This window comes from Neisseria weixii (assembly GCF_002327085.1).
Lineage (GTDB): Bacteria > Pseudomonadota > Gammaproteobacteria > Burkholderiales > Neisseriaceae > Neisseria > Neisseria weixii.
This window is the reverse complement of record NZ_CP023429.1, coordinates 1669427-1725873: the sequence shown is the minus strand read 5'-3', so window position 1 is coordinate 1725873 and position 56447 is coordinate 1669427. Positions and strand designations below refer to the sequence as shown.

Sequence of the window (56447 nt, the reverse complement as noted above, 5' to 3'; positions counted from 1 at the left end):
AAACCGGCAGGGAATGCCGTCTGAATTTGACCGTAGATTAAGGTGACTTCTGCACCGGCTGCGCGGCAAGCACGTGCCAATGCGATGCCCATTTGCCCGCTGGAAATATTGGTAATCCGCGAACGGGATCGATGGCTTCAAAAGTTGCGCCCGCAGTCATCAGGATTTTTTTGCCGGCAAGGGCTTTGGGTGTCCATAAATCGGGGATTAAATCAGCCAGCTCTACTGCTTCCGGCATGCGTCCGACACCGGTTTCGCCGCAAGCCTGTTCGCCGCTGCTGGGCTGAAACACGGTGATGCCGTCTGAAACCAGTTGCTTAATATTGCGCTGATTGGCGGGGTTGAACCACATTTCTACATTCATTGCAGGGGCCACGGCCATTGGGCATTTGCGTGCGGCGGCGAGGTTGCTTAATAAATTATCTGCAATACCGTTGGCGATTTTGGCAATGGTGTTGGCGGTTGCCGGCGCAATTACAAAAACATCGGCTTCTCGCGTTAAGTTGATATGTGCCATGCCGTTACCACCCGATTCACCGGTGTGGGTATCAAATAAAACAGGATTGCCGCTTAATGCTTGAAAAGTCAGCGGCGACACAAATTCTGTTGCTGAACGGCTCATCGCTACGGTAACCGAATGCCCCTGTTTTTTTAGTAGGCGTGCCAGTTCGCAAGATTTATAAGCCGCAATGCCGCCGCTGATGCCCAATAGAATGTGTTTGCTCATATCAATAAAATTTGTATCTATAACTAAAAAGAAATGGAATATTGCCACTATATCATGAAGTATAGACATAGGCCGTCTGAAAAATTTGATTTCAGACGGCCTATGTTGATTGAGTGGCTGCTGTTTGGTATGGGGTTTTGAGATTTTTGTAATTTAGTAAGGATTAAATCTGATTGTAAAACAGCGGGTTGATGATTTTGTCAGGGGATGGTGTTGGATTTGGGTTGACGGGTTCGGTGGAGGGGGTATAGTTCGGTCTTCGCTGCTGACGCGGTGGCGAAACGAACTGATAATTATAGCACGGTTGATTTGATTTTTCGATGGATTTTGAAAAAAGAGTTGACGAGTGGTTTTAGTGGTGTAATAATTCGGTTCTTGCTCTTTAACAAACAGATTACCGATAAGTGTGAGTGCGGCAAGCCTCACACTGCGACAAAAACAGACAAGATGTAGATTTTCTATTCTTTGTCGGTTTCTTTGAAGCAGACCAGAAGTTATAAAGTTAGAGATTAAACATAAGAGTTTGATCCTGGCTCAGATTGAACGCTGGCGGCATGCTTTACACATGCAAGTCGGACGGCAGCACAGAGAAGCTTGCTTCTTGGGTGGCGAGTGGCGAACGGGTGAGTAATATATCGGAACGTACCGAGTAGTGGGGGATAACTAATCGAAAGATTAGCTAATACCGCATATTCTCTAAGGAGGAAAGCCGGGGACCTTCGGGCCTGGCGCTATTTGAGCGGCCGATATCTGATTAGCTGGTTGGTGGGGTAAAGGCCTACCAAGGCGACGATCAGTAGCGGGTCTGAGAGGATGATCCGCCACACTGGGACTGAGACACGGCCCAGACTCCTACGGGAGGCAGCAGTGGGGAATTTTGGACAATGGGCGCAAGCCTGATCCAGCCATGCCGCGTGTCTGAAGAAGGCCTTCGGGTTGTAAAGGACTTTTGTCAGGGAAGAAAAGGCAGTTGCTAATATCAGCTGCTGATGACGGTACCTGAAGAATAAGCACCGGCTAACTACGTGCCAGCAGCCGCGGTAATACGTAGGGTGCGAGCGTTAATCGGAATTACTGGGCGTAAAGCGAGCGCAGACGGTTAGTTAAGCAAGATGTGAAATCCCCGGGCTCAACCTGGGAACTGCGTTTTGAACTGGCTGGCTAGAGTGTGTCAGAGGGGGTAGAATTCCACGTGTAGCAGTGAAATGCGTAGAGATGTGGAGGAATACCGATGGCGAAGGCAGCCCCCTGGGATAACACTGACGTTCATGCTCGAAAGCGTGGGTAGCAAACAGGATTAGATACCCTGGTAGTCCACGCCCTAAACGATGTCAATTAGCTGTTGGGCAACTTGATTGCTTAGTAGCGTAGCTAACGCGTGAAATTGACCGCCTGGGGAGTACGGTCGCAAGATTAAAACTCAAAGGAATTGACGGGGACCCGCACAAGCGGTGGATGATGTGGATTAATTCGATGCAACGCGAAGAACCTTACCTGGTCTTGACATGTACGGAATCCTCCAGAGACGGAGGAGTGCCTTCGGGAGCCGTAACACAGGTGCTGCATGGCTGTCGTCAGCTCGTGTCGTGAGATGTTGGGTTAAGTCCCGCAACGAGCGCAACCCTTGTCATTAGTTGCCATCATTTGGTTGGGCACTCTAATGAGACTGCCGGTGACAAGCCGGAGGAAGGTGGGGATGACGTCAAGTCCTCATGGCCCTTATGACCAGGGCTTCACACGTCATACAATGGTCGGTACAGAGGGTAGCCAAGCCGCGAGGTGGAGCCAATCTCACAAAACCGATCGTAGTCCGGATTGCACTCTGCAACTCGAGTGCATGAAGTCGGAATCGCTAGTAATCGCAGGTCAGCATACTGCGGTGAATACGTTCCCGGGTCTTGTACACACCGCCCGTCACACCATGGGAGTGGGGGATACCAGAAGTAGATAGGGTAACCGTAAGGAGCCCGTTTACCACGGTATGCTTCATGACTGGGGTGAAGTCGTAACAAGGTAGCCGTAGGGGAACCTGCGGCTGGATCACCTCCTTTCTAGAGAAAAGAAGAGGTTTTTCGCATTCACACTTATCGGTAAACTGTAGAAGATGCAAAAGATATTGAGAAATCAAAAAAAGAACAGTTTAAAAGCTGAACTTAAACCGATTTCAAAATAACGACCTTGGGTTTGTAGCTCAGCTGGTTAGAGCACACGCTTGATAAGCGTGGGGTCGGAGGTTCAAGTCCTCCCAGACCCACCACAACTCATACTGGGGGCATAGCTCAGTTGGTAGAGCACCTGCTTTGCAAGCAGGGGGTCATCGGTTCGATCCCGTTTGCCTCCACCAAAAACTTTGCAAATCAAAGTCAGTTGGCAGAAGTTAATATAAAAAAGCGCGTAGCGCTGATTTTTTGTTTAACGACTGAAGAAGCTTGACTGCAAAAAGAAGGCTGATATAATGGCCAGCTCATTTTGATTTGCGAAGACAATAGCAATATTGGAAAGCATCGATCTTTAACAAATTGGAAAGCCGAAATCAACAAACAAAGACAAAGTTGATTTACTTTGACAGTTAGCTATTTGCAAATAGCTGGTTGTGACAAAGAAGTAAATCACAGGATTTGGGTGATGATTGTATCGACTTAGCCCTGAAACACAAAAGGCAGGGTTAAGACACAACAAAGCAGTAAGCTTTATCAAAGTAAAAACATCTAGTTCCACTACTCGTCAACGGTAGTGCGGATTAAGTCAAAGAGGTTCTTGAAATGATAGAGTCAAGTGAATAAGTGCATCAGGTGGATGCCTTGGCGATGATAGGCGACGAAGGACGTGTAAGCCTGCGAAAAGCGTGGGGGAGCTGGCAATAAAGCTTTGATCCCGCGATGTCCGAATGGGGAAACCCACTGCATACTGTGCAGTATCCTAAGCTGAATACATAGGCTTAGAGAAGCGAACCCGGAGAACTGAACCATCTAAGTACCCGGAGGAAAAGAAATCAACCGAGATTCCGCAAGTAGTGGCGAGCGAACGCGGAGGAGCCTGTACATGATAATTGTTGAGATAGAAGAACAAGCTGGGAAGCTTGACCATAGTGGGTGATAGTCCCGTATTCGAAATCTGATCAATGGTACTAAGCGTACGACAAGTAGGGCGGGACACGAGAAATCCTGTCTGAATATGGGGGACCATCCTCCAAGGCTAAATACTCATCATCGACCGATAGTGAACCAGTACCGTGAGGGAAAGGCGAAAAGAACCCCGGGAGGGGAGTGAAATAGAACCTGAAACCTGATGCATACAAACAGTGGGAGCGGACGTGTTCCGTGACTGCGTACCTTTTGTATAATGGGTCAACGACTTACGTTCAGTAGCGAGCTTAACCGGATAGGGGAGGCGTAGGGAAACCGAGTCTTAATAGGGCGACTAGTTGCTGGGCGTAGACCCGAAACCGAGTGATCTATCCATGGCCAGGATGAAGGTGCGGTAACACGCACTGGAGGTCCGAACCCACGCATGTTGCAAAATGCGGGGATGAGCTGTGGATAGGGGTGAAAGGCTAAACAAACTCGGAGATAGCTGGTTCTCCCCGAAAACTATTTAGGTAGTGCCTTGAGAATGAGACTGATGGGGGTAAAGCACTGTTATGGCTAGGGGGTTATTGCAACTTACCAACCCATGGCAAACTAAGAATACCATCAAGTTGCTCCTCGGGAGACAGACAGCGGGTGCTAACGTCCGTTGTCAAGAGGGAAACAACCCAGACCGCCAGCTAAGGTCCCAAATGATAGATTAAGTGGTAAACGAAGTGGGAAGGCCCAGACAGCCAGGATGTTGGCTTAGAAGCAGCCATCATTTAAAGAAAGCGTAATAGCTCACTGGTCGAGTCGTCCTGCGCGGAAGATGTAACGGGGCTCAAATCTATAACCGAAGCTGCGGATACGTGTTTACACGTATGGTAGGGGAGCGTTCTGTAGGCCGAAGAAGGTGCATTGAGAAGTGTGCTGGAGGTATCAGAAGTGCGAATGTTGACATGAGTAGCGATAAAGCGGGTGAAAAGCCCGCTCGCCGAAAGCCCAAGGTTTCCTACGCAACGTTCATCGGCGTAGGGTGAGTCGGCTCCTAAGGCGAGGCAGAAATGCGTAGTCGATGGGAAACAGGTTAATATTCCTGTACTTTGATTCAATGCGATGTGGGGACGGAGAAGGTTAGGTTAGCAAACTGTTGGAATAGTTTGTTTAAGCCGGTAGGTGGAAGACTTAGGCAAATCCGGGTCTTCTTAACACCGAGAAGTGATGACGAGGCACCAAGGTGCTGAAGTAACCGATACCACGCTTCCAGGAAAAGCCACTAAGCTTCAGTTGAATCAGAACCGTACCGCAAACCGACACAGGTGGGCAGGATGAGAATTCTAAGGCGCTTGAGAGAACTCAGGAGAAGGAACTCGGCAAATTGATACCGTAACTTCGGGAGAAGGTATGCCCTTCGATGTTAAGCCCTTGCGGTGTAAGCATTGGAGGGTCGCAGAGAATCGGTGGCTGCGACTGTTTATTAAAAACACAGCACTCTGCTAACACGAAAGTGGACGTATAGGGTGTGACGCCTGCCCGGTGCTGGAAGGTTAATTGAAGATGTGCAAGCATCGGATCGAAGCCCCAGTAAACGGCGGCCGTAACTATAACGGTCCTAAGGTAGCGAAATTCCTTGTCGGGTAAGTTCCGACCCGCACGAATGGCGTAACGATGGCCACACTGTCTCCTCCTGAGACTCAGCGAAGTTGAAGTGGTTGTGAAGATGCAATCTACCCGCTGCTAGACGGAAAGACCCCGTGAACCTTTACTGTAGCTTTGCATTGGACTTTGAAGTCACTTGTGTAGGATAGGTGGGAGGCTTAGAAGCAGAGACGCCAGTTTCTGTGGAGCCGTCCTTGAAATACCACCCTGGTGACTTTGAGGTTCTAACCCAGACCCGTAATCCGGGTCGGGGACCGTGCATGGTAGGCAGTTTGACTGGGGCGGTCTCCTCCCAAAGAGTAACGGAGGAGTTCGAAGGTTACCTAGGTCCGGTCGGAAATCGGACTGATAGTGCAATGGCAAAAGGTAGCTTAACTGCGAGACCGACAAGTCGAGCAGGTGCGAAAGCAGGACATAGTGATCCGGTGGTTCTGTATGGAAGGGCCATCGCTCAACGGATAAAAGGTACTCCGGGGATAACAGGCTGATTCCGCCCAAGAGTTCATATCGACGGCGGAGTTTGGCACCTCGATGTCGGCTCATCACATCCTGGGGCTGTAGTCGGTCCCAAGGGTATGGCTGTTCGCCATTTAAAGTGGTACGTGAGCTGGGTTTAAAACGTCGTGAGACAGTTTGGTCCCTATCTGCAGTGGGCGTTGGAAGTTTGACGGGGGCTGCTCCTAGTACGAGAGGACCGGAGTGGACGAACCTCTGGTGTACCGGTTGTCACGCCAGTGGCATAGCCGGGTAGCTAAGTTCGGAAGAGATAAGCGCTGAAAGCATCTAAGCGCGAAACTCGCCTGAAGATGAGACTTCCCTGAGGATTTAATCCTCCTAAAGAGTCGTTCGAGACCAGGACGTTGATAGGTCGGGTGTGGAAGCGCAGTAATGCGTGAAGCTAACCGATACTAATTGCTCGTGAGGCTTGACTCTATCATTTGAAGGATTTCAAATGATAAAAGCTTACTGATGATTCAGTCATCACCAAAAGTTGATTAAAGAATAAATAAGTGCAGGAGACTGCATAACGGCTTACCGATTTGTACAGTTTAAGTTTGGCGGCCATAGCGAGTTGGTCCCACGCCTTCCCATCCCGAACAGGACCGTGAAACGACTCAGCGCCGATGATAGTGTGGTTCTTCCATGTGAAAGTAGGTCACTGCCAAACACCCATTCCGAAGCCTCTGACTCTGTCAGGGGCTTCTTTACGCCCGGCAAGTATGCAGCCAAAGTGTGGTGATGATGAAACAATTCTGAAACGGTCAGCAGATAAAGTTTGCGTTATTGATATTGAGTAAATATAATTTACGGTATTATCAACATATTCAGGAGAAAACGCATGAATCCGATGAAGAAAATCATCTTCTACGCACTGACCACTTTAGTTGCTTCCGTCTCTGCTGCCGCGGTGAACGTCAACACCGCTTCCGAGAGTGAACTGACCGCACTGCCGGGAGTAGGTCCGGCCAAAGCCAAAGCGATTGTAGAATACCGCAAACAGCATGGTAACTTTAAGACCTTGGACGAACTGAAAAACGTCAAAGGTATTGGGAAGGCATCTTCTCGAAACTGAAGAATGAAGCCACTGTTGCTGCGCCTGCTAAGAAAACTGCGCAGACTGCGGTGAAAAAGTAGGGTTGTGGCTGATGGTAAGGGCATAGAGCAGGTGGGGAGCGGCCGTCTGAAACACACGTGTTTCAGACGGCCTTTTGTACTTGATGACATCAATAGAAGAAAACCTTATTGGTAATCAAACAAATAAAATTAGGGGCTATTCTAAATAACTAGGATAAATTCTGTTTTACTAGATGGTGTAGCCACAATCGGCATGCATGAGATTAGCCAGCCTTCATCCAACATTCTACGTTCCTCCCATGAAACAACTCGCCCACCGCCGCCACGACTTCACAGACCATACTAGCAGTGGTATGGCTACGAGATGCCGGTAAAATTCGTGCTAAGAGAAGGCAGTGCGGCAGATTGAGACCTTTGCAAAAAAACCAAAACTCCCCTAAATTCCCCTAAAGAATTCAGAGGCGTTTTTTTATGAGCAGCTTCTTCCACCAACAAGCCCGAATCATGATGAGCAAACATACCGACAGCTGCCCGTTGCTCAAAATTAACCGGCTGCCCGATTGGCAGCCCGCCGGACAACTGCCCAACCGGCAAAAGACCCGTTACATCCGCGGCCACCGCGGCCGCCCCGCCTATCCGCTGCCGCCCGTGCTCAAAGCCGTATTGCCCGGCCAATGGCACAACCTCTCCGATCCGGAATCGGAACGCTGTTCAGCCGCCCGTCCGGATTTCTGCTTCTTCTGCGGCTTTGATGAAGCCGCCTTACCCGGCCGCAGCACCCCTGCCGTTTCCGCAACCGGCCGTCACAGGATGACGCCTTAGCCCGGCTTCCCGAACCGGTTAACCGCCGGCTGACCGAAAAAGGCTTAAAAACAGAGAAAGCCCCGGCAGCAGTGATTGACGCCGCCATCATCCAAACTGCCGGCGGCAAACAGCGTCAGGCTGTCGAAACCGATGAAAACGGCATCACTGCCGAAACCCTGCCCGGCAAAGACAAGGATGCGCGCCGGGTGAAGAAAGAGGGCAGATTCACCTTGGGCTGCAAACAACACACCCGAACCGGTTCGGAAGGCTGTATTGAAACCCTTTGAGATAAATATATAGACTCTGTGAGATAAATGGGATTCAGGTGGATGTCGGCGGATGCTGTGGGATAGAGGATTTGCAATAATGTTGCATATGGTGCAATAAAAATAGACGGGCAGATTTTGCCCGTTTTTTGTTTTTAGAGGCCTGCTTTGAGTGATTCGATGGCGATGTCGATGAGTTTTTTCTCGGCTCCGTTTTGCAGTTGACCGCTGCCGTTGATGGGGAGGTATGGTCTGGCCGGGATGGTGACTTTTCTTCCGCGTCCTGCTTGGCCGCCGAGGTGGTGGATTGCGGCGTATTTTTTGTTGCTGCCGATTTGGGCGAAGCCGTTTCCGGTTTTGGTGGAGATACTGGCGGCGAGTTGGCCGGTCAGTTGCAAGGTTTTGCCGCTGTCGGCGGCACGTTTGCTTTGTTTCCACTTTTCACTGCCCCAGCTTTCGTTTTCGAAGTTGTCTTCTGTAAGGGAGACCATTTCGGTGGCGATGGCACGCATCATGGGGCGGGTGTCGGTGGCGTTTTTGAGCAGCCGGTTGAGGCCGTGTTCCAGTTGGTCGGCATCTAAACTGATTTCAAGCATATTCGTTTTCCGTTACGTCGCAATTAAATAAATCGGCTAGGTTTTTCATCAGAATGAATGCCTGATGGCCATCTATTCTGATGGTAATGTCTCTATGTATAAGTAAGACGCTGTTTAAACCGACGGTGTGGTCAACTTTAATTTCACAAGCTTGGTCTTTATCCGATAAGTCAAGATGTACCATTTTTATCCTTTAAGTAAATTAAGTACCCAAGCCAGTTCCGCCGCTGACAATGCTGCTTTGAATTTGGCGTTGCCCATCATGGTTTTGAGTGCGATACGGGCGATGTCGGGATGGACGGCCTGTGCTTTCTGCACCGCCACCGAAGCCATGCGCGAGAGCATGGCTTGGCCTTGGTTGGCGTTGAAGCCTGCGCTGGGGGCGACGAATTTGCCGCCGATGCGGATGCCCGTGCGTTGGGCGTAGCGTTCTTCGCCTGTGTATTCGTTGGTGCCGATGTCGATGGTTTGGGTTTCCAGCATCGGGCTGGGTAACACTTTGGCTTCGCCTGCTGCACGCGATAATGGACGCACGCGGCAGCGGCAGCGGAAATCGAGCGGCGGATACAGGGTGTCCCAAACCGGGTCGCCGGCACGGTACACACGGCCGTGCAGCAGGCGGTGGCTGTCGCGGGTGCGGCTGTCGTTGATGGCCACATATTGCCAATACGGGTGTGTGCCTACCGAGTCCATCATCTCGGCATAGCGGCCTGCCATGTAGGCTGACTGCATGTTGGTGAGGTAGATGGTTTTCAGGCGGTGCGGCGTGCCGAGTGTGGCCGTCTGAATGCCGCCTGTGTCAGGATTGGTAACTTCTTGTCTGCCCCACCAGCCTTTTCCTTGCAAAACGGGCGTGAGCTGGCGGGTGAACTCTTCCAAGGTCTCGCCGTTTTCAGCCGCGTGAACTACCGCTTTATAGATGTCTTCGGCCACGTCCATACCCGCGGTTTTGGCCACGGTAAACGCGGTAGCGTGCGTGTCGTCCAGTATATCCTGCCAGTCCCACGAGACGTTCACGCCTTTTTGCTTCAGATATTCAACTGCCGCTTCGGGTGTCATGCCGAACACGGCTTTAATGTCTTCGGGATTCATACCAACTCTCCACGTGCTTCAATGCGTCCGACCAAGTCCGACAGAAAAATCACGCGAGCCAGCTCGTTCTGCAGGTCGGCATCGTCCATATTCGGAAAGGCTTCGGCCAAACGGTCAAGGATATTGTCTTCGGTTTCGCCCTTTTGAATTTCGGCGGCCAAAACAGCGGTTAAGGCTTGGCTTTGTGCGTTCAGACGGCCTGTATCGGGCGCGAGCGTGTCGATGATTAAGCCTGCATCGGTGTGGTTATGCTCGGCAAAGTCGGCCGACGGTTTTTTGCTGCGCGGAAACTCACTGCGTTCGTTTTCAGACGGCATGACCGGGCTTTCCGCCTGTTCGACAATATCGCCATCCTCCAAACCGTAGGTGCGTTTCCAGTATTGCGGCGTAAATTTCAGGCCCGAATCGGCCAAGGTTTTATCCCGTTCGGCACGTTCTTTGGTGCCGGCTTCTTCATTTTCAAACAACTCGAACTTGGGCGCAGGAACATCGCCGAAATTCAGTTCCACCACCCATGCAATCAGTTGATTAAACGTAGTTTCCACGATACGGCTGTCGCTGTCTCGGATGTCGGCGGCCACTTCCAAGCCCGCCGCCGCGCTGGCGTGGTTGGTGTCTTTGTCGGTGGTTTGGTCTTGGCCGAGCAGCGCGATGTTGATTTCGCTGCGGCAGTAGCGGATGAGCTTGTCGTAAGCATCGACCGATGAGGATTTACCGCTGGCTTCGTGGATTTCCACGCTGGAATCGTTGGGAATCGTACCAACCGAGTTTGCGATCAGGGCTTCCAGCGCGTCGAGCAGCTTTTCGGTATCGTCGGGGGTATTGCTGCGCGGCTCTTTGCCGATGAGCCACGGCGCACCATATTTTTCTGTGAACTGCACCCAGAATTTCAGGCCGCCGCGTTTGAAAGTTACCAGCCAGAACACCAAGCCCAAATCGCCCAAACCGTAGGGGTTGAGATAATCGGCTTCGTGGGTCGGACAGAGGAATTTATACGGCGGCAGCGGCTCTTGCTTGAGGCCGTTTTGCGTATAAACCAACTCGTTTTGTCCATCAAACCCGAACCATTCCTGCGGCTTGGCCACAATTTCAGATGGCAGCCACTGCGTATCCTGCTGCCAAATCAGCTCAATGGGTTGATAACCGAACAGCGGCGCGTTGAGAATGTCTTTAATCAGACGGTAAACATCGGTTTCGGCCAGCCAGTTCTCGACGAATTGACGCACGTTTTCCGGCACATCATCGCCCGTAAGCTGCCAATCCAGCCGCGCGACGGCGGCTTTTCGGCGGCGTACCAGACTGCCGACCAAAGGGTCGCGCAGTAGCTCACGGTACACGGAAATTTGCCTGCCCGCTTTGCGCAAAATCGGGTCGGGATTGGGCAGCCAACCGTTGAAGCCACCTAGAAACTGGCGTGATACGGCGATATGGCTGCTCAGGTCTTCGGGTTTGAAGGTTACGCCCTTGCCGTTCAGTTTGAGTTTGAAATGCGGTTTTTTCATTTTTCAGACGGCCTTATTAATAGTGAATCTTTTGCTTACTGATTTTGCCGCAGCAAGCACATTGCCTCAGATGGACAAACCCGATTGGTCGCTCATCTGTTTCGTTCTTGTACAAGGGGATGATTGTCAAATTTTGCCATCGGTGAATACCGAACAAGCACGAAAATTTCATCAAAATCCTCCTGTCAGTCTGCTACGGCGTTTGATTTTACGGCTGGCCACGCGTACCGGCCCGGCATTCAGCTCGCGGCTGGCGTAGTGCGCCAGCACCAAGGCAATGGCCGCGTCGCCGTGGCGTTTTCTGCCGTCCGTGCCTTTGGTGCGGGTATCGGGGATACGCGGTACGCCGCGAACCAGCTCGAAGGCACGCAAATCGGCAAGGATGTCTTTGTCGCGCGGCAAGCCGTCGAGCGTGCCGTCTTCCAGCGCGGCCTTGAACGGCGCGGTGTGGCTGCGGTACCAGTTTTCCGACAACATTAAGTGGCGCAGCGCACGGGCGATTTGATTGACGAATCCATCCGTCGCGCCGAGCTGCAATACGTTGACCGCCCGATTGATGATGCCCTCATCGACAGCTTGGTCGAAACCGTGCGCACCTATCTGGGTACGCTGCCGAGTATCGTCGGCTTTGAAGTGGGCTTGGACTACGATTACGACCTGCCCGATGCGTTCAGTAAAGACCAAGTCCCCATCAAATACGACTACACGCCCAAGCTGCCGGCCGAGCGCATCACCAATACCAGCGTAATGACGCGCAAATACTTGGTCAACCTCGCCTCCGGCAACAGCAATTAAGGAGCTGACACATGAGCGATTACATCCGCGCGATTTACAACGCCAACGTTTACGTTGACGGCAACAGCCTGTTGGGCAAGGCATCCGAAGTCAAACTGCCTGATTTTGAAATCAGCCAAGACGAACACAAAGGCTTGGGCTTGTTTGCCACCATCAAGCTGCCATCGGGTGCCGAAGCCTTGGAAGGCGAAATCACTTGGAACAGCGTCTATCCCGAAGTGGCCGAAAAACTCTACAACCCGTTTCGCGGTGCGCAACTGATGGTGCGTGCCAACCAGCAGCTGCACGATGCGGCGGGTTTGGCCAAGGAAGTGCCGGTGGTAACGTTTTTAACCGTGCTGCCGAGCAAAAACGGCTTGGGCACGTTTAAGCCGAAAGAAAAATCGGAACACAACACCACCTATCAGGCCACCAAAATCCGCCAAGTCATCGACGGGCGCGAAGTGCTGTATTTCAACGCGTTTAAGAATATTTACCGCGTCGGCGGCAAAGACGTGTTGGCGCAGATGCGCAAAAACATCGGCGCGTAGGTTTTAAGACGTATTAAAAGCCGTTTCAGACGGCCTTTGGCAGAATCGCTGTATCTCCCGCAGATACAGCGATTTTTATTTGTATTGAACTTTTAAAAAGGATTGAAAAATGAACGAAGCACAGAAACTGCAAGAAGACTTGGGCGTAAGCCAAACCGTGAAGCTGAAATATCCGGTGCGCTTGGCGACGGGCGAAACGCTGACTGAGCTGAAGCTGCGACGCCCTCGCGTGGGCGATTTTCGTGCCGTGGCGCATTTGAGCGGCGATGCCGAACAGGAACTGGCGATTTTTGCGCGCATTACGGGCTTGGTACCTGAAGACTTGGACGAGCTGGATTTTGCCGATTACAAACAGATGCAAGACTGGTTTCGCCGCTCGCAAGAAGGCAGATCCGAATCAGCCGCCGCTGAGTAGGCAGGAAGCCGACGCACGACTCTTGAATGCAGCGGCAGACGTGGCTTGGTGGTTCGGTTGGAGCGTGCAAGACGTGTATGCGCTGCCGCTGGATGAATTTGAAGACTGGTTAAACGAAGCAACCCGCCAGATTAAGGCGGGTTATGGAAGAACTAGCAGTTTTTAAGTCAGTTTGTCTTTGATAAAGACCAGCCCTGCGGCCAAGCCGCCAACAGCTAAACTAAGCAGCATAGCTGGTAGGCCACCGAGCAGCAGATAAAGTGCGACTGCCGCGGCGAGGATAATAATCAGGGGCAAGACCAATTCAACTAAGGGAGCAGACGAATAGGCAACGAACGCCAAGGCTACCGCTGCCAAATACAGTACAAAGCAGGCATGAAATGCCGCATCACTGACGCGGTGGAAAATTTTCCCGTATTTTTCGGTTGCGTACATGATTCCCTCCTAATGTTTCCATCATAAAGGTTAATAGCAAAAATGGCAAACGGATTCACACTGGGCATTACCGTCGGCGCATCCGTTGGTGCGGCGGTAGCCGGCATCAAATCCGTCAAATCTTCTTTGGACGTGCTGGATAAAACCAGTGCTAATTTGGCTGCACGGCAAAAACTGCTCGGCCAAACTTTGGAAAACCCGTTGCGGATGACCCGCAGCCGCGTCGGTGAGCTGAAGCGCGAATACGATCAGCTCGGCCGCACTATTGCTAAGATTGATGCCAAACGTGCCGATGTTGCTGTTTTGCAGCAGAAACGACAGCAACATTACGACAAACGCCATAACTTTAAAGATGAGATTTTAGGTGCTGCTACTGCCGCCGGTGCGGTGGCTGTACCGGTTAAGCTGGCGGTTGCGTTTGAGTCGTCAATGGCTGATGTACGCAAAGTCGTCGATTTCGATACGCCGCAGCAGTTTAAGGAAATGGAACAGGACATCTTAAAGATGACTCGCACCATTCCGATGGCAGGCAGCGAATTGGCCAAAATCGCTGCATCCGGTGGCCAATTGGGTATTGCACGCCAAGATATTCCGGCCTTTACCGAGACCATCGCCAAGATGTCGGTGGCTTTTGATATGACCGCCGAACAAGCAGGCGACAGCATGGCGAAGCTGGCCAATGTCTACAACATCCCGATTGCCCAAATCGGCAAACTCGGCGATGCCGTCAACCATTTATCCAACAACAGTCCGGCTAAGGCTTCGGACATTGTCAATACGCTCGGACGAGTCGGCGGTGTGGCCAAACAGTTCGGCCTGACCGAACTTCAGACGGCTTCGCTTGCCAATGCCTTTATCAGCTTGGGCAAAACACCTGAAGTGGCCGGTACCGCCGTCAACGGTATGCTGACCAAGCTGATGACGGCAGACAAGCAGGGCAAAAAATTCCAAGCCGTTTTGGAAGGCATGGGTACGGATGCCAAAACCCTGAAAAAGCGATTACCGAAAACGGCGAACAGGCGCTGATGGATTTCCTGAAGCAGATTGAAAAGCTGCCGAAAGAAAACCAGATGGGTGCGTTGGTGGATTTGTTCGGCTTGGAATATGCCGATGATGTAGCCGCGTTGGTTGGCGGTTTGGATACCTATAAAAAGTCCGTTCAAGAGCTGCAAAAAGCAGGAAAAGACGGCAAGCTCGAATTTATGGGCAGTATGGAGAAAGAGTTTGCTGCGCGTTCGACGACAACAGCCAACAATTGGCAGCTTTTGAAAAACGGGCTGGCTGAAATCGGCATTACCATAGGCAGCGTGCTGCTGCCTGCCTTGAACCAAATGATAAATGGCGTCAAACCGCTTATTAACGGTTTTGCCGATTGGGCAGCTAAGAACCCGGAGTTTGCCAATACCCTGTTTTATGTGGCGGCAGGTATGGCCTCGCTCAAAGCCGGCAGTTTCGTTTTCCGATTTTTGGGGAATGAAATCGGTGGCCTGATGACTTCTTTCCGCTTGGCCAAAACCCTGTTGGGTGCGGACTGGATGGCAACGGTCTTACGGTTTAAATCGGGAGTGGGATTTTTGGCCAGAGGCTTCGGTCTGCTTAAAACTGTATTCTCTGCTTTCGGCAGCGGAGTGATGACGGTTATCCGCTTCCTGCCTATGCTGGCTTCGGGCTTTCTCAAACTCGGCATGGCGCTGATGACCAACCCCATTTTCCTCGCACTCGGTTTACTGGCCGCGGCCGCCTATCTGCTCTACACCAACTGGGAAGGCGTGGTCGGCGGAGCCAAGGCACTGTGGCAGGATTTGGGCAACTTCTTCGGCAGTCTGTGGACATCGGTTACGACTGCATTTCAGACGGCATGGAGCGGTCTGACCACATGGTTTTCGGTGGTTTGGCTCAACATCACAACGTTGCTGTCGGCGGTGTGGGAGAGCATCAAAACCACGGTATCGACCGCGTGGGAAAGTATCAAGGCCTTTTTCTCGACCGGCATTGCCGCGCTCTTAAACCTGATCCTGACCTTCTCGCCGGTTACCGCCTTTATGACGGCCTTCCAATCGGTATGGACTTGGTTGTCGGGCTTGGGGCGACCTTTATGAGCTACGGCGGCATGATGATAGACGGGCTGGTCAACGGCATTACGGCAGGTATCGGCCGCGTGGTCGGTGCGGTGCAGAACGTGGTGTCGATGGCCAAATCCGCATTTACCTCCGACCGCAAAGGCATGGGCATCCACTCGCCCAGCCGTGTGTTCCAAGGCTACGGCGGCTTTATGACCGAGGGTCTGGCCATCGGTATCCGCCGCACGGCGGCACGTCCCGTACAGGCCGTCGGCGCATGGGTAGGCCGTCTGAAAGAGCGTTTCGGCAGCCGTGTGGGCAGTCTGCGTGCCGATTTGGCCGCATGCATTTCAAGCAGCGTCGCAGATTTTGCCTCGGCGCGCACACAACAGGCGCAGGCGGCTGCGGGAGCAGGCGGCATTACCGTGAACTTTAACCCGACCATCCATGCCCCGGGCGGCGATCCTGCGCAAATTCATACGGCCTTGCAGATGGGCTTGCGCGAATTTGAAACGCTGTTTCAGCGCATGATGGCCGACCGCGAACGGAGGGCTTACTGATGTATGCACAATTGGGCGATATTCGCTTCGAGCTGCTGCAGAGTTTCAGCAGCTTGGAAGCTACCTACACGGCGAAGTTTGCCAAGCACGAAGTACTGGCGGGACGGCCACGTTTGCAGGCTTTGGAGAACGAGCTGACCGAGCTGCGTTTCTCGCTGAAGCTGCATTGGCTGCTGGGCAATCCCGACACGGCCTACAAGGGGCTGCTGGCGGCATTGGAGGTGAAACAGGCGGTATCGCTGGTTTACGGCAGCGGCCGCTTTGCGGGCTGGTGGGTAATTGAGCGGCTGACCGAGCGCACACTGATACAGGACGCGCAAGGCCGCACGGCCGCGCGCGAATTGGATGTGGAGCTGACCGAGTTTGTCGGTGACCCGAACAATCCGCTGCCCACCCCTGCCGTGATGGGCGGCAAACAGAATCCGCTGCTGTCGCTCTTGCCCGAATCGGTACAGGCGCAAGCAGACGAAGTGATGAAAGCCGTGGAAACGGGCGTGAAAATCTACCGTGCGGCGGAAAGCGGCCTAGATGAGATGCAATCGCTGCTGACGGCGGCCAAAACCTTGAAACACGACCCTGCCGCGCTGTTGAACCTTGCCGGAGACGCTTTTGGCTCGGGAAGCGGCGTGTTGGCCAAACTGAACGGCCTGCCCGAAGTGACCGCCGTGTTGGGCGATTTGTCGGGCGCGGCGCAGATGGCCGAACAACTCGGCCAAACCGGAACGCTGCTGGGCGGTACGGTGGCCGGATTAAGGAGCGGCATTGAGGGCGGCACGGTCGGTAGCTGGCTGGATGCGGCGGTGTCGGGTGTCGAATCGGCGGCCGGTGTGGTGCAGAATGCTTCTGCCGCTGCCGAAACGCTGACCGGCCTGCTGGCCGCAAGGAGAGAGGTATGAGTGCGGTTTTACACCACACCACGCGCGCGGGCGACCGCTGGGATTTGATTGCCCACAAGCATTACGGCAATGCGCTGATGATTGATGGGCTGATTGCGGCCAATCCGCACCTGCCCCTAGCCGAAGAATTTTCAGACGGCCTGACCGTGTTTGTGCCGGTGTTGGAAAGCAAGCCGAAAAACAGTCAGGCGGATATGCCGCCTTGGTTGCGGAGGGATAAATAATGGACGTTTTGGGCGCATTTTTGCAGCAGGCGGGTTTGGTTTCGGCCAACGTCCACCCCGTTACCCAACCCGATTTCCTGCTGGCTTACGAGCAACAGGACATTACCGCCGACATCAAACCCTATCTGCTGTCGCTGACCTACACCGATTATCTGGGCGGCCAGTCAGACGAATTACAGGTGGATTTCGAAGACACCGACGGCCGATGGCTCTCCGGCTGGTATCCCGAACAGGGCGACGCGCTGAACCTGTCTCTGGGCGACCAGTTCACGGGCTTGGTGGATTTGGGCAGCTTTGAGATTGCCGAAATCGAGTACAGCCATCCGCCAAGCGTGGTGTCGCTGAAAGCCTTGTCCACAGGGATTACCAAAGCCAACCGCACCCTGCAGGCCAAAGCCTATGAAAAAACCACGTTGGCCAAAATCGTGCGCATGGTGTCAGGCCGTCTGAAACTGAAAGTGGACGGTGAGTGTGAACATATTGAAATCGAACGCGTGACCCAGTATCAGGAGCGCGACATCGAGTTTTTGGCACGCTTGGCCAAACAATACGGCCACACCTTCAAAATCGCCGGCGACACTTTGGTGTTTATGAGTAATGCGAAGCTGGCCGAACGCGAACCCGCGGCCGAGCTGCTGCCTGCCGACATGATCCGCGTGCGGCTGCGCGATTTGATTAAAGGCGTGCCGGGCAAGGCGGTGGTAACGGGTTACGACCCGAAAACCAAAAAAAGCCATGAAACCGAGCGTAAAGCCCGCCCGCGCCGCCCGAACGCCAAACGCGGCACATCGGGCGACACGCTCAAAATCATCCCCAACAAAGGCGAGAGCCAAGCGCAGACCAATGCCCGCGCCGATGCTGCTTTGGCCGATGCGCAGGATGAGCAATGCGCCGGCAATGTGACCGTGGTCGGCAACGCCAAGCTGGTGGCCGGGCAAGTCGTTATGCTGAAAAGCCACGGCAAATTCAGCGGCCGCTATATGGTCAAGCAGGCACGCCACAGCTATGACCGCATGAGCGGCTACACAACCGATTTGGAAATCAAAATGCTGGAATACATTCCCGAAACCGGACAGGAGGCAGGCAATGCTGCAAACCCATGATTTCACCGCCACCATGCAGTTCGGCATTGTGGCCGCGGTCGATGAAGCGGCGCACAACCTGCGCGTGCGGCTGCCCGCGCTGGAAAACCTGGAAACCGACTGGCTGCCGATGATTACCCCTGCGGCAGGCGGTAATCAGTTTTACAGTCTGCCCGACGAGGGCGAGCTGGTGGTATGCCTCTTGGACGCGCGTGGCGAAACGGGCTGTGTGGTCGGTGCTATTTACAATGCGGTTGACAAACCGCCCGCGGCCGACAAAGACAAATGGGTGCGCCGGTTTAAAAACGGCACGGTTATCGAACATGACCGCCAAACGGGTGACGTGCTGGTTAAAACGCAAGGTGTGGTAACGATTGATGCCGATGCTGTAGTGAAAAAAACGCTGACCGTTAACGGCCTGTTTACCTATACCGCCGGTATGTCGGGCAAAGGCGGCAGCGGAGCGGCAGCAAAAATTGACGGTGCCATCGAAGCCACGGGCGACATCAAGTCCAAAGGCATCAGCCTGCCCGACCACCATCACGACGGCGACAGCGGCGGCAAAACCGGAAAGCCCGAGTAGTTTTAATCCGCATTAAAAGCCGTTTCAGACGGCCTTACCTACAATCCCTGTATCCACCAACGATACAGGGGTTTTTTCATGGAGTTTTCCACGCCTGTTTCCAAACACTGGCAGCTTGCCCAAGGCGGCAGCGGGCTGTCTCAGGGTGTGGACGACATCGACCTGTGTATCCACACCATTTTGTCCACCCGCAAAGGTTCGGACGTGACCCGTCCCGATTTCGGCAGCAACCATTTCGACTGGATTGACGCGCCGGAAGACGTGTTTGTTCCCAACGCCGTGCGCGAGGTGGTGCTGGCCGTTCAGACGTGGGAAAAACGTGTGCTGGTGGACAACGTAACCTTTTCGGGCAACGCGCCGCACATCACGATGACCGTGCATTGGCGCGTGGCCGATGACGTGGCAGGCGAGATTTACGCCACGCAAGTGATTTTGGAGCAGGCAGCATGGATTTAGCAAAACTCAAACGTGCCCACGTGAAGGTGGTGGACGACGATTTGGCCAAAGTGCTGGCCGAAACCATCGCCGACTACGAACAGCGCAGCGGCAAGACCTTACAGCCCGCACACATTGAGCGGCTGCTGATTAATACCTATGCCTACCGGGAAACATTGGTGCGCCAGTCGCTCAATGAAGCCTACCGCCAGCAGCACCCGCGCTTTGCCACGGGCTTGATGCTGGATTTGTGCGGCGACGACGTGAATACGCCGCGTCTGCTCGCGTCGGCCGCCCGCTGCACCATCCGTTTTACCGCCGATTTGAGCGGTGTTCAGACGGCCTATATCCCCGTCGGTACGCAGGTGGCCGCGGGCGAAGTGGTGTTTGCCACCACCGAAGCGGCCGAACTCTCGGCTGCACGCAAACAGGCCGACTTGCAGGCCGTCTGTACGCAAAGCGGCGCGGCGGGCAACGGCTGGGCGGCAGGCCAAATCAGCAACCTGCTGACTGCGTTTTCAGACGGCCTGAACGTCAAGGCCGTCAATATCAGCGTACCTTCGGGCGGTACGGATGTCGAAACCGACGATGCCTACCGCGAGCGTATCCTGCTTGCGCCGGAGAGCTTTTCGGTAGCCGGGCCGGTGGGCGCATACGAGTATTTCGCGCGCCGCGTGAACCCGGCCATCTGCGATGTCCATGTGGACAATAAAAAAACCGCCTCGGGCGAGCCGATAGGCGGGCAGGTGCAGGTAACGGTGCTGACCAAAAACGGCCTGCCCTCGGAAGAGCTGCTGCGCGAAGTGGCCAAAGCCCTGAGCCACGAACGCGTGCGGCCGCTGTGCGACACCGTGACCGTATCGGCACCGACGGCGGTGGATTACGCACTCGATGCCGAGCTGGTGCTGTTTACGGGGATTAATCCTGCCGAAGCCGTGGCCGCTGCCGAAGCGGCGTGGGCGGCCTATGAAGCCGCTCGGCGCGAACAACTGGGCAGGGATATTGTGCCGCTGGACATTCAGACGGCCTTAAAGGTGGCGGGTGTGTACAACGTGGTGCTGCACAACCTGCCGCTTAAGGTGGTGGCCGCCAATCAGTGGGCGCGCAGCACCTCGGTGCGCATCCGCGCCGCCGCCCAAACGGTGGAGGGTTAAAACATGGCCAAACTGAGCTATGCGGCGGTGATTGAGCGCGACCAACGCTACAAAATGCTGGCCGATTTGGGCTTGCGGCTGAACGACACCGATGCCGTCAAGTTGATGCCGCGCCTTATCCATCTGGTCGTACCCGAGCATTTGGAGCTGTTGGCCGAGAGCCGCAGCATCTTGGGGCAGACGGCTACTGGCTGGCCGAATCCGACCAGATGCGCCGCCGCCTGATTAAGGGCGCATACGGGCTGCACCGGCATAAGGGCACACCGTGGGCAATCCGCGAAATCGTGCGGCGGCTGGGCTTCGGCGAAGTGCAGATTATCGAAGGCATGGGCAACAAGCGGCACGATGGCGAAATCACGCGCGACGGTCGCTATGCCCACGGTCACAGCGACCGCTGGGCGCATTACCGCATCATCATGAACAACGTGATTACCAACGATCAAGCCGCGCTGCTGCGCCATACCCTGAGAGCCTTCGCGCCGGCACGCTGCGTACTGGCCGCGCTCGACTATCAGGCCAGCGCATTGAGACACAACGGCCGCGCCAAACGCGGCGGCCAATTCAACAGAGGAACCGCATGACATGGCAAATCTAGTAGAAACCAGCCGCTGGGAAGCAGGCATTTACCAGCTCGAAACCTCCGACCCCGTGATGGGCGGCCCCAACGGCATCGACAACCGCCAGCCCCGCGAGTTGGCCAACCGTACCTTATGGCTCAAAAACGAAATCGCCAAAGCCGTGCAAAGCATCGGAAGCAACAAAACTGCCGCCGACCAAGCCATTGCACTCAAGGCCAACGCCGCCACGCTGTTTACTGCCGGCGCAGGTCTGACAGGCGGCGGGTCGCTGGCGGCCAACCGCAGTTTTGCGCTGGCCACACCGTCCACGCTCAACGGCAGCACCACCAACTGGGCAGGTAACGGCGCAACCGGCCACACCCACGAGCTGGCCAAAGCCACGCCTACCGTGGCGGGCGTAGCCAAACTGGTGAATACGCTAGATGTATCCGCTACCGATGCCGCGCTGACGGCGGCAATGGGCAAAAAACTGCAAGACGAAAAGCTCGGCAACAGCGGCAACCAAACCATCACGAACGGCACATTGACCGTCGGCAAATCAAACGAATGGGCAGCCGTCAGAATCCCTTCCGGCGCGGGTGTGTGGGAAATCGAAACCAATCCCAATCTGCCGCCGCCACCGAAGGCAGTATCAGAATGGGGTTTAAGTTCGTCGAAAGCGGCCAGTCTGCCAAAGGCATCATCATGCCCGCGCTGTCGACCGGTTATGAAACGGTGGCTTATCAAAGCTGGGTGAATGAAAAAATCGCCCATCTGGACAACGGCAAAGTGCCGTCAGTCGCTTACAACTACTCGATAAGAAACTCAACCGACTACAGTAAAAGCGGCTTTTATCGGGCAAATGGTAATGAATTGGATGGAAAAAGATTGCCATGGATGGAAATGCACATTTCCCACCCGGAGCAGAGTGAAAACCAATACGGGCGCGGCATCGGTTTTTCCTACGGCCCGAGTTTCGACCTCGTTACCACCGCATGGGACGCACAGGGCGTGTATCAGGGCATGAAAAAAATCCTCACCGAAGAAAACGGCGTCATGAAAAACGGCGACACGATGACGGGTTTCTTGACTTTTGCCAAACAGCCTTGGCCGAAAATACAGCTGGCCTCAAATAAAGGGGGCAAGCCCTGCTGGTTGAGAGCGGCGGCACCGCAGGTACGCACTGCTTTATCATCAGGAATCATGAAGATGGTGAGGTAAGAAATGGCAATATCGTCAGATTCAATCTGCCTGACAAAACCGGCACGCATACGCTGGCAACGACGGGCGACCTTGAGGCCTTGTCCCGTGTCGACCTGACCGGCAACCAAACCGTCGGCGGCCAAAAAACCTTTGCCGCACGCACCCACTTTTCAGACGGCCTTACCATCAGTGCCGCCAATACCGGCCAGTCCGCCGAGTTCCGGCGCGGCGCGGCCGACTGGTATTGGGGCAACCCCATTTCGCGCAAGGCTTTGCAACTCAAAGACAACGGCGATTTGGCCTACCAAAACCAAAAAATCTACCACGAGGGCAACAAACCGGCATGGAACGATATCCAGAATAAGCCTGATGTAGCCACGCGCGGTACTACGCTGGCACACTACGGAATTACCGATTCCGTGACCGCTGCCGATTTCCAATGGGCTAACGTCAAAACAGGTACGATAATGTATTTTGCCGGCGGTCAAGCTCCGCACGGCTGGCTGGCTGCCAACGGCGCAGCAGTGAACCGCACGACATTTCCGCATCTGTTTGCGATAATCGGCACCCGTTACGGCGCGGGCGACGGACGCACCACCTTCAACCTGCCCGATTTGCGCGGCGAGTTCGTGCGCGGCTGGGATGCGGGGCGCAATGTCGATGCAGGCCGTGCACTCGGAAGCTGGCAGCAAGACGAGTTCCGCAGCCACCACCATATTTATCGGCGCGGCCACCTGACAAACTCGGTGCCTTGGGAGCACCGCGAGGCAAGCCGTGATGGCAGCGCGGCCACGTATGACGGTGACGGCCGCTTTGATGACGGCGGCGACCGCGTGACCACATCTGCCTCAGGCGGCGTGGAAACCCGCCCCCGCAATATCGCACTTTTGGCCATTATCAAAGCATAAGGCCGTCTGAAAATATCTGAAAGGAAAACCGAATGACCCAAAATATCCAATGGCAAAAACCCGTCTGCCAACTCGATTCAGACGGCATCTATCTGCACCAAACCATGGCCGATCTTGACGTGTACACCAAAGACGGCGGCTACATTATCCCCGGCGGCTGCATCGACACCGTGCCGCCCGAGGCGCGCGAAGGCCACGCCGCCAAATGGAACGGCAGCGGCTGGGACTACCTGCCCGATTTGCGCGGCCAAACCGCCTACCGCACCGACAGCGGCGAAACCGTGCTGATTGACCGCATCGGCGCACTTTCAGACGGCTTGACCCTTGAGCCGCGCCCCGGCGAAGCGCACGAATGGCGAAACGGTGCATGGGCGGAAAACCCGAACGCGCCGCCGAGCTAAAGGCGCAGGAGCTGGAGCGGGCAAAAGCCGCCAAACTGGCCGAAATCAACCGCGCAGCGCAAGCGTTTGTCGCCCGCGCCGCCGAGTTGGACAAAACGCCCGAGTTCGAAGTGGCCACATGGCCGCTGCAGGCCGCTGAAGCGCAGGCATGGAGCCGCGACAAAGCCGCCTCCACGCCCGTTTTGGCCATCACCGCCGCCGCCCGCGGTCTGGATTTGGACAAGCTTCGCGCCGCCGCCCTGCGCAAGGCCGACGCCTACACGGCGCTGACCGCGCACGTTGCCGGGCAGCGTCAGGCTTTGGCCGACAAGCTGGAAAAGGCCAAAACGGCCAGGGCGGTGGAAGCGATAGCCGTGTCCTACGCCATGCTCGCCTGATTTTTAATGCGCATTAAATGTGCGTTTTCTTGCCAAGCCTTACCATCCCTGCATGTTGTTGCAGGGATTTTTTATGAAAATTGCGTTTTACAAAGGCACGCTGCGCGGCCGCGCAGGCTGGTTCAGCCGCTTGGCGCGCTGGGCAGACCAAGGCCGCTACAGCCATTGCGAAGTGGTGTTTTCAGACGGCATGTGCGCCTCGGCCAGCTGGTACGACGGCGGTGTGCGCTTTAAAAAGATTGCTTTTAACTCCCTGAATTGGGACATTGTTGAACTGAATTTCACACCCGAGGCCGAGGCGAAAGTGCGTGCATGGTTTACCCGTAACGAAGGACGGCCCTACGACCTGCGCGGCAGCTTGGGCGTGGTGTTCCGTCCGTTCGGGCAAGGCCGGCGCGGCTGGTTTTGCAGCGAAGCGGTGGCCGCCTCACTGGGGTTTGCCGAGCCGTGGCGCATCAGTCCGAACCAGTTGGCCGCGCTGTTGGAGACGGTTAAATGGTAAGGCTGGATATGGAAATCGTGCGCGACGACAAGCAGAGTATTGTGGTGGAGCTGCTGGATTCGGACGGCCACACCATCAATCCGGCCGACATCGACAGCGTAACGGTATGGGTCAAGCCGCCGTTTCAGGACAAGATTTTTCCCGAAACGGTCATTCTTCCCGAAGACCCCGAAAACGGCTTGGGCAGCCACCTGAAAATTACCTTTACCCGCAATATCCTGCAAAAACAGATGTGGACGCAGGCGCAATACGGCATTGAAATTGTCTGCGGCGACGAAGGGCCGACCACCGTCATCGGTGGAAAAGTGATGAGGATTTACTGATGAACCCGATTGTCAGACCCGGCCAAGCGGCCAGTGTGAAAATCAGAGATTTAAAAAAGCATTGCGCCGATACCCCGTCGGGCAACGGCAAAAGTGCCTACGAATTGGCCTTGGCCGGCGGCTTTTCCGGCAGCATTGAAGCATGGCTGCTGTCGCTCAAAGGTTCGGACGGCCTGTCTGCCTATGAGCTGGCCAAGCAGCAGGGCTTTGGCGGCAGCCTTGAAGAATGGCTGCAATCGCTGCACGGCCGCAATGGCGAACCGGGCGGACAAGGCGATAAGGGTGCGGACGGCAAAAGTGCCTACCAAATCGCACTTGAAAACGGCTTTCAAGGCACGGAAACCGAATGGCTGGCATCGCTCAAAGGCGACAAAGGCGAACCCGGAGCGGCAGGAACGGCGACCAGCCCTGCAAGCCCTACCGCCGCAGGTACTGCCGGATTTAAGGTTTACAACGGCCGTAATCCCCTGCAAGACCTGCTTGTACCGGGCAATTACCTGATTTACAGTCCTGCAGTCTTAAAAGAAATGGGGCACCCGGTTACGCCGCCGGCATACTGACGGTCAACAGCACCGACAGCCGTAATATTGTGGTGTGGGAGTGGGTCTGCCCGTTTTATGGTCGGACGGGATTCAGGGTGTATCAAAACAACCGCTGGCTTCCGTGGGAATCGGCCAGCTACCGCAATATCAATGCGTCGGCAGCAGTTCCGCGCACCATGATCGTAACGACGGGCTCTTCAACCGCCGTTGACCTGTATCAGGGCAACACGCTGCAATCGGGCTTGGCAAGTGCGCAAGGCTTAAATATCTATGCGCCTCAAAACGGCTACGAAGCCTTCACTACCGGTATGAGCGGGCAGGTGGCAGAGTATACACTGATGATTAACGGCGGATTAACGCCCGAAATCACGTTCCCGGGCGGCGAAATTCCGGAACACGGCGGTAAAGTCAGCGTACAGGTGGCATTGCCCGGTGCGTCGCAGGTAGATGTAGTCAACGGCAAGGCTTACTTTTTGTCCAACGGACGCAAGGGGACGATAGTCGGTGTGCCGTCTAATCCAATTTGGACGAGTACCGACAATGTCCGTGAAACCACTCCGGTGTTTGCCGACCAGCCGTATGAAGGACGCATCGAATCATGGAGCGGATTTGAAAACTGCATACAAATCATCGCCGTAGGAAAAAACGACATCAATCACGGCAAAACGGCAGCAGAGACTATCCCCATCATCGAAAAAATCACGAAGTGCTTTAAGCGTGAGCGGTTTGTCATCTGCACGTTGTGGAGCAATTACGATTACGACGACGGCAAGCGTGAGGAGATACGCAAACTGAACGAGTGGATACGCAAGAAATACGGGCGGTTTGTCTATGATTTGGAGCGGTTTGTATTATCTGACGAAGCGTTTGCCGAAACGGGCATTTCCAAAACGCCCGATGATACGGCGGCCGTTGCCAAAGGCGTGATGCCGAAATCCGTCAGTAAAGACGGCGGAAAACACATGGCTCCGGCGGTGGCGTGGAAAGCCGTCAGGAACATTGTCGATATGATTAAATCGGCAGGCATCGTTTAGACAAAAGGCCGTCTGAAAACGGTTTTCAGACAGCCTTTAGAAAGATTAAGACGGCGGCGCACCGGTGCAGCAACACCGATACGCCGGCCTGGCAGGGATAGTCTGCATTAGCCAAAGCCGCCACCTCGCGAGGCAGCGGTATTTTATCACTAATGCATAAGGAATGCCCGAAAAATGAAACACCGTTACAAAAACCGCTGCGAATGCAGCAACTGTTGCAAACTGCTGGCCGTCGGCACAGGCGACTTTGAAATCAAATGCCCACGCTGCAAGACAGTCAACCGGTTTGGTTCTTTAACAACCCAGAATGCCGCCGAGCATCCGAATCCGAAAGGAAACAATGGATGCTCAAACCTTTTTCAGACGGCCTGAACCCACCGTTGGCAGCCTGTTCGCAGGCATCGGAGGATTCGACCTCGGCTTCGAAGCCGCAGGATTCCGCACCGCGTGGCAGGTTGAAATCGACCCGGTCTGCCGCGCCGTTCTCGCCGACCGCTTCCCCCATGCTGAACAGCACGAAGACGTGCGTACCTGCCTGCCCGCACTCTCCCGAACAGACGTTATCGTCGGCGGTTTCCCCTGCCAAGACGTTTCGGCAATGGGTAAACGACGCGGCCTTGCCGGAAAACGCACGGGGCTGTTCTTCGACGCAATGCACATCGTGCAGACCCTTCAACCGCGCTGGCTGGTGCTTGAAAATGTCCCCGGACTGCTCTTTTCAAACGATGGCCGCGACTTCCAAACGGTACTTGAAACGCTTGCCGAATGCGGGTATGTGGGATTTTGGCGGGTGCTGGACAGCCGTTATTTCGGAGTCCCCACTAAACGCCGCCGAATATTCGTGGTCGCAGGTTTTCGAGAGCTGCCCCCGGTTGGGCTGCTGGGTGATGCCGGACCAATGGAGCGCGTATCTGGCCAGACGGAAGCGGGCAGCCCGTGGGCGGACGCTCATCCTACGCTGCTTGCAGGTTTCGCCGACGGGACAAGTATCGACATCTCGGGCGGAAATATCGTTGCTGTCGCCGACAGCCGGCATCAGATGGTTGAGCGGCAGCGAGCATCTGAAGATTATGGGCTTCGGCGCGGACTGGATGCGGCCGACGCTACTCAGGCTCGGGCTGCCGGAAACGCCATCTGTCCGAAAGTCGCACAATGGATTGCTGAAAAACTCATCAGTACATTCTGATTAACCGATACCGAGCACCGCAAGTGCCTTTTACTCTATATATAAGGAGTCAAAATGACACCCAAACCGCAACCGCCCGTACCGTGGATGGGCGGCAAACGCCGCTTGGCCAAACACCTGCTGCCCATGTTTCCCGAACACCAATGCTATGTGGAGCTTTTCGCCGGCGGCGCGGCCCTGTTTTTCCTGCGGCCGCAACCGGCAAAATGCGAAGTGCTCAACGACATCAACGGCCAACTCATCAACCTTTACCGCGTGGTGCAACACCACTTCGACGAGTTCGTGCGCCAGTTCGAATGGGCGCTGACCAGCCGCGAAGTGTTCGCCCGTCTGCAATCCACGCCGCCCGATGTGATGACCGACATCCAACGTGCCGCACGCTTCTTCTACCTGCAACACACCGCTTTCGGCGGTAAAACGGTTGACCACCACTTCGGCACGGCCACCACCGGCCGCGGCTTTACCGCCGCCGATATTGCCGACCGCCTAAAATCCGCGCAGCAGCGGCTCAATGGCGTGTTTGTCGAGAACGAGCCGTGGGAAAAATGCTTTAAACGCTATGACCGCGAGCACACCTTCTTTTATGCCGACCCACCGTATTGGCAGACGGCAGGTTACGACAGAGCCTTTGATTGGGCGCAGTACGAACTGCTGGTCAAGCGAGTGCAAAGGTAAGGTCATGCTTTCCATCAACGACCACCCGGATATTCGGGAGCTGTTCAAAGACTTCCGTATTCATCGACTGGAACTGGCTTACTCGGTTGCCCGCGACAAAACGCAAAAGACCAGCGGGGAGCTGGTCATCTGCAATTGGTAGATAAAAAAAGCAAGGGCAATTCCAAACTGCTCTTGCTTTTTTGTAACAGATTTTCATTGAGTGTAATAAAATATATTTTCTATTTTCTCAAAATCCAGCGCGCTTTTTCTCGCGTGGCTTCACTGTATCGGGAAACAGCACACCACCCCGGCCGACGCCCGTGAGTGCAACCATTTCGAACCGCTGTCGGAAGGCACCGCACCCGGAACAACCGTCTATGCCGATAAGGGGTATGACAGTAAAGCCAACCGGGAGCATCTGCAAAGCAAACGGCTGTCCGGCGGCATGATGCGTAAGGCACAGCGGGGCAAACCTTTAACGGAGCAGGAGAAACAGCGCAATACGCAGCTGTCGGAAGGGCGCTGTGCGGCCGGGCAAACCTTCGGTACGCCACACCGGAAATCCGGCTGTAAAAGAGCGCGTTATTTCGGTTTGCGGAAAGTGCCGGCGCAAAGCCATTTGAAAGCGGTGTGCCTGAACCTGCCAAAGGCAGCCGGCAGGCTTCGTGTGCCTGCTGCTGCCTGAAAAGGGCAACGGGCACCCCGATAAAGGGGCTGATTGGGGGAAATACGGACGGGAAACACGTCTGAAAATGAAAAAACGGTTACCTGATTGTTCAGGTAACCGTTTGGATGGGATGGCCGGTATTTCGCAAAGGTCTCGGATTGTCTGTTTGCCTAAGTATTGATTGCCCGGTACGGCCGACAATCTGTTGGCCGATAAAGCTGATGACACCGATGCGGTCAGGTATTTGGCGGCCTCACTTGGAATGGATGCCGTTATTGAGCCTAAGGTCAAGTGCAAGGAGCGACTGTCTTTTGACTGCTATCTGTGCCGTTGCCGCTATTTGGTGGAGAACCGCTTTGGAAATTTCAAAACGCTGACAGGGCATTGCCACGCGTTATTCGAAGAGGTTGGCTTTATTTGCTGCGGTAATAGAAATCCGGATTATTGCGATATGGTTGAAAAATTGTGACTACACTATCTAGGACAGCCAACTAAAAATTTTTTAAACAAATATCAAAAAAATCAGCCTGAAATATTTCAGGCTGATTTTTTGTATCAATGTATTATTTCCAATAACGCCACCAAGGCATGTCGCCATTGCGCCATTCATGGGTTAAGAATGGGCTTTCCGGAAAATTTTGCTGCAAAATACGACGTGTATCCTGAGCCAGTTGCGGTTTTTCCAGTTTTTTGTAGGCCAGTTCCATCATGGCTAAAGATTCTTCAACATAACGCGTATTTTGATACTGTTGAACAATTTTTTGTGCACGGTTAATGGCTGCAACGTATGCGCCGCGTTTCATGTAATAACGGGCAACGGCGATTTCATTGCCGCCCAATGCGTCAACCAATTTGGTCATGCGTGCGGTGGCATCTGGTGCATATTTACTGTTCGGGTAGCGTTCCACCAATTGTGCAAAAGCGTGATAAGCATCGCGGTTGGCTTTAGGGTCACGGTCTGACCAGTCTTGCGATGCCAATTTGTTTAAGAAAGACTGATCTTCATTAAACAATACCAAGCCTTTTAAATATAAGGCATAATCCATGTTCGGATGTTGCGGGTGATGGCGCTGGAAGCGGTCGATGGCAGCCAAGGCTTTTTCCGGCTCGTCGTCTTTATAGTACGCATAAGCAGTATCCAATTGTGATTGCTGCGCGTAGCGGCCATTGGGGAAGCGTGATTCCAAAAGTTCATATAACTTGATGGCTCGCGTATAATTATTGCTGTTCAATTCATCTTGTGCTTCAGCATAAAGCTGTTCCACACTCCAATCCTGAGTAATTTGAGCGTCTTTATCGATGGTGCCTTTATTGGCACATGCGGCGAGCGCCAAACTTAAAGAAACTAATAAAAGAATTTTTTTCATGCAGAATACTTCCTTTGATAATGAAGCTGATTATAGCGATGATTTAGACTTTGCGGCAGTCCCTGAAGCAGAAAGTTGTGTTAAATTGACCGCGCCTGTCGAGATGGCCGGATTGCGTTTGGATGCGGCACTGGCCAAACTCATGCCCGATTATTCGCGCAGCCGTCTAACCAATTGGATTAAAGACGGTGATGTTATGGTAAACGATAAACCTGCCCAGCCGAAAGCGAAAATGATTGGCGGAGAGTTTATCACAGTTACCGTGCGTCCGAGCGAAGAAAATCTAGCGTTTACTCCTGAGGCGATGAATTTGGATATTGTTTATGAAGACGATACCGTGATAGTCATCAACAAACCTGCCGGACTGGTGGTGCATCCCGCAGCAGGGAATTGGACAGGTACGCTTTTAAACGGCTTGCTCGCACATTGCCCAGAATTAAGCCAAGTGCCGCGTGCAGGGATTGTGCACCGCCTCGACAAAGAAACCAGCGGCTTGATGGTCGTAGCCAAAAACTTACCCGCGCAAAATTCTTTGGTGCAGCAGCTTCAGGCACGCACAGTGAAACGCATTTACCGCGCTGTAGCCAATGGCGTGGTGCCGTTTGACGGTAAAATCGATACCTTAATCGGTCGTGATCCACACAACCGCTTGAAAATGGCAGTGGTGAAATATGGCGGCAAACCGGCTGTAACCCATGTGAAAGTGCTGGAACGTTATTTGTCACACAGCTACATCGAATGCGCTTTGGAAACCGGCCGCACCCACCAAATCCGTGTGCACATGCGCGAAGCCAATCATCCGCTGGCGGCTGATCCTGTTTACGGCAACCCGCGCCACCCATGCAGCGAAGGGGTGAAAGAAGCGGTGAAGGCTTTGGGGATGCGCCAAGCGTTGCATGCTTACCGTTTGAGTTTTATCCATCCGAAAACCAATGAAACCGTGTCGTTTGAAGCGCCGTTACCCGATGATATTTATCATCTGCTTTCGGTGCTGCGTTTGGAGGCGGGCTTGGATTCGTCGTTGAGCCATGAAGAAGAATGGCAAGACAAGCTGGACAGCGATGATGACGATGATTGGAACGAAGACGATTACGATGTCGAAGTCGTTTATGTAAGAGAATAATGTTTCAGACGGCCTGTTGATGAAATAGGCCGTCTGAAAAAAGGAAAAGCATGAAAACTTTAAGCGAAACATTAGGTATTGGAGCGCAAAACAAAATATTCTTAACCGCCGACTGGCCTGCGCCTGACAATGTAAAAACCTTAATCACCACGCGCAACGGCGGTGTGAGCGAAGCACCGTTTCACAGCCTGAATGTCGGCGCGCATGTCGGCGATCATCCTGAGTGTGTGATGCGCAACCGCGAAATCGTGCAAAATCAAATTGGTCTTCCCCCGTTGCCTATCTCAACCAAATTCACAGCAATGTCGTGGTGAACGCGACTGATGCGATGGCGAGGCTTACTGATGCCGATGCCAGCGTCGACACCACCGGTCAAGCCGCTTGCGCCAGCATGACAGCCGATTGTCTGCCGGTTTTGTTTTGCGACAAAGCCGGTACGGTTGTGGCGGCAGCGCATGCCGGTTGGCGCGGCTTGGCGGGAGGCGTGTTGCAAAATACTGTACGCGCCATGCAGGTAGTACCTTTGGAAATCATGGCCTACTTGGGACCCGCGATTGGGCCGGAAGCCTTTGAAGTGGGGCAGGATGTGTTTGATGCATTTACCGAACAAATGCCCGCCACCGAAAGGGCGTTTGAATCCATCGGCGGTGGTAAATATTTGGCCGACATATACGCCTTGGCGCGAATGGTGTTGCAGCGAGAAGGGGTGAATATGATTTACGGTGGCGAACATTGCACCGTGTTGGAGCGCGACAGCTTTTTCTCTTACCGCCGCGACGGACAAACCGGCCGTATGGTCAGCCTGATTTGGTTGGAGAAGGATGCATAGCGCGGTTTGCTTAAATTGAAAATCATGATAATGCCGTCTGAAAGGCGGAAATTTTTTCAGACGGCATTGATTTAATCGGCTTAATCCAAGCCGCTTTTATCTCATCAGGCCGTCTGAAATCCAAAGATTTCAGACGGCCTGATAATCCGCTATAATCCAGCTATTCTCGTCTTGAAAACGAAAGCCCAACATGAAAAAAATCATTCTGACCGCCGCCTTGCTGCTGTTGGCTTCCTGCGGTTTCCATTTGAAAGGCACGGCCGGTACATCTCAGCCGTTGCCGTATCAAAATTGGTATGTCAATGGAGGCGCATTGCAACAGGCTTTGGAAAATTCCTTGCGCCGTTCAGACGGCCGTCCGGTCAGTATGGATCAGGCGCAAATGGCGGTAAATGTGACCCATATGGAAACCCGCCGCGATATTTACACCATCACCCGCGCGGCCGACATCAACGAATACCTGTTGATGTTGCGTGTGGACGCCCAAGTGACCCGCAACGGTGAGCCGGTGGCGAACCAATGAGCGTGGTGGTACACCGCACCATGGATTATGCCGACAGCGAAGTGTTGGGTAAAGCCGAAGAAGAACAAACCATCTGGTCGGAAATGCGCACCGATGCCGCCGACCAAATCGTGCGCCGTCTGACCTTTTTGAAAGCGGCGCAGTAAATGGCGGCAATGAATATCGAGCAGCTTAGTGCCGATATGCCGCTCAAACCGCTGTATGTGGTTCACGGCGAAGAAGATTTGCTGCGTATTGAAGCACTTGATAACCTGCGTGCAGCTGCCCGGCAGCAAGGCTATCTCAACCGCGAAGTGCATACCGCCGAAAACAATTTTGATTGGAACGAATGGCTGCAATCGGCCGGCAGTATGGGTTTGTTTGCCGATTTAAAATTACTTGAATTGCACATTCCCAACGGTAAACCGGGTAAAAACGGCGGCGAAGCACTGCAGCATTTTGCCCAACAGTTACCCGAAGACACCGTCACCGTCATCATGCTGCCCAAGCTGGAAAAAGTGCAAACACAAGCCAAATGGTTTGATGCGTTGGCGGCAAACGGCATTATGCTTGAGGCTAAAGCGGTGGGGGCTGCGGCCTTGCCGGCATGGATTCGAGGCCGTCTGAAAAAATGGGGTTTGGAAATTGAGGACGATGCGCTGGCGGTGTTCGCTGAGCGTGTCGAAGGCAACTTACTGGCGGCCAAGCAGGAAATCGACAAACTGGCTTTGCTGCACCCGAAAGGGTATTGGCTGAATATGGCTGATGCCGAATCGGCGGTGGCCAATGTGGCGCGTTTCGATGTGTTCCAACTGGCGGCGCGTGGATGAAAGGCGATGCGCAGCGTGTGGTGCGTTTATTGGATACTTTGGAAGCAGAGGGTGAAGAACCGGGGTTGCTGCTGTGGGCAGTAGCCGAAGACATCCGCACGCTGATTCGTTTGACCGCCGCGTTGAAGCAAGGACAGAATATCCAATCGCTGCGCAACAGCCTGCGCCTGTGGGGAGAAAAACAAACGCTGGCGCCGATGGCCGCCAACCGAATTCCTATCGGCCGGCTGCTGCAAGCGCTGCAAACCTGTGCCAAAATCGACCGCATGATTAAAGGTGCGGAAGAAGGCGATGCGTGGACGGAGTTTAAGCAATTGGTAATGGGCTTGGCGATATGAAACCTATTAACCCATTTCAATGAAAAAGCCGCCAATCTTTGCCCTCAAGCCGAAAAATACTGTAAAATAGCGTAAATCATTCCAAGGCCGTCTGAAAAGCTCAACGGAATTTTTTCAGACGGCCTCAAACTGTTTTAAGGAAACACAATCCATGGATACAAAAGCAAAAATCCGCTTAGCCGGCCTGATGATTCTGGCCACCGCCGTTTTGAGCCTGCTGTTGGTGTTAATCGTCGATTCATGGCCGATTGCCATTTTGATTGCCATTATCATTATGGCTGCCGCTGCCGGTGGTTTCGTGTGGACTTCGCGCCGTCAGCAACGCCAATTCATCGAGCGACTGAAAAAATTCGACATCGACCCTGAAAAAGGCCGCATCAACGAAGCCAACTTGCGCCGCATGTATCACCGTGGCGGACAAGCGCAAAAAGATGCGATTACTTTGATTTGTTTGTCGCAAAAATGCTCGGTTGACGAAGCGCATGCCATGTTTAAAAAACGCCCGACCCGTCAGGAAATGAACCAAATGGCGGCGCAACAAGCCAAAGGCCAAAAACGTCCGCACCGTTGATTTTTTAACCGAAAGGCCGTCTGAACAGGTCAAAGCCAGCTGCAATATTCCTGATTTCGCTTTTGCCTTACAGACGGCCTGAGACCTTTGCAAAACCTCATGAACCACCAATAAAACCCAAACAGCCGCCATTAGCTTCGCAAGTCCGCTGCACTTCCCCCGCGCGGGCGGGAGGTTGTCTTAACATTTCAGAAACTTATTTTATTCAATAGTTTGCCATGCTCAAAAATGGATTCACGCCCGCGCGGGGAAGTGCAGCGGACTTGCGAAGCTAATGATATCGGTTCTTTGTGCAGCGGCTTTTTAGGGAGTTTTGCAAAGGTCTCAACCTTCGTATTCAATCTATGTCCATGCCCGATTTCCTACCGTTTCCCTCAAACGCCGTCTTGCCGCCCTGATGTATGAAATGCTGCTGGTCGGTGCCGTGACCGCCATAGCCGCGATTTTGTCGGGCATACTGGCGATTTTCCTCAATCCGATTTCCACCTATTTATCCAGCTTTGTCACCTGCGTACTGGTGATTGGTTTTTGGTGGTATTATTTCCGCATGAACTGGCTGCAAAAAGGCCAAACGCTGGCGATGCAAACCTGGAAAATCGGCTTGGCCAATCAGCAAAACGTGCAACCGCCGCCGCACCAACTGCGCCAACGATTTATCTGGGCTTGTGTGTTTGTGGTGTTTATTCCCATGCTGGCTTATGCCGGATTGCGTCATTTTCTGAATATTCCGCCTATGCCCGCATTCGGTGCGGCCTTGTTTTGGCTGATTCTGCCTTGGGGCTTTGCACTGATGAATCCCGACCGCCAGTTTTTATATGATTTTTTGGCCGGTACGCGTTTGGTGGATTTGAAGCAGGATAAGAAGAAATAACAGGCAGAGACCTTGGCAAAACTCCCTGAAAAGCCGCTGCACAAAGAACCGACGTCATTAGCTTCGCAAGTCCGCTGCACTTCCCCCGCGCAGGCAGGAATCCATTTTTGAGCATGGCAACCTATTGAATAAAATAAGTTTCTGAAATGTTAAGACAGATTCCCGCCTGCGCGGGGAAGTGCAGCGGACTTGCGAAGCTAATGGCAGCTGTTTAGTTTTTAATTGGTGGTTTATGAGGTTTTGCAAAGGTGTCTTCGTGAACGGAAAAGCTGATTTGGTCGATGAATGCGGAATTGGCTTTGCCGCGACGCAAAGGAACTTCAATCAGACGGCCTTTCGAATCGGTCAGGAAGGTGGTGTATTTTTCAAAGGTTTCCTGTTCGGTACTCAAAGCCGCTCCGGTTTCTGCTCCCCCCTGTTAGATAAGGGGGGCGCCATATCGGCGCATGAAGCCGCGTTTGGCGCGTCGCTTACGCTGCCGCCGCCAAACGCGGCTGCACGCGCTTTCTTAATTTCCTTGTTCATCATTGCGAAATTTCCTTACTCATGATTTCACGGACAAACAATCTGCCGTATTCCTTAGCTCCATTTTGGGTTTTACAAATTCGGTCAGGCGAAGAGATGGGGAAATTAACGGTTTTAAGGCAATGGGAAGAATTGCCGTCTTCTTTGAAGATACGCACAATGAACGACTTTGGAATAGTCGGCGGTTCGGGATTGACGGTGTAGAATACGATGCACATGAATAAAGCCCCTTTGTTAAAGGGGCTTTACGTTGGTTAAAAATGCCCCTTTCATGGGGCGCAATATATAAGGTTTCCTGTTCGGTACTCAAAGCCGCTCCGGTTTCTGCTCCCCCCTGTTAGATAAGGGGGCGCCATATCGGCGCATGAAGCCGCGTTTGGCGCGTCGCTTACGCTGCCGCCGCCAAACGCGGCTGCACGCGCTTTCTTAATTTCCTTGTTCATCATTGCGAAATTTCCTTACTCATGATTTCACGGACAAACAATCTGCCGTATTCCTTAGCTCCATTTTGGGTTTTACAAATTCGGTCAGGCGAAGAGATGGGGAAATTAACGGTTTTAAGGCAATGGGAAGAATTGCCGTCTTCTTTGAAGATACGCACAATGAACGACTTTGGAATAGTCGGCGGTTCGGGATTGACGGTGTAGAATACGATGCACATGAATAAAGCCCCTTTGTTAAAGGGGCTTTACGTTGGTTAAAAATGCCCCTGTAATGGGACGCAATATATAAGGTCTCGGTCTTAAAATTGATTTTTCAATTCACGCAAGGCGGCAAACACTTCCAACTCCGTAGCAAATTTCTTACCGCTTAAGCTTTCCACACGTTCCCAAACCTGTGGCAGGCCGACGCGCAAAAACGGGTTGACTTTGCGCTCGTGCAGCAGCGTTACCGGCAGAGTTGGGGCGCTGGCGGATTCGGCTTCGCGCAAGGCCGTCTGAATATCGGCGTTGTCCGGCTCGATGTGGGCGGCAAAGCGCAGGTTGGATACGGTGTATTCGTGAGCGGGGTAAAACAAGGTATTTTCCGGCAATTGGTTGAAACGCAGGAAGCTGTCGAACAATTCTTCAATCGTGCCGGTAAACACACGGCCGCAACCTGCACTGAACAAGGTATCGCCGCAGAAAACATGCAGGCTGTCTGAAGTTTCAAACAGATAGCTTAAATGACGGCAGGTGTGGCCGGGTGTGGTCCAAACGGTGGCCAAGCCGTCGCCAAACGGAATCTGCAAACCGGCTTCGGCGCGGCGGGTCGCTTCGGGGATGTCGCTGTTGCCGTAAACCGGTGATTCTAAAAATGTGCGCCACAAGGCGGCCGCGCCGCCACGGTGATCGTCATGGTGGTGGGTAATCCATGTTTGCGCGAGCATCAAGCGGTTGTTGACTAAAAATTTCAATACCGGCGTCGCATCGCCCGGATCGACGCAGACGGCCAGATTGCCGTCCTGAATCATCCAAATATAATTGTCGTTGAATGCTTTGACTGGGGTGATTTTCATGTTGTTCCTTTTTTCAGACGGCCCGAGATCTTTGCAAAATCTCTATCTTTGGCACATTTCTTCGTTGTGTGCTGCTCGAAAGCTTGCCTATCTTCATGATATGTCTTCACTTTCTGCGCTGCTACAATTTTGAACTGTGTTCAAATCTAGGGTTTTGCAAAGGCCTCGGCTTGTTCCTGCACATAATCGCGATGGTTGTGGCTCAAACCGTACACGGCAGCGCGGGCTTGTTTGATGGTTAAGCGGTTGTAGGTCAGGCGTTGGGTTTGGTTGTGGTCGTAAATATGGATTTCGCCTTGTTTGCGCGTTTGTTTGTGGGGGAACTCGCTTTTCAGCGTGCGCCATAAATCAAGCTGCACATGCACAATGACGAACATATCGTGGGTGAGGTTTACGCCGACGCTGATTTCTTTTTTTGATTCCTGCAGGCAAAACGAGCGGTCGTTAAACAGGCACAAGCCCGAATTGTCGGGATAGCGGTAAAGCTCGATTTTCACCGCTTCGGGTACGTCAAACGCCGCGCGGAACATCTGTTCAAACAATGAAGGCTGCGACACGCCGTCACTCAACATACCGTAAAGATTCGAGAGCCAATTGACGTAACCGTGAAAATTGAAATCGAAATCCTGCAAAATCGAGCGGATGCGCTTCGGGTCGCGGGCGCGGATTAAATGCACAAATTCGCGGCTCACTTCGGGCAATTGGCGGCGGATGGCCTGATGCAGGCGGTGGGCAAACAAGGTTTTGTGGTTGTTCGGATTGCGCAAAATGCCCAACAGCTTCAAGCGCAGAATCCGCCAAACGGCATCGGGTGCGTTCAGACGGCCTGCAGGCAGGTTGCGCAATAGTTGGCATGAATCTTCGTAGCCGCTTTCATGGCGGTTGAACCAGCTTTCGAGATTGTATTGGTTGGGCGAATTTTCAACAAAGGCCAGTGTGTAAAGATTTTTGGCGGCCAGATTGGTGATGATGTTTACATTATCCACTTCGCCGCGGTAAGGTTTGTGAAACAGACTGATCGGCAGGCGGTAAACATTTTGGTTTTGCGGACCTACCGACGAATTATGCGCATGCTGCCGCTGCTCGGTTTGTGCGACATAATGATGCATTTTGGTCGGGTTGGCGGTCAGCAAGGCAAACGGTTTGGTGTCGCATTCCGGATACTCGCAATCGCTGAGAATAAAAGCGTGTTTCATGTTTCAGACGGCCTAGAAAGCAAATCAGGCTTTATCATACGCTATCTAGGACAGAATGCCAAAAGGCTGAGGCTGTCTGAAAAGTGTTTTTCAGACGGCCTATTGTAGAGTGGTAATTTATTTCTTTTTCAAAACGGAACATTTCGTCAAGCATAGCGTGGCTGTGAGGCTCCGACTCATCGGGAGCAGGGTAAGGCTCGACATAAAATTCCACAATTTTAAAACCGCATTTCAAATAGAAATGGATGTTGCGTTTTTCAAAATAGGGCGTATGCGTTTCCCAAACCTGTGTTTGCGGATAGCGTTGCTCAATCAGTTTCCAAGCCTGTTGGCCGAGTCCTTTGCCGTGCTGGCCGGTGCAGATGAAAAAGAGTTCCAGCCCGTTATGTTGGAGTGTGTGGGTTAATATTGATCACCGCGCCGCCCACTATATTGCCATCGGCTTCAATTTGCAGGCATTGAGCCTGATCGCCCTGCGTACAAGATTCGATTTCTTTGCGGCTGATGATTTCTTCGTTTTCCGCCAATTCATCTTTAAATGCCTGACGGAATGCCTGTTGCAAGGATCGGATAAACCATTCCCTGTTTTCAGCGGCAAGTGCATGAACGGCGAGTATTTGCGGATTGGATTGTTTCATTTGTTCTGTCTTAAGTGATGTGGCTTTAGCCATTGGATTGGCGTTTTAAAAAAGGCCGTCTGAAAAATATTGCAGTGTTATGCCACATAATTTTCAGACGGCCTTGATATGCAAATCCTTGCTTGTGGATTAACCCAACGCTTTACGCGCACCGCCAAACAAACGTGCCCAGCCGGATTGTTCCGTCCAATCTTCAGGCTTCCAGCTCATTTGCGCGGCGCGGAACACGCGTTCCGGATGCGGCATCATGATGGTGACTCGGCCGTCGGCGGTGGTGACACCGGCAATGCCTTGCGGCGAGCCGTTCGGGTTGAGCGGGTAGGTTTGGGTGACTTGGTTCAAACCATCCACGTATTGCAGCGCAATCGCCAAATCGGCCGGCACTTGGCCGCCTTTGAGTGCAAAGTCGGCGCGGCCTTCGCCGTGGCTGACAATCACCGGCAAGCTGGCACCTTGCATTTCGTTCAAAATCAGCGATGGTGATCGGGTTACGTTAACCATGGTCAAACGCGCTTCAAACTGTTCGCTTTCGTTGCGTTTGAATTTCGGCCATGCGGCTGTGCCCGGAATGATGTCGGCCAGGTTGCTGACCATTTGGCAGCCGTTGCACACGCCCAGCGTGAGCGTGTTCGGGTTGGCGAAGAAGGCGGCAAACTGGTCGCGCAAAGCAGGGTGGAACAGAATCGATTTCGCCCAGCCTTCACCTGCGCCCAATACGTCGCCGTAGCTGAAACCGCCACATGCCGCCAGCATTTGGAAGGTATCGAGGTTCACGCGGCCGCTCATCAGGTCGGACATATGCACGTCATACGCATCAAAACCGGCTTGGGTAAAGGCGGCGGCCATTTCGATTTGGCCGTTGACACCTTGTTCGCGCAATACGGCGATTTTCGGTTTCTTGCCGCTGTTGATAAATGGCGCGGCAATGTTTTCGTTGACATCAAAGGTCAAATCGGCAAACAGGGCGCTGCGTTGGTTGTCACCGATTAAGGCAAACTCGCTGTCGGCGCAGGCCGGATTGTCGCGCAACTTTTGAATGGCGTGGCTGGTTTCTTGCCATGCGCGTTGCAGCTCGGCACGGGTTTGCTCCAACAAGATACCGCTTTGGTTGCGGATAATGATTTTTTCGTCGGCCGCCAAGGTGGCGATGCGGTGTATGTGAATACCGGCTTGGGCAAACAAGGCTTCCACAGCAGCTAAGTCGGCTGCGTTTACCTGAATCACTGCACCCAATTCTTCATTAAACAATGCACGGGCAGCGGCAGCGTTTTGGTCTGCTTGCGAAGTGGTCAATACGCTGATATCCACATCCAAACCCAAGCGGCCGGCAAATGCCATTTCCGCCAAGGTCGCAAACAAGCCGCCGTCGCCGCGGTCGTGGTAGGCCAACAGTTTGTCTTCGGTAACCAATTGTTGAATGGCGTTGTAAAACGCTTTCAGACGGCCTGCTTCAATATCCGGCGCTTGGCCTGCCATTTGGTTATACACCTGACCCAAAGCCGAGCCGCCCATGCGTGCTTGGCCGTTGCCCAAGTCCACCAGCAGCAAGGCGCTGTCCGGCACGTTTTGCAATTCGGGCGTGATGGTTTTGCGCACGTCTTTCACCGGTGCAAAGGCGGTGATGATCAGGCTCAAAGGCGATACCACGGATTTTTGTTCACCTTCATCCTGCCATACGGTTTTCATCGACAAGCTGTCTTTGCCGACCGGAATGCTTAAACCCAAGGCTTGGCAGGTTTGCGACGTGGCTTCTACCGTGCGGTAGAGTTTTTCGTCTTCGCCTTCGGTGCCGCAGGCAGCCATCCAGTTGGCGGAAAGTTTGATGTTGCCGATGTCGCCGATGTTGACGGCGGCGATGTTGGTAATCGCTTCGCCGACACACATGCGGCCGGAAGCAGGTGCATCAAACAGGGCGACGGTCGGTTTTTCCCCATAGACATGGCTTCGCCTTGATAGGTGTTGAAACCCATCATGGTCACGGCGCAATCGGCTACCGGTGTTTGGTATTTGCCGACCATTTGGTCGCGGTGGGTCATACCGCCCACGCTGCGGTCGCCGATGGTAATCAGGAAGTTTTTCGCAGCCACAGTCGGCAGGCGCAGCACGCGGTAAGCGGCTTCGGTGATGTCGATGGCAGAGGCGTCAAACCGGCTTTCAGACGGCGTTACGGTGGTGTCGTTACGGGTGGTTTTAGGCGGTTTGCCGAGCAAAACATTCAGCGGCAAATTGACCGGATTGTTGTCATACAAATCATCGCGCACTTGCAGATGACCGTCATCGGTGGCTACGCCGACCACGGCAAACGGGCAGCGTTCGCGTTCGCAAATGGCGCGGAAGGTGTCTAAATCTTGTTCCAAAATCGACAACACATAACGCTCTTGCGATTCGTTACACCAGATTTGCAGCGGCGTTAAACCGTGTTCTTCCAAAGGCACATCGCGCAGCTTGAATTTCGCGCCGCGGCCGGCGTCGTTGACCAACTCAGGGAAGGCGTTTGACAAGCCGCCGGCACCCACGTCGTGAATGGAGATAATCGGATTGCCGTCGCCCAGCTGCCAGCAGCGGTCGATGACTTCTTGCGCACGGCGTTCGATTTCAGGGTTGCCGCGTTGGACAGAGTTAAAGTCTAGAGAAGCGTCATTGGTGCCGGTATCCATAGACGAAGCTGCGCCTCCGCCGAGGCCAATCAGCATGCCCGGGCCACCGAGTTGGATTAATAATGCGCCTTCAGGGATTTCGTCTTTATGCGTTTGTTGCGCCTGAATATTGCCCAAACCGCCGGCAATCATAATCGGCTTGTGATAGCCGCGCACTTGGCCGTCGACTTTTTCTTCAAAGGTGCGGAAATAGCCCAGCAGGTTGGGGCGGCCGAATTCGTTGTTAAACGCCGCGCCGCCAATCGGGCCTTCAATCATGATGTCTAAAGGCGAAGCAATGTGGCCGGGTTTGCCGTAGGCTTGTTCCCAAGGCTGTTCCAAACCGGGGATATTCAGGTTGGAAACGGTAAAGCCGGTCAAACCTGCTTTCGGGCGCGAACCTTTGCCGGTCGCACCTTCATCACGGATTTCACCGCCCGCACCGGTGGCCGCACCCGCAAATGGGGCGATGGCGGTCGGGTGGTTGTGGGTTTCCACCTTCATGATGATGTGGGTGTCTTCTTCGTGGAAACGGTAGCCGTGGTTATCGGCGGCATTCGGGTAGAAACGCTCGATTTTCGCGCCTTCGATTACGGAAGAATTGTCTTTATACGCCACGACCGTGCCTTCAGGATGGGCTTCGTGGGTGTCGCGAATCATGCGGAACAGCGATTTAGGCTGTTTTTCGCCGTTCAAAATAAAATCGGCATTGAAGATTTTGTGGCGGCAGTGTTCCGAGTTGGCTTGGGCAAACATCATCAGCTCGACATCGCTCGGATTGCGGTTTAAGGCTTGATAGTTTTCGACCAAATAATCGATTTCATCAGGTGACAAGGCCAAGCCCATTTCGCTGTTGGCTTTTACCAAGGCTTCTTTGCCGCCGTTTAACAAATCGACGGTTGAGAACGTTTCCGATTGGATGTGGTGGAATAATTGTGCCGCCGCGTCAATGTCGGTCAACACACTTTCGGTCATGCGGTCGTGCAACAGCGCCGCCCATTGTTGCTGCTGCTCGGCAGTCAAATCGCCGCGAATCCACACCGCCATGCCGCGCTCAATGCGCCCGATGCCTTTAAGGCCGCAGTTTTCCGCAATGTTGGTGGCTTTGGAAGCCCAAGGCGAAATCGTGCCTAAGCGCGGAGTAATCAAAAATAAATGCAAGCCATTGGCGGGCTTCGGTGTTTCGGCAACACTTTCGGCTTCCAGCAAGGCTTGCAGTTTTTCAACGGTAGCAGCGTCTAAAGTATTTTCGCTGCTGACAAAATACCAAAATTCGCTTTCCAGCTTCGCTTCAGGCAGGCCGGCGGCGGCTGCTTTTTGAAACAGTTTTTCAACACGGAAATCAGACAGGGCGGTAACGCCGCGCAAGGGCAAAACAACAGACATGGATTCGGCTCTCAAATGCGGTTGGGAAAACGGCATTATACGCATAATAAGGCTGTTTTGCTTGGGTATTTGCCGCAAAGTGTCAACAATTCACATCACAAAACGCGATTGAATAAAAAAGCGGATTGTGATAATTTTCCAGTCATCTTTTCCTGTTCAGGCGGCCTTCATGATGACACCACGCCGTCTGAAAAACAAATAGAAAGCCAGCCATGAAAAAAATCGAAGCCATCATCAAACCCTTCAAACTCGACGACGTGCGCGAAGCCTTAACCGAAATCGGCATCACCGGCATGACCGTGACCGAAGTGAAAGGATTCGGCCGCCAAAAAGGCCACACCGAAATTTACCGCGGCGCCGAATACGCCGTCGATTTCCTGCCGAAAGTCAAAATCGAGCTGGTGTTGGCCGATCACGACGTCGAACGCGCCATCGAAGCCATCATCGAAAACGCCCGCTCCGGCAAAATCGGCGACGGCAAGATTTTTGTTTATCCGGTGGAAGAGGCGATCCGTATCCGCACGGGTGAGCGCAGCGAAGCGGCGGTGTGATTGGTTAGAAATCAGAAAATGCCGTCTGAAAGGTTTGTTTTCAGACGGCATTATTATTACTGGGCGGTGACGATTCGGTTAATTTGCCATTCGAGAAATTCCGTGTACACGCTGCCTTTTTTGATGTGTTTCAGGTCATGCTCATTCGGCTGCGTAGGCGCATCAGCATGCAAATCTCCTTGTGTTTTAGACCAAGGGTGGAATTTTTGATTATGCAGATGATAGAAGCCGTTTTCAGTAATCAGTACTTCTTTATTGTAACCATAACCGCACCAAGGCGAATCGGCTTGTGGCGCAGTCAGATTGCAGCCGGTGTCGTAATAAGATGTTTCAGACAGGCTTAAATGATACAGCGTCGGTAAAACATCTTTGTGTGAACCGGCTCGCTCCGGTTGATATACAGCTTGATGGCGGTATTTCTCAGGAACATAAAGATAAAACGGCACACCATGTCCTAAAGCCACTTCATCGGCTTCGGGATAACCGATGGCACGCATATTATGATCGCCTGTCGCTGCGATAATGGTATCCGGAGCAGTTTGTTTCACGTTGCCGATAAAGCTGCCCAATTGGTCGTTACTGTAGCGGAAGGTGTTGAAAATCTCATTCAGTTCTTTGCCTTTCGCCAATGCTTTTAAGCGGCCGGCTTCGGATTCTGTTAAGCGGAAATCGATACTTTGTTGCGTATCGGGTAAACGGTAAGGCGGATGGTTGGTGACAGACAGCATCATGATGAATACAGGTTGCTTTTGCTGTTCTGCTTTTTGCAGCAACTCTTCTGCGTAGCGGAACATATACTCATCAGGAATACCCCATGTGCTGGATTTTGCTTCCGGAAAACGGTCTTTCAAGCCATTTTCATCAATGATTTCACCCACACCCAAATGACGCAGGAAGGTATCAAAATCACGCCAGCCGCCGTTGCCTGCGGTGAGATAAACGATGTGATAACCGGCATCGGCATAAGGTTTGAACATATTGCTGATGAAGGTTTTGTTTTTCGCAATTGATTGGCTTAAGTCTAAGCGGGGGCTGCGCACAAACAGGCGGTGTAGGGTATCACTGGTGCCATCGCCTTCAGAAATAAACTTTTTATATACCCAATCTGATTGCCAATGTGGTTTCAGACGGCCTAATAAGTTTCTTTCGACATTGTCGAAATCCAATAAATGGCTGCTCATGCTCTCCATCACGGCCAGCACGACATTTGGTTTTTTCTGCGCTACGGCAGGGTTGGCAGGCGTAGTTTTTACCAGCTGCTGCAAATCAGCAGTTGCTTCAGTTTCCAGCAGTTGACTGATTATGCGGCTGCCGTCTGCATTGCTGACAGGCTTAAAACGGCTGCTGTTGCGGTATTCTTTTCTTGCCCAGTCTAAAGAAATCAAGGCATTGGGAACCAGTTTGTTTAATTGCGGGGCAGCGGAAATCTGCATGGCGGTTTGGCGCAAAGGAAATTTACCTACCGAACCACGAATGCCCAATGTCAACGCCAATAATGGCAGCACAATACCGGCAACCCACAGCCATACCGGTGCGGCTGCCTGTTGATTAGGGTGTGGTAATTTGTTGAGCAACCAAGCAAATAACCCACCCAGAACCAGCAATGCCAAGCTGCCGGAAATAACGGGGTAATCCGACCAAATGGTTTTAACAACCGCATTGGTGTCTTCATCAAACAGCCCAAAGACAAAAACATCAAATTGCTTTTCATAAACAGAGAAATAAAACCAGTTGCCCAAGGCAAAGGCGATGGAAATGATGAACAATAAGGTTAAAAGCTTTTTGTGGATTTTTTGATAAACGCGTGCCAATATCGGATGGATTAAACTTATCAGAAGCAAAAGAAAGGCGATGGCAGATAAGAGCGATGAGGCTTTAATATCAAACAATAAGCCTTTTAAAAACAGCGAGGTAATATCATCACGATATTGTTGGGTAATATTTTCGGAAACGAAATGATTCAGCATGAGAAAACGCTCTAAGCTGAATGCTAAGATGAGTGAAAGCCAAAAAACAAAAGTTAGTTTCAGTCCGGAGCGATAAGCTGCCCAACGGGAAAAGGTTTTATTGAAAGTAATATCGTTAGCCATGTCTTAGACCGGTTAAAACAATCAAAACATTATGGCATATTTTTGCTAAACTTAACAAAAATGCCGTCTGAAAGCATATCTTTCAGACGGCATTTTTATTTGACAACGAAACCGGTTTCAAATCTCAAACGTCCCTGCTTCATCACCCTCGCGGATCATGCCGGCGGCGACGGTGTGATTGGTGGCTTCGTCAATCAGGATAAATGCACCGGTTGCCTGATTTTGCTCATAAGTCGTGGTGTTAAGCGGCTGCTGGGTTTTGAAGCTGATGTGGCCGATGTCGTTGAGTTTCAATTCGGTGGCCGATTGCACTTGGCTCAAGGTGTTTACATCCCAAACGTAGGCGGTTTCGCTGATTTTCACGGCGGTGGTTTGGGTGGTGTGTTTGAGCAGGTATTTGCGGCGCAGATTGAGTGGAATATCGTCAAACCAGCACAATGCGGCTTGGAATTGCTGGCTCGGCTCAATAGGGCTGTCGGCGGCGACGATGGCATTGCCGCGAGAGATGTCGATGTCGGTGTCGAGCGTAATGGTCAATACTTCGCCGGCTTCGGCAGTATCGGTTTTGCCGTTCGGATTGTAAATCTCGGCGATTTTGGCGGTTTGGCCGTTGGGTAATACTTTGACTGCATCGCCCACTTTCAGACGGCCTGCTTCCAAACGGCCTTGGTAGCCGCGGAAATCGTCGCTGCTGCTGCCGTCTTGGCGCGCCACACGTTGTACGGGGAAATGGGCGGCTTGGGCAAGCGCGTCTTTGCGGGAGACGGGCAGGCTTTCCAATAAGGGCAGCAGGGGCAAACCTTGATACCACGGCGTTTGCGCGCTGGCGTTAACGATGTTGTCGCCTTTCAATGCGCTGATGGGCAGGAAATGCACATCAGCATTCAGGCCGATTTGTTGGGCAAGCTTTTGATAGGCGGCGGTGATGGCTTGGTATTTGCCTTCGTCAAAATCGAGCAGGTCGAGTTTGTTGACGGCGACAATGATGTTCGGGCAGCCGAGCAGTTTCAAAATGGCGCTGTGGCGCTTGGTTTGCGGCAGTAAAACCGGTTCTTCGCCGCTGAAATCAACGCGGGTGGCATCGACCAAGACGATGGCGGCCTCGGCGCTTGATGCGCCGGTGACCATGTTGCGGGTGTATTGTTCATGGCCGGGGTGTCGGCGATGATGAATTTGCGTTTGGGAGTGGCGAAATAGCGGTAGGCCACATCGATGGTGATGCCTTGTTCGCGCTCGGCGGCCAAGCCCTCGGTGAGGCTGGCGAAATCGGGTGTGTCACCGTTTTCAGAGGCTTTGTTGAGCTTGTCGATTTGGTCGGTCAGCAGGGTTTTGCTGTCGTAAAGCAGGCGGCCGATCAGGGTGGACTTGCCGTCGTCGACGCTGCCGGCGGTGATGAAACGGAGTAATGGGGCAGTGGTGGCGGTCATGTGCGTTCCTTCATATTGGGTTTGCCGATACTTTAACGAGGCCGCCTGAAAATGGGAAAGAATGGTTTGTTTATAATAAAGATGATTTTGTTATATCAATGATGAGGCCGTCTGAAATTGGTGTAGGGGTTTCAGACGGCCTTTTATGATGGGGCTTTCAATCAAAACAAAGGCTTTTCGGCAACCAAAATGCCGTCTTCATCGCTGTAGAGATAGTGGCCGGGGATGAAGGTGACGCCGCCGAATTCAAGCGGTATGTCGGTTTCGCCCTAGTTGTTTTTTGCACTGCGGCGAGGGTTGGTACCAAACGCTTTTACGCCGAAATCCATTTGACCGATGGCTACGCTGTCGCGGATGGCGCCGTAGATGACGATACCTGCCCAGCCGTTTTTACGGCCTTCTTCGGCAATCATGTCGCCCATTAATGCGCAGGCCAACGAGCCGCCGCCATTGATAACCAAAACTTCACCATCGGATGCTTGATTAAAGGTTTGGCGCAGGATGCTGTTGTCGCGGAAGCATTTTCATTTTAAGGTGCGGATTTTGCCGCAGAACCGTTTTTTGCCGAAGCTTTTAAACTGAATTTCGCACGATGGGGTATCGGGAGCGATGTCGATTAAATCGGCGGTGGTGAATGGTATTGTCATGATGGCTCCTTTTTTGACTGGTGTAAAAAGGCCGTCTGAAAAGAAAATGGGTTTCAGACGGCCTTGATAATAAAGTTTAAATGCGAACCTGCCCGTTGCCCAATACCACCCATTTTTGCGAAGTCAGGCCGTGCAAACCGACCGGGCCGCGCACGTGGATTTTGTCGGTAGAAATGCCGATTTCCGCGCCTAAGCCGTATTCAAAGCCGTCGGCGAAACGGGTGGATACATTGACCATCACGCTGGCGCTGTCCACCGCGCGCAGGAAGATTTGTGCATCGGTGTAAGACTCGGTAATGATGGAATCGGTATGGTGGCTGCCGTGGGTGTTGATGTGGGCAATGGCTTGGGTCAAGTCATCGACGATTTTTACCGCCAAAACGGGGGCGAGGTATTCGGTGTCCCAATCTTCTTCGGTGGCAGCGTTGATGCTCGGCAAAATCGCCAAAGTGCGTTCGCAACCGCGCAGCCCAACTTTTTTTTCAGCGTATTTTTCCGCCAGCAAAGGCAATATTTCTTCAGCACGTGCGGCGTGAATCAGCAGGGTTTCCATGGTGTTGCAGGTGCCGTAGCGTGAAGTTTTGGCGTTGAAAGCGATTTCAATGGCTTTTTGCGTGTCGGCGGCTTGGTCGATATACACATGGCAAATGCCGTCGAGATGCTTAATTACCGGCACGCGTGCTTCGGCGGCAATGCGGGCAACCAGCGATTTGCCGCCGCGCGGAATGATGACATCAATCAGTTCAGGGCTTTGCAGCATGGCACCGACGCTTTCGCGGCTGGTGTTTTCAATCACGCTCACGGCGGCCGGCGGTAAGTCGTTTTCGGTCAGGGCTTGGCGGATGAGTTTGGCAATCGCCATATTGCTTTCAAAGGCTTCGCTGCCGCCGCGCAACACACAGGCATTGCCGGACTTCAGGCACAAAGCGGCGGCATCGATGGTGACGTTCGGGCGAGATTCGTAAATGATGCCGATGACACCCAGCGGCACGCGCATTTTGCCGATTTGCAAGCCGTTCGGGCGGATGCGGAATTCGTCCATTTCGCCCACAGGGTCAGGCAGCGCCGCCACTTGGCGCAAACCTTCGCACATGGATTCGACGGTTTTTTCCGTCAGCTTCAAGCGGTCGAGCAGGGCAGAATCTAAGCCTTTGGCGGTAGCGTTTTCCATGTCTTGCGCGTTGGCAGCGAGAATGGCGGTTTGGTGTTGCGCAATCAATTCGGCCATGCGCAACAGTGCGGCGTTTTTCTGCGCGGTGGTGGCGTTTGCCATCAGATAGAAAGCCTGTTTGGCCGCGGTGGCGGTATCTCGGACGTATTGTTGAATATCCTGCATGATGTGTGCCTTTGTTTATATGAACGAGATTGACAACGATGATAAAGCCGTCTGAAAGGGAATTCAAGCAAAAAAGCGTGGGCTTGGCAAAATGCGGCGGGAATAGGTTTGTTTGCCTGATTGATTTATAATCGGGTTTTGTTTGTGCATTTTATTGAATTCATGACCAATACTTTTTACCGCTGGCTGATTGCCGTTAAAAAACCGGCCAACCAACTTTGGCTGGTGCCCGCTTATTGGGCGGTTTTTGCCGTGATTTTTGCGTTTATTGCGCGCTTTTTCGGCGATATGCTGCAAGCGGGCATTTTGCCCGATATTGAACGCAGCACCTTAGACGGCCTGTTGAGCATTGTGGCATCAAGTATGCTTTCGGTGAGTACGTTTTCGCTGTCGATTATGGTGTCGGCATTTTCATCGGCGGCCAACGGCGCGACTCCACGCGCCATGAATTTGGTGATGGCCGATGACAACACGCGCACCGCCATCGCCAGCTTTATTGCCGCGTTTATTTACGCCGTGATTGCCAAAACGGCGCTAGGCATGGAATATTACGGGCAAAACGGCCGTTTTATTTTGTTTGTCGGCACGATTGCGGTCATGGTGTATTTGATTGTGACGTTGATTCGTTGGGTGTTTACCCTGTCGCAACTGGGCAGTTTGGGCAACACGCTGCAGAAAATCAGCACCAAAACTGAAAGCGCGCTGGATCACTATTACATCTCAACGGATATGGGCGCCGCGTGGAAAGGCAGCTTGCAGCAACCCGTGCGTCCGATTTATGCCAAGCAGCCGGGTTATCTCACCCACATCGACATGATGTCGCTGCAAAAGCTGGCGGAAGAGCATGAAACTTATGTCTCAATTATCGTGCGGCCGGGCAAGTTGTTGACGCCAAACACCGTGGTGGCGTGTTTGTCTGCCGGTCAGGGCGATGCGGATTTAATCGATAAATTTGTCGGGTGTTTCGTCATCAGTCAAGAGCGTACCTATGCGCAAGATCCGCAATGGGGCTTGAACGTGTTGAGTGAAGCCGCCCAGCGCGCGTTGTCGCCCGGCATCAACGACCCCGGTACCGCCATCAGCGTGATGGTGATGATATTGCGTTTGCTGACTAAGCCCCATTCCGAAGGCGGGGGCGCACAATATGACCGTTTGTCTATCATTGCCGCCGACAGCAGCCAATGGGTGCCGCAAACATTCTTACCTATTGCCCGCGACGGCGCAGGTGCGGCCGAAGTCGGGCTGACTATGCAAAAAGTGTTGGCCGGTATTGCCGCCAACAGCCAAGATCCGTATATTGCCGCATCGGCTGCAGATACCGCGCATGCGGTGTTAAAGCGTTTTGAACAAATCTTGGATTTTAAAGATGATAAGGAAAAATTGTTGCAGCAGCATAGGGAATTGTTTGGACAAGTGAAACAAGACTAAACTCATGATTTAATTGGTGATATATTGTGAAATAAAGCCATGCCGTCTGAAATTTTTCAGACGGCATGGCTTTTATTATGGCAATTATGCCTGTTCTACATGAATTTTAAATAAAGCCTGTTCGACCATTTGCGGCTCAATTTTATTCAGACAATCGGTGTGTCCCAGCGGGCATTCGCGTTTGAAACAAGGCGAGCAGTCGAGATTGAGGCTGACGATTTCGGCTTGATTACTCAAAGGCGGTGTGTGGTCGGGGCTGGACGAGCCGTACAAAGCGGCAAGTTTGCGGTCGAGCGCGGCAGCAAGGTGCATGAGACCGCTGTCGTTGCAGACTACGTTTTCGGCGCAGGCCAGTAAATCGATGGCTTCGGAAAGCGAGGTTTTGCCGCATAGATTAGTGCAGAGGCCGTCTGAAAGCTGGTTGATTTCTTCGGCAATGTCAAAATCTTTTTGCGAACCGAACAGCCAAACCTGCCAGCCTTTGGCCAGATAGTTTTGTGCCAAACCGGCAAAGTGGCGCGCCGGCCAGCGTTTGGCGGGGCCGAATTCTGCGCCGGGGCAGAAGGCGATGATCGGTTTGTCGGTATTTAGGCCATGTTTGACTAAAGCGGCTTGCTGGCTGGCGGCATCAATTTGGAACAGAGGCTGGCCGGAATGGCCGTTGAAATCAGCTTGGCTCGGATGGGCAAGCGCAGTATAGCGGTCAACCATCAGCGGCAGGGCGGTTTTGTCGAGCTTGCGGATGTCGTTGAGCAAAATATAGCGCGATTCGCCCACGTAGCCGGTGCGCTGTTTGATACCGGTGGCCAAGGCGATGATGGCGGATTTAAGCGAGCCGGGCAGCACGATGACTTGGTCGTAACCGCGTTTGCCCAGTGCGCGCCCGACTTGCCAGCGTTTTTTCAAATCCAATGCGCCGTGGCCGAACGGATTTTCCAGAATCTCGTTCACTTCCGGCATGCGCTCGAAGACCGCCAACGACCACTTCGGAGCGAACACGTCGATGGTGCAGCCCGGATGCAGTTCGTGCAGACGGCGGTAAAGCGGCTGGGTCATGACGCAGTCGCCAATCCAGCTTGGGGAAATGATGAGGATTTTTTTAGACATATTGCGGTTGGGTTTGTGATTGGGTAGGTGTTATTTTAATGCAGAAAGAAAAAGGCCGTCTGAAAAATTGAACTGCCCCAAGAAGTTGGGCGCCCCTCCAACTTTAAAAGATGTAGTTCAAACTTTTCAGACGGCCTGTTTGATTGGATACGCTACTTCAAATAATCCGGCAACAGCCCTGCTTGTTCAAACAATAAGTGGCCGGGCAGCAATTCAAACCGCCCGTCGCGTTCCGCCGCCAATTGCGGCACGCCCGATGCGCCCAGCGGCCGCGCCAGTTGTTGCCCAAAGTTGATTCTCGCCAATAACGCTAGCTTTTCTTACAGTTTTTTAGGCCTTTTCGTTTTATGTCGTTTGGTAGGCGGTTGTATATTGTTTGATTGCTTTTTTTATGAAGAGCATGATCCAAACGGCAGCGATAAAGCCAAAAGTATAAGGAGGCAGACCTGTCGCGGCAGTCACATATTGGATCGGTACGGCCAGGAATACTGCAGTGAGAGCGTAATAGAAATCTGTTGTACGCTTACCGTAGAACATACAAGCGATAAGAATCGCAGAATAACTATAGAGGCCATTTGCCAATAGGTTGGGCTCGATACCGAATAGGATGTGTGCGATGCTTGCAGCGAATACGGCGGAGGCAGTTGCCCACATGGCGGAGCCGGGGCTGTTGACTGCAACGGCTGCCAGCAGGAACAATCCGGTGAGAGGACTGCTGCCAAAATTGACTTCTGCCCAGGCATAAAACGGCATAGATAAGGCTGATGAAGTGGTAGTCAGTTCGGGTAGGGGGGTGTTTGTCAAACCGAATAAACCGTAATAAGTTGTCAATCCATACATAATCCAGCAGATGGCAACGAAGGGAAAAGTCAGGGCGGGTTTGTTGTGGCGCAGAAACAGGCTCACAATGGGTACGGTCAACGCTGCTGTGAAGATTCCCAGCAACCATACTGCCGGATTGGCGGTGTGATTGAGTCCGAACGTGAAGAGGATGCACATCATGGCAAGGCTGGCATTAAAACCGTAGAGTCCTTGGCTAATTTCATTTTCGGGAAAGCGCATCAGGCGGGCGGTCAGAGTGCCGGTAAGGGAGCCGAGCAGACAGGCGGCGCATAGGGCTGGATGGCTAAAATACATGCCAATGGCAATTAATGCGCCTGAGAGCGTATTTCGTTGCAGAAAGATTTGACTGATGCCGGTCAGTATTGTTCGGATGGTTTCCATTTTAATCTACTTTATAGGGTTGGATTCGGTGGTTTGGGAAGGCTCATTTAAAGAAAGCCGCACTTAAAGGGGAGGATTGTGTAGGATGAAGTAAGGTGGCCGCCGTTTTTAAAATCTCTTGCAGACTATATGCATTGTCAGCCAGCACACGCAGGCAAAGTACGGAATCATCAGCTTGGCTCACTCCCCATAAAATGCTTTCCGAGGGATGGTTGCTGCTTATTCTGTTATAAAGCCGGCCGACTTTGCTTCGCATATCAAGTGAGGAATGAGCTGTATTCACATAGAAAAGATTGAGCTGGTGTGTGTAACCTTCCATCTGTCCTAAAGCAGAGGGATGTTGGCTGGCGGGCTGCCATTGGATATTATAGGTAACCAGCTTTCTTTTGCCGTGTCGGATAACCAGATGTGAGGAAAAGCGGTTAAATTTGAATGACTCACCATTGCGGATTCTGCCAGAGGCAAGAATTTCACCATAGATCAAATCGCAATCATCATCTAATTCGATTTCGGTGGTTTGTACTAATGTGCTTCCTTTGTGTAATACCAAAGGATGAGGGAGATAGCAGAGACTGGATCCGGCTTGTTGGGAAATGTGCGTATGTTGCCGTGCTTGTTTACCTTCGTCCATTTCCAATATGTGTGAAGGATTGGGTATGAAGCGAGAGCGCCGTATGCGGTGAGAGTTTGATTTCAATATCAATGCTATCGCCGCCGAGCAAGCCCGGGGATGAGGATATTTGTACGACGCGAAGTATGCCGTCGGGCTCATAGGGAAGACTCATCAGCTTTAATGGCGGAGACGCAAAATTATTTTGGAGTATTGTGCGTCCGCTTTTCGCTTGGGTGGAGAGGGAAAGCTTGCTATACATATTTTGTTTGATGAATAAAAGTAGGTCGGAAAGCGGATGTTTGCAGGCTGTTTGTTTTACTGGTTAAATCCGAAACGGGCCAACGGAATTGTTGAAAGATAAAAACCTCATGGCGACTGATTAAGCCGGCTATTTTTATTTCCTGTCAAACACCTATTTTGTAACAAGAAAAGAAAGAAGCCGGCTCTAAGGCTTAGCGAACCAATCCGGCCGGTTCGTCGCGGTTTTCCAATAACGCGTATTTTTGTATCCAGCCGATCACCGAGTCGAGATTTTCGTCTTTCATCAGGTTGGTGAAAACAAAAGGTTGCCCACCACGCATTCTGCGGGCATCGTGTTCCATTACTTCAAGGCTGGCACCAACATGCGGAGCCAAGTCGGTTTTGTTAATCACCAGAAGATCGGAACGGGTGATGCCCGGCCCGCCTTTGCGCGGAATTTTTTTGCCCTGTGCGACATCGATTACAAAAATGGTGACATCGGCCAAATCAGGGCTGAAGGTGGCAGAAAGATTATCACCGCCTGATTCGATGAAAATAATTTCAACATCGGGGAAGCGTTGCGCCATTTCTTCTACCGCTTCGAGATTCATAGAGGCATCTTCGCAGATGGTTGTGTGCGGACAGCCACCGGTTTCCACGCCCATAATGCGTTCAGGCGGTAGTAGACTGTTGCGGGTGAGAAATTCAGCATCTTCCCGGGTGTAGATATCGTTGGTGATTACGGCAACGCTGTATTTGCCGGCAATTTTTCGGGTCAGCCTCTCGATGAGGGCGGTTTTGCCTGCACCTACCGGGCCGGCAACGCCGATTTTGATGTAGTTGCGCATAATGTTCCTTAAAAAATATATGAAAATGAAGCGTTTTTAATTAAAGGGCTGGTTATTGGCCTGCGTTGTCGCTTCTGTCGTATGTATAGGGAGAGATTTCAAACGGCCGATGATGCGATCGACCGTAGAATATTTGCGTATTATTTCAGTGCAATCGGTAGGTTTAAGCCAACAAAAGGTAGAGGCCGAATGAACCGATGGCTGTACCGAGACTGCGTGTCATCCATACGTTTTGACGTAAAACAGCACCGGCTAAGAATCCGGCGGCATGCAGTATCGCGGTACTGATGACGAAGCTTGTTGCAAATCCGATGGCTCCGCCGCTTGTTTCAGCTCCGTGTGCCAGGCCGTGAAAGAGTGCGAAGGCCCCCGCCATTGCCGCCGCAGCGGTTATGGGCAAGCGTTGTAGCCAAGATGCGGCCAAACCGATGACCAAAACAGACGCGGCAATGCCTTGTTCGGTCATGGCTATGGTGCCCGTGTTGAGGCCGAAGAAAAAGCCTATGGCCATCATGCTGATAAAAGCGGCCGGTAGTACCCATCGGGCTTTGCCTTCAAATGTTGCTGCCCACAAGCCGACAGCCAAAATAGCAGGAATGTGATCCAGTCCGCCGATAGGATGTAGGAAGCCTGCGGCGAAACCGCCTTCTGCTCCGTGCCCCGGATGGGCGAAAGCGGCGGAGATGCTTACTGCCAGTGTTACGGCCAAAATGGTTTTCATGGTGTATTTCATATTGAATGTCCTTTTAAACAAAACATATAAACAGGGAAATAGGGTTTTTGATCAGTTAAGTAAGAAAAACGGTTTCAGACGGCCTAGCTCATATACAGCCGTGTATATAGCCGTTCGTGCTGCATTGCACGAATGTCTGCGGCTGGGCTGGCAACGCCAAGCCAATTCAAATCGGTGTCATACTGAGAGAGACCGCCTGTCCTATGGTCTTACGTAAAGCAAAGAGAATATCTTGTCCGTCGTTTTGACTGAGCGGAATCAATTTCACGCCGTTGGTTACGGCACCTACGGCGGCGTTATAGTAAAACGCGGTCAGTGTATCTTCTTTAGTTTGCACTGTCGCTGCAGCAATCAAGCCAAAAGCCAACGGATAAAACCCTTGTACCCGTTTTTGTGTCAAGGCCGTCTGAAATGCGTTAACCATCGGATGGCTTTCATATCGGGCAAAGATTTTCAGCAGCCTCACGCCGAGCTTAACCGAAGCTTCGCGGATTTCGCGCGGCGTTTTCGCGGCACTCAATATCATGGTCGAGTGTTTCCAGTGTCTCGGCATCACCGGCGAGCGTGGTTGAATAGGCCAGCGAAACATAAGCGCCGTCGTTATGAATCCAATTTTGCAAAAGTTGGGTTTCTACATATTCTTTCAGACGGCTGATGCTGTCCACCGCACCTTCTTGTACGAAGGTTTCCAGGCCGGCGGAATGATTGAAACCACCGATAGGCAAGGTAGGGTCGGCAAGATGCAATAGGGCGGTGAGTTTAATGGCCGTGTCCGTGACTGTGTGAGTGATGACCGCCGAAACCCGGTGCCGAATTGGCGCGCAAAGCAAGGCTTAGGCGCCGTTCAGCCTGTTGTGGCTGAAAACCGGCTGCTTCAAGCCAGAGAAACATCGGTTTGTCGTAAGGCATAGTTAGCTCGTCGCCTTCGAGAAAAAGCGGTGAATGTTTGTTGCCGATCTCGTAGCATGCGCGTGCCATATCCGGCAGATTTTTAGGCGCGATGACGATGGCTGCGCAGGGTTTGATGGTGATTCGGATGAATACCCGGGTATCGGAATATACGATATCGCCGTGCTTC

Annotated in this window: 54 protein-coding genes, 2 tRNA genes, 3 rRNA genes and 13 pseudogenes (2 of these 72 running past the window's edge); 44 read left to right on the top strand and 28 right to left on the bottom strand. The window is 52.8% G+C overall.

Annotated elements, in window-relative coordinates; genetic code table 11:
* A pseudogene (coaBC, locus tag CGZ65_RS08795) lies at positions 1-727 on the bottom strand (bifunctional phosphopantothenoylcysteine decarboxylase/phosphopantothenate--cysteine ligase CoaBC) (it extends 454 nt beyond the left edge of the window).
* Positions 728-1238: 511 nt separating this feature from the next.
* On the opposite strand from coaBC, the gene CGZ65_RS08790 reads away from it, so the two are divergent.
* From CGZ65_RS08790 to CGZ65_RS14195, 7 genes and pseudogenes are all read left to right on the top strand, one after another.
* Positions 1239-2778, top strand: a 16S ribosomal RNA gene (locus tag CGZ65_RS08790).
* A 129-nt stretch (positions 2779-2907) separates the two neighbouring features.
* Positions 2908-2984: transfer RNA gene (locus tag CGZ65_RS08785), tRNA-Ile, on the top strand.
* Between the two features lie 11 nt (positions 2985-2995).
* Positions 2996-3071 (top strand) — tRNA-Ala (locus tag CGZ65_RS08780).
* Positions 3072-3496: 425 nt separating this feature from the next.
* Positions 3497-6387: ribosomal RNA gene (locus CGZ65_RS08775) — 23S ribosomal RNA — on the top strand.
* 121 nt (positions 6388-6508) lie between these two features.
* Positions 6509-6622, top strand: a 5S ribosomal RNA gene (rrf, locus tag CGZ65_RS08770).
* Together the 16S, 23S and 5S rRNA genes with 2 tRNA genes alongside form the textbook arrangement of a ribosomal RNA operon.
* Positions 6623-6802: 180 nt before the next feature.
* Positions 6803-7089 (top strand): annotated as a pseudogene (locus tag CGZ65_RS08765) (ComEA family DNA-binding protein).
* 411 nt (positions 7090-7500) lie between these two features.
* Positions 7501-8117 (top strand): annotated as a pseudogene (locus tag CGZ65_RS14195) (transposase); the annotation flags it as partial.
* A gap of 137 nt (positions 8118-8254) precedes the next feature.
* On the opposite strand, the gene CGZ65_RS08750 reads toward CGZ65_RS14195, so the two are convergent.
* From CGZ65_RS08750 to CGZ65_RS08725, 4 genes are all read right to left on the bottom strand, one after another.
* Positions 8255-8695 (bottom strand): phage virion morphogenesis protein, encoded by a 441-nt coding sequence (locus CGZ65_RS08750; RefSeq protein ID WP_096295069.1) that lies wholly within the window; start codon positions 8693-8695, stop codon positions 8255-8257.
* A 186-nt stretch (positions 8696-8881) separates the two neighbouring features.
* Positions 8882-9787: a phage head morphogenesis protein gene (locus tag CGZ65_RS08740; RefSeq protein ID WP_096295070.1), complete on the bottom strand. Its 906-nt coding sequence runs from the start codon at positions 9785-9787 to the stop codon at positions 8882-8884.
* Complete coding sequence (locus CGZ65_RS08735; RefSeq protein ID WP_096295550.1) at positions 9784-11289, bottom strand: DUF935 domain-containing protein; 1506 nt, start codon at positions 11287-11289, stop codon at positions 9784-9786. The genes CGZ65_RS08740 and CGZ65_RS08735 overlap by 4 nt, the downstream gene beginning before the upstream one ends.
* Before the next feature lie 171 nt (positions 11290-11460).
* Positions 11461-11766, bottom strand: coding sequence for a hypothetical protein (locus CGZ65_RS08725; RefSeq protein WP_415906952.1), 306 nt, complete (start codon positions 11764-11766; stop codon positions 11461-11463).
* A gap of 3 nt (positions 11767-11769) precedes the next feature.
* Between CGZ65_RS08725 and CGZ65_RS08720 the strand changes: the two are divergent.
* The 4 genes and pseudogenes from CGZ65_RS08720 to CGZ65_RS08705 form a co-directional block, all read left to right on the top strand.
* Positions 11770-12084 (top strand): annotated as a pseudogene (locus CGZ65_RS08720) (phage tail sheath family protein); the annotation flags it as partial.
* Positions 12085-12095: 11 nt separating this feature from the next.
* Positions 12096-12614 (top strand): phage major tail tube protein, encoded by a 519-nt coding sequence (locus CGZ65_RS08715; protein WP_096295548.1) that lies wholly within the window; start codon positions 12096-12098, stop codon positions 12612-12614.
* 109 nt (positions 12615-12723) lie between these two features.
* Positions 12724-13029 carry a phage tail assembly protein gene (locus tag CGZ65_RS08710; protein ID WP_096295547.1) on the top strand — a complete coding sequence of 102 codons (306 nt, stop codon included), beginning with the start codon at positions 12724-12726 and terminating at the stop codon, positions 13027-13029.
* Positions 13030-13051: 22 nt separating this feature from the next.
* Positions 13052-13195, top strand: a complete 144-nt coding sequence (locus CGZ65_RS08705; RefSeq protein ID WP_198345270.1) for a GpE family phage tail protein — start codon at positions 13052-13054, stop codon at positions 13193-13195.
* Here the strand turns inward: CGZ65_RS08705 and CGZ65_RS08700 are convergent.
* Positions 13192-13464, bottom strand: coding sequence for a hypothetical protein (locus tag CGZ65_RS08700; RefSeq protein WP_096295546.1), 273 nt, complete (start codon positions 13462-13464; stop codon positions 13192-13194). The two genes, CGZ65_RS08705 and CGZ65_RS08700, sit on opposite strands and share 4 nt — an antisense overlap.
* Positions 13465-13506: 42 nt before the next feature.
* Between CGZ65_RS08700 and CGZ65_RS14190 the strand changes: the two genes are divergently transcribed.
* The 24 genes and pseudogenes from CGZ65_RS14190 (at position 13507) to CGZ65_RS08590 (ending at position 29284) form a co-directional block, all read left to right on the top strand.
* Positions 13507-14490 (top strand): phage tail tape measure protein, encoded by a 984-nt coding sequence (locus tag CGZ65_RS14190; RefSeq protein ID WP_232507414.1) that lies wholly within the window; start codon positions 13507-13509, stop codon positions 14488-14490.
* Positions 14490-15563 carry a phage tail tape measure protein gene (locus tag CGZ65_RS14185; protein WP_232507413.1) on the top strand — a complete coding sequence of 358 codons (1074 nt, stop codon included), beginning with the start codon at positions 14490-14492 and terminating at the stop codon, positions 15561-15563. Before CGZ65_RS14190 ends, CGZ65_RS14185 begins: the two co-directional genes overlap by 1 nt.
* Positions 15560-16084 carry a hypothetical protein gene (locus tag CGZ65_RS08690; protein WP_096295545.1) on the top strand — a complete coding sequence of 175 codons (525 nt, stop codon included), beginning with the start codon at positions 15560-15562 and terminating at the stop codon, positions 16082-16084. The genes CGZ65_RS14185 and CGZ65_RS08690 overlap by 4 nt, the downstream gene beginning before the upstream one ends.
* Positions 16084-16980: a phage tail protein gene (locus CGZ65_RS08685; protein WP_096295109.1), complete on the top strand. Its 897-nt coding sequence runs from the start codon at positions 16084-16086 to the stop codon at positions 16978-16980. Before CGZ65_RS08690 ends, CGZ65_RS08685 begins: the two co-directional genes overlap by 1 nt.
* Positions 16977-17204 (top strand): tail protein X, encoded by a 228-nt coding sequence (locus tag CGZ65_RS08680; protein ID WP_096295110.1) that lies wholly within the window; start codon positions 16977-16979, stop codon positions 17202-17204. Before CGZ65_RS08685 ends, CGZ65_RS08680 begins: the two co-directional genes overlap by 4 nt.
* Positions 17204-18307 (top strand): phage late control D family protein, encoded by a 1104-nt coding sequence (locus tag CGZ65_RS08675; RefSeq protein WP_096295111.1) that lies wholly within the window; start codon positions 17204-17206, stop codon positions 18305-18307. Before CGZ65_RS08680 ends, CGZ65_RS08675 begins: the two co-directional genes overlap by 1 nt.
* Positions 18291-18869 (top strand): phage baseplate assembly protein V, encoded by a 579-nt coding sequence (locus CGZ65_RS08670; protein WP_198345269.1) that lies wholly within the window; start codon positions 18291-18293, stop codon positions 18867-18869. Before CGZ65_RS08675 ends, CGZ65_RS08670 begins: the two co-directional genes overlap by 17 nt.
* A gap of 78 nt (positions 18870-18947) precedes the next feature.
* The gene (locus CGZ65_RS08665; RefSeq protein WP_096295112.1) at positions 18948-19325 is read left to right on the top strand and encodes a GPW/gp25 family protein; all 378 of its coding nucleotides are present in this window, start codon (positions 18948-18950) and stop codon (positions 19323-19325) included.
* Entirely contained in the window at positions 19316-20458 is a 1143-nt protein-coding gene (locus CGZ65_RS08660; protein WP_096295113.1) for a baseplate assembly protein, read from the top strand. Before CGZ65_RS08665 ends, CGZ65_RS08660 begins: the two co-directional genes overlap by 10 nt.
* Before the next feature lie 3 nt (positions 20459-20461).
* Positions 20462-21039, top strand: a pseudogene (locus tag CGZ65_RS14935) (phage tail protein).
* A gap of 1 nt (position 21040) precedes the next feature.
* Complete coding sequence (locus CGZ65_RS13425) at positions 21041-21772, top strand: hypothetical protein (protein WP_198345268.1); 732 nt, start codon at positions 21041-21043, stop codon at positions 21770-21772.
* Complete coding sequence (locus CGZ65_RS08645) at positions 21721-22236, top strand: hypothetical protein (protein WP_096295114.1); 516 nt, start codon at positions 21721-21723, stop codon at positions 22234-22236. The genes CGZ65_RS13425 and CGZ65_RS08645 overlap by 52 nt, the downstream gene beginning before the upstream one ends.
* An 80-nt stretch (positions 22237-22316) precedes the next feature.
* Positions 22317-23126, top strand: a complete 810-nt coding sequence (locus CGZ65_RS08640; protein WP_096295115.1) for a phage tail protein — start codon at positions 22317-22319, stop codon at positions 23124-23126.
* Positions 23127-23158: 32 nt separating this feature from the next.
* A complete protein-coding gene (locus CGZ65_RS14170) occupies positions 23159-23527 on the top strand; it encodes a hypothetical protein (RefSeq protein WP_232507410.1) in 369 nt (122 codons plus the stop codon).
* Entirely contained in the window at positions 23479-23904 is a 426-nt protein-coding gene (locus CGZ65_RS14165; RefSeq protein WP_232507409.1) for a hypothetical protein, read from the top strand. The genes CGZ65_RS14170 and CGZ65_RS14165 overlap by 49 nt, the downstream gene beginning before the upstream one ends.
* A 73-nt stretch (positions 23905-23977) precedes the next feature.
* A complete protein-coding gene (locus CGZ65_RS08630) occupies positions 23978-24406 on the top strand; it encodes a hypothetical protein (RefSeq protein WP_096295117.1) in 429 nt (142 codons plus the stop codon).
* Positions 24400-24729, top strand: coding sequence for a hypothetical protein (locus tag CGZ65_RS08625; protein WP_157742713.1), 330 nt, complete (start codon positions 24400-24402; stop codon positions 24727-24729). Before CGZ65_RS08630 ends, CGZ65_RS08625 begins: the two co-directional genes overlap by 7 nt.
* Complete coding sequence (locus tag CGZ65_RS13420; RefSeq protein ID WP_198345267.1) at positions 24729-25289, top strand: hypothetical protein; 561 nt, start codon at positions 24729-24731, stop codon at positions 25287-25289. The genes CGZ65_RS08625 and CGZ65_RS13420 overlap by 1 nt, the downstream gene beginning before the upstream one ends.
* 29 nt (positions 25290-25318) lie before the next feature.
* Complete coding sequence (locus CGZ65_RS08615; RefSeq protein WP_157742759.1) at positions 25319-26305, top strand: hypothetical protein; 987 nt, start codon at positions 25319-25321, stop codon at positions 26303-26305.
* Positions 26306-26479: 174 nt separating this feature from the next.
* Entirely contained in the window at positions 26480-26677 is a 198-nt protein-coding gene (locus tag CGZ65_RS08610; RefSeq protein WP_089036638.1) for a Com family DNA-binding transcriptional regulator, read from the top strand.
* Positions 26646-27491, top strand: a complete 846-nt coding sequence (locus CGZ65_RS08605) for a DNA cytosine methyltransferase (RefSeq protein ID WP_089036639.1) — start codon at positions 26646-26648, stop codon at positions 27489-27491. The genes CGZ65_RS08610 and CGZ65_RS08605 overlap by 32 nt, the downstream gene beginning before the upstream one ends.
* 54 nt (positions 27492-27545) lie before the next feature.
* Positions 27546-28308: pseudogene (locus CGZ65_RS08600) on the top strand (DNA adenine methylase).
* A 126-nt stretch (positions 28309-28434) separates the two neighbouring features.
* Positions 28435-28833, top strand: a pseudogene (locus CGZ65_RS08595) (transposase); the annotation flags it as partial.
* A 187-nt stretch (positions 28834-29020) separates the two neighbouring features.
* The gene (locus CGZ65_RS08590; RefSeq protein WP_096295542.1) at positions 29021-29284 is read left to right on the top strand and encodes a hypothetical protein; all 264 of its coding nucleotides are present in this window, start codon (positions 29021-29023) and stop codon (positions 29282-29284) included.
* A gap of 94 nt (positions 29285-29378) precedes the next feature.
* Here the strand turns inward: CGZ65_RS08590 and CGZ65_RS08585 are convergent, their stop codons facing one another.
* On the bottom strand, positions 29379-30182 hold the full coding sequence (locus tag CGZ65_RS08585) for an outer membrane protein assembly factor BamD (RefSeq protein WP_096295541.1): 804 nt from the start codon (positions 30180-30182) through the stop codon (positions 29379-29381).
* Here CGZ65_RS08585 and rluD point away from each other — a divergent pair.
* From rluD to CGZ65_RS08555, 6 genes and pseudogenes are all read left to right on the top strand, one after another.
* Positions 30181-31305, top strand: coding sequence for a 23S rRNA pseudouridine(1911/1915/1917) synthase RluD (rluD, locus tag CGZ65_RS08580; RefSeq protein WP_096295540.1), 1125 nt, complete (start codon positions 30181-30183; stop codon positions 31303-31305). The two genes, CGZ65_RS08585 and rluD, sit on opposite strands and share 2 nt — an antisense overlap.
* A 50-nt stretch (positions 31306-31355) precedes the next feature.
* Positions 31356-32134: pseudogene (pgeF, locus tag CGZ65_RS08575) on the top strand (peptidoglycan editing factor PgeF).
* Positions 32135-32324: 190 nt separating this feature from the next.
* Positions 32325-32803, top strand: a pseudogene (locus CGZ65_RS08570) (LPS-assembly lipoprotein LptE).
* Positions 32804-33804 (top strand): annotated as a pseudogene (gene holA, locus CGZ65_RS08565) (DNA polymerase III subunit delta).
* 151 nt (positions 33805-33955) lie between these two features.
* On the top strand, positions 33956-34375 hold the full coding sequence (locus CGZ65_RS08560; protein WP_096295539.1) for a hypothetical protein: 420 nt from the start codon (positions 33956-33958) through the stop codon (positions 34373-34375).
* Positions 34376-34688: 313 nt separating this feature from the next.
* Complete coding sequence (locus CGZ65_RS08555; RefSeq protein WP_269768596.1) at positions 34689-35246, top strand: RDD family protein; 558 nt, start codon at positions 34689-34691, stop codon at positions 35244-35246.
* A 211-nt stretch (positions 35247-35457) separates the two neighbouring features.
* On the opposite strand, the gene CGZ65_RS14160 is transcribed toward CGZ65_RS08555, so the two are convergent.
* The 5 genes from CGZ65_RS14160 to CGZ65_RS08530 form a co-directional block, all read right to left on the bottom strand.
* Positions 35458-35637, bottom strand: coding sequence for a hypothetical protein (locus tag CGZ65_RS14160; protein ID WP_232507408.1), 180 nt, complete (start codon positions 35635-35637; stop codon positions 35458-35460).
* Between the two features lie 133 nt (positions 35638-35770).
* Positions 35771-35989: a hypothetical protein gene (locus CGZ65_RS08545; RefSeq protein WP_096295537.1), complete on the bottom strand. Its 219-nt coding sequence runs from the start codon at positions 35987-35989 to the stop codon at positions 35771-35773.
* Between the two features lie 224 nt (positions 35990-36213).
* The gene (locus CGZ65_RS08540; RefSeq protein ID WP_096295537.1) at positions 36214-36432 is read right to left on the bottom strand and encodes a hypothetical protein; all 219 of its coding nucleotides are present in this window, start codon (positions 36430-36432) and stop codon (positions 36214-36216) included.
* Positions 36433-36513: 81 nt separating this feature from the next.
* On the bottom strand, positions 36514-37269 hold the full coding sequence (gene gloB, locus CGZ65_RS08535; protein ID WP_096295536.1) for a hydroxyacylglutathione hydrolase: 756 nt from the start codon (positions 37267-37269) through the stop codon (positions 36514-36516).
* Positions 37270-37415: 146 nt separating this feature from the next.
* Entirely contained in the window at positions 37416-38465 is a 1050-nt protein-coding gene (locus tag CGZ65_RS08530; protein WP_096295535.1) for a hypothetical protein, read from the bottom strand.
* 271 nt (positions 38466-38736) lie between these two features.
* Here CGZ65_RS08530 and CGZ65_RS14710 point away from each other — a divergent pair, with 271 nt between their 5' ends.
* Complete coding sequence (locus CGZ65_RS14710; RefSeq protein ID WP_255419126.1) at positions 38737-38871, top strand: hypothetical protein; 135 nt, start codon at positions 38737-38739, stop codon at positions 38869-38871.
* On the opposite strand, the gene CGZ65_RS08520 is transcribed toward CGZ65_RS14710, so the two are convergent.
* Both CGZ65_RS08520 and purL read right to left on the bottom strand, forming a co-directional pair.
* A complete protein-coding gene (locus CGZ65_RS08520; protein WP_096295534.1) occupies positions 38849-39103 on the bottom strand; it encodes a hypothetical protein in 255 nt (84 codons plus the stop codon). The genes CGZ65_RS14710 and CGZ65_RS08520 overlap by 23 nt on opposite strands.
* A 129-nt stretch (positions 39104-39232) precedes the next feature.
* Positions 39233-43125, bottom strand: a pseudogene (purL, locus tag CGZ65_RS08515) (phosphoribosylformylglycinamidine synthase).
* Between the two features lie 212 nt (positions 43126-43337).
* Between purL and CGZ65_RS08510 the strand changes: the two are divergent.
* Entirely contained in the window at positions 43338-43676 is a 339-nt protein-coding gene (locus CGZ65_RS08510) for a P-II family nitrogen regulator (protein ID WP_095501990.1), read from the top strand.
* Between the two features lie 56 nt (positions 43677-43732).
* Here the strand turns inward: CGZ65_RS08510 and CGZ65_RS08505 are convergent, their stop codons facing one another.
* The 5 genes and pseudogenes from CGZ65_RS08505 to CGZ65_RS08490 form a co-directional block, all read right to left on the bottom strand.
* Positions 43733-45643, bottom strand: coding sequence for an LTA synthase family protein (locus CGZ65_RS08505; protein WP_232507407.1), 1911 nt, complete (start codon positions 45641-45643; stop codon positions 43733-43735).
* Between the two features lie 240 nt (positions 45644-45883).
* Positions 45884-47193: pseudogene (locus tag CGZ65_RS08500) on the bottom strand (sulfate adenylyltransferase subunit 1).
* Positions 47194-47354: 161 nt separating this feature from the next.
* Positions 47355-47705: pseudogene (rraA, locus tag CGZ65_RS08495) on the bottom strand (ribonuclease E activity regulator RraA); the annotation flags it as partial.
* Positions 47706-47717: 12 nt separating this feature from the next.
* Positions 47718-47840 carry an RraA family protein gene (locus CGZ65_RS14930; protein WP_332457911.1) on the bottom strand — a complete coding sequence of 41 codons (123 nt, stop codon included), beginning with the start codon at positions 47838-47840 and terminating at the stop codon, positions 47718-47720.
* A 76-nt stretch (positions 47841-47916) separates the two neighbouring features.
* Positions 47917-49176, bottom strand: coding sequence for a glutamate-5-semialdehyde dehydrogenase (locus tag CGZ65_RS08490; protein WP_096295532.1), 1260 nt, complete (start codon positions 49174-49176; stop codon positions 47917-47919).
* Positions 49177-49338: 162 nt separating this feature from the next.
* On the opposite strand from CGZ65_RS08490, the gene CGZ65_RS08485 reads away from it, so the two are divergent.
* A complete protein-coding gene (locus tag CGZ65_RS08485) occupies positions 49339-50604 on the top strand; it encodes a DUF2254 domain-containing protein (RefSeq protein WP_096296148.1) in 1266 nt (421 codons plus the stop codon).
* Positions 50605-50688: 84 nt separating this feature from the next.
* Here CGZ65_RS08485 and waaF read toward each other — a convergent pair whose 3' ends face one another.
* From waaF to ureE, 9 genes are all read right to left on the bottom strand, one after another.
* A complete protein-coding gene (waaF, locus tag CGZ65_RS08480; protein WP_096295531.1) occupies positions 50689-51711 on the bottom strand; it encodes a lipopolysaccharide heptosyltransferase II in 1023 nt (340 codons plus the stop codon).
* Positions 51712-51863: 152 nt separating this feature from the next.
* Entirely contained in the window at positions 51864-52016 is a 153-nt protein-coding gene (locus CGZ65_RS12915; RefSeq protein WP_157742757.1) for a hypothetical protein, read from the bottom strand.
* Positions 52017-52056: 40 nt separating this feature from the next.
* A complete protein-coding gene (locus tag CGZ65_RS08475; protein WP_096295530.1) occupies positions 52057-52935 on the bottom strand; it encodes an urea transporter in 879 nt (292 codons plus the stop codon).
* Between the two features lie 43 nt (positions 52936-52978).
* Positions 52979-53566 (bottom strand): urease accessory protein UreD, encoded by a 588-nt coding sequence (locus CGZ65_RS08470; protein WP_123804380.1) that lies wholly within the window; start codon positions 53564-53566, stop codon positions 52979-52981.
* Between the two features lie 434 nt (positions 53567-54000).
* A complete protein-coding gene (ureG, locus tag CGZ65_RS08460) occupies positions 54001-54636 on the bottom strand; it encodes an urease accessory protein UreG (protein ID WP_096295527.1) in 636 nt (211 codons plus the stop codon).
* 163 nt (positions 54637-54799) lie between these two features.
* Positions 54800-55369 carry a HupE/UreJ family protein gene (locus CGZ65_RS08455; RefSeq protein WP_096295526.1) on the bottom strand — a complete coding sequence of 190 codons (570 nt, stop codon included), beginning with the start codon at positions 55367-55369 and terminating at the stop codon, positions 54800-54802.
* Between the two features lie 166 nt (positions 55370-55535).
* The gene (locus CGZ65_RS13415; protein WP_198345266.1) at positions 55536-55895 is read right to left on the bottom strand and encodes an urease accessory protein UreF; all 360 of its coding nucleotides are present in this window, start codon (positions 55893-55895) and stop codon (positions 55536-55538) included.
* Positions 55843-56094, bottom strand: a complete 252-nt coding sequence (locus CGZ65_RS14705; protein WP_198345265.1) for an urease accessory UreF family protein — start codon at positions 56092-56094, stop codon at positions 55843-55845. The genes CGZ65_RS13415 and CGZ65_RS14705 overlap by 53 nt, the downstream gene beginning before the upstream one ends.
* A gap of 34 nt (positions 56095-56128) precedes the next feature.
* On the bottom strand, positions 56129-56447 hold the 3' portion of the coding sequence (gene ureE / locus CGZ65_RS08445) for an urease accessory protein UreE (RefSeq protein WP_096295525.1). The gene runs 170 nt beyond the window's last position; 319 of the gene's 489 nt are visible here — the last part of the coding sequence; its start codon lies beyond the right edge, outside the window; it ends in the stop codon at positions 56129-56131.

Coding starts and splice junctions, on each gene's coding strand:
- CGZ65_RS08750 (WP_096295069.1), bottom strand. CDS start 8,695: ATGCTTGAAATCAGTTTAGATGCCGACCAACTGGAACACGGCCTCAAC.
- CGZ65_RS08740 (WP_096295070.1), bottom strand. CDS start 9,787: ATGAATCCCGAAGACATTAAAGCCGTGTTCGGCATGACACCCGAAGCG.
- CGZ65_RS08735 (WP_096295550.1), bottom strand. CDS start 11,289: ATGAAAAAACCGCATTTCAAACTCAAACTGAACGGCAAGGGCGTAACC.
- CGZ65_RS08725 (WP_415906952.1), bottom strand. CDS start 11,766: ATGTTGTCGGAAAACTGGTACCGCAGCCACACCGCGCCGTTCAAGGCC.
- CGZ65_RS08715 (WP_096295548.1), top strand. CDS start 12,096: ATGAGCGATTACATCCGCGCGATTTACAACGCCAACGTTTACGTTGAC.
- CGZ65_RS08710 (WP_096295547.1), top strand. CDS start 12,724: ATGAACGAAGCACAGAAACTGCAAGAAGACTTGGGCGTAAGCCAAACC.
- CGZ65_RS08700 (WP_096295546.1), bottom strand. CDS start 13,464: ATGTACGCAACCGAAAAATACGGGAAAATTTTCCACCGCGTCAGTGAT.
- CGZ65_RS14190 (WP_232507414.1), top strand. CDS start 13,507: ATGGCAAACGGATTCACACTGGGCATTACCGTCGGCGCATCCGTTGGT.
- CGZ65_RS14185 (WP_232507413.1), top strand. CDS start 14,490: ATGGATTTCCTGAAGCAGATTGAAAAGCTGCCGAAAGAAAACCAGATG.
- CGZ65_RS08690 (WP_096295545.1), top strand. CDS start 15,560: ATGAGCTACGGCGGCATGATGATAGACGGGCTGGTCAACGGCATTACG.
- CGZ65_RS08685 (WP_096295109.1), top strand. CDS start 16,084: ATGTATGCACAATTGGGCGATATTCGCTTCGAGCTGCTGCAGAGTTTC.
- CGZ65_RS08680 (WP_096295110.1), top strand. CDS start 16,977: ATGAGTGCGGTTTTACACCACACCACGCGCGCGGGCGACCGCTGGGAT.
- CGZ65_RS08675 (WP_096295111.1), top strand. CDS start 17,204: ATGGACGTTTTGGGCGCATTTTTGCAGCAGGCGGGTTTGGTTTCGGCC.
- CGZ65_RS08670 (WP_198345269.1), top strand. CDS start 18,291: ATGCTGCAAACCCATGATTTCACCGCCACCATGCAGTTCGGCATTGTG.
- CGZ65_RS08665 (WP_096295112.1), top strand. CDS start 18,948: ATGGAGTTTTCCACGCCTGTTTCCAAACACTGGCAGCTTGCCCAAGGC.
- CGZ65_RS08660 (WP_096295113.1), top strand. CDS start 19,316: ATGGATTTAGCAAAACTCAAACGTGCCCACGTGAAGGTGGTGGACGAC.
- CGZ65_RS13425 (WP_198345268.1), top strand. CDS start 21,041: ATGGCAAATCTAGTAGAAACCAGCCGCTGGGAAGCAGGCATTTACCAG.
- CGZ65_RS08645 (WP_096295114.1), top strand. CDS start 21,721: ATGCCCGCGCTGTCGACCGGTTATGAAACGGTGGCTTATCAAAGCTGG.
- CGZ65_RS14170 (WP_232507410.1), top strand. CDS start 23,159: ATGACCCAAAATATCCAATGGCAAAAACCCGTCTGCCAACTCGATTCA.
- CGZ65_RS14165 (WP_232507409.1), top strand. CDS start 23,479: ATGGCGAAACGGTGCATGGGCGGAAAACCCGAACGCGCCGCCGAGCTA.
- CGZ65_RS08630 (WP_096295117.1), top strand. CDS start 23,978: ATGAAAATTGCGTTTTACAAAGGCACGCTGCGCGGCCGCGCAGGCTGG.
- CGZ65_RS08625 (WP_157742713.1), top strand. CDS start 24,400: ATGGTAAGGCTGGATATGGAAATCGTGCGCGACGACAAGCAGAGTATT.
- CGZ65_RS13420 (WP_198345267.1), top strand. CDS start 24,729: ATGAACCCGATTGTCAGACCCGGCCAAGCGGCCAGTGTGAAAATCAGA.
- CGZ65_RS08610 (WP_089036638.1), top strand. CDS start 26,480: ATGAAACACCGTTACAAAAACCGCTGCGAATGCAGCAACTGTTGCAAA.
- CGZ65_RS08605 (WP_089036639.1), top strand. CDS start 26,646: ATGGATGCTCAAACCTTTTTCAGACGGCCTGAACCCACCGTTGGCAGC.
- rluD (WP_096295540.1), top strand. CDS start 30,181: ATGCAGAATACTTCCTTTGATAATGAAGCTGATTATAGCGATGATTTA.
- CGZ65_RS08585 (WP_096295541.1), bottom strand. CDS start 30,182: ATGAAAAAAATTCTTTTATTAGTTTCTTTAAGTTTGGCGCTCGCCGCA.
- CGZ65_RS08560 (WP_096295539.1), top strand. CDS start 33,956: ATGGATACAAAAGCAAAAATCCGCTTAGCCGGCCTGATGATTCTGGCC.
- CGZ65_RS08545 (WP_096295537.1), bottom strand. CDS start 35,989: ATGTGCATCGTATTCTACACCGTCAATCCCGAACCGCCGACTATTCCA.
- CGZ65_RS08540 (WP_096295537.1), bottom strand. CDS start 36,432: ATGTGCATCGTATTCTACACCGTCAATCCCGAACCGCCGACTATTCCA.
- gloB (WP_096295536.1), bottom strand. CDS start 37,269: ATGAAAATCACCCCAGTCAAAGCATTCAACGACAATTATATTTGGATG.
- CGZ65_RS08530 (WP_096295535.1), bottom strand. CDS start 38,465: ATGAAACACGCTTTTATTCTCAGCGATTGCGAGTATCCGGAATGCGAC.
- CGZ65_RS14710 (WP_255419126.1), top strand. CDS start 38,737: ATGCGTTTCCCAAACCTGTGTTTGCGGATAGCGTTGCTCAATCAGTTT.
- CGZ65_RS08520 (WP_096295534.1), bottom strand. CDS start 39,103: ATGAAACAATCCAATCCGCAAATACTCGCCGTTCATGCACTTGCCGCT.
- CGZ65_RS08510 (WP_095501990.1), top strand. CDS start 43,338: ATGAAAAAAATCGAAGCCATCATCAAACCCTTCAAACTCGACGACGTG.
- CGZ65_RS08505 (WP_232507407.1), bottom strand. CDS start 45,643: ATGCTGAATCATTTCGTTTCCGAAAATATTACCCAACAATATCGTGAT.
- CGZ65_RS14930 (WP_332457911.1), bottom strand. CDS start 47,840: ATGACAATACCATTCACCACCGCCGATTTAATCGACATCGCTCCCGAT.
- CGZ65_RS08490 (WP_096295532.1), bottom strand. CDS start 49,176: ATGCAGGATATTCAACAATACGTCCGAGATACCGCCACCGCGGCCAAA.
- CGZ65_RS08485 (WP_096296148.1), top strand. CDS start 49,339: ATGACCAATACTTTTTACCGCTGGCTGATTGCCGTTAAAAAACCGGCC.
- waaF (WP_096295531.1), bottom strand. CDS start 51,711: ATGTCTAAAAAAATCCTCATCATTTCCCCAAGCTGGATTGGCGACTGC.
- CGZ65_RS08475 (WP_096295530.1), bottom strand. CDS start 52,935: ATGGAAACCATCCGAACAATACTGACCGGCATCAGTCAAATCTTTCTG.
- CGZ65_RS08470 (WP_123804380.1), bottom strand. CDS start 53,566: ATGGACGAAGGTAAACAAGCACGGCAACATACGCACATTTCCCAACAA.
- ureG (WP_096295527.1), bottom strand. CDS start 54,636: ATGCGCAACTACATCAAAATCGGCGTTGCCGGCCCGGTAGGTGCAGGC.
- CGZ65_RS08455 (WP_096295526.1), bottom strand. CDS start 55,369: ATGAAATACACCATGAAAACCATTTTGGCCGTAACACTGGCAGTAAGC.
- CGZ65_RS13415 (WP_198345266.1), bottom strand. CDS start 55,895: ATGATATTGAGTGCCGCGAAAACGCCGCGCGAAATCCGCGAAGCTTCG.